The organism is Streptomyces sp. NBC_00019 (genome assembly GCF_045041015.1).
In the GTDB taxonomy this organism is placed as follows: domain Bacteria; phylum Actinomycetota; class Actinomycetes; order Streptomycetales; family Streptomycetaceae; genus Streptomyces.
In genome coordinates this window covers 400,193-457,863 of record NZ_CP108302.1, presented here as the reverse complement: position 1 = coordinate 457,863, position 57,671 = coordinate 400,193, and the positions used below count along the sequence as shown (strand labels likewise).

Below are 57,671 nucleotides of genomic sequence, written 5' to 3'. Positions count from 1 at the left end.
GGCCGTGACGATCAGATTGCCGCCGCCCTCGCTGCAGTTGGTGACGATCAGCCAGAAGCGGCCGTCGTGGTGGCGCAGGGTGGGGGCGTAGATCCCGCCGGAGGACGAAGCGTCCGCCAGACGCAGTTGCTCCGGCCGGTCCAGCGCGTGGCCGATCGGTGTCCAGTGCACCAGGTCACGGCTGTGGAAGAGGGGTACGCCGGGGAAGTACTCGAAGCTGGAGCAGGCGAGGTAGTAGTCGTCGCCGACGCGGCAGACACTGGGGTCGGGGTGGAAGCCGGGGATCACGGGGTTCGTGGCGCGTGCGTCGGGCTGGTGCAGAGGGGGCACCCGATAGGTCCTCTCGTCGGTTCGTGATGCGGGCGGTGGGTCAGGGAGCGCCGGGGCCTGCGGGGGTGAGGCGGAGCAGGACGGCGGACGGCGCGGTGGGCAGGGTCAGGCTCAGCTCGGCCGTGTCGGGCCTCCAAGCGGGGACGGCCCGGTTGGCCGAGGGGTAGAGCAGGTCGACGCGTGCGGCGGTGTCCCGCAGGTGGGGCAGGTGAAGCGTCGCCGTGGCGTCGGTTCCGGGGCGGCGCCAGGCGGTGAGGTAGGTGGTGGCCGGAGTGTGCAGGGCCAGGGCGATCCAGGGGTCGTCCCAGGCGGGAAGGCCCAGTGGCCAGGACGGCACGGCGTGCGGCAGGTCGGCACGGATGGCCTTGTACGCCGCTACCGCCTCATGGACCAGGGCGCGGGCCTCCGGTTCGAGTTCGGGAATGCGGCCGGACAGATGGATCCGGCCGAGGAGCGCGTTGGTCATGGTGAAGGCCACCTCGTCGAGGGAGTCCTCCGGCTGCGGGTAGGCCCACACGGCGCCCTGCTCCGGGGGGACGGCCGTGGGCGCGGAAGCCGCGATGGGCGCGTAGAGGTGGAGGTTCTGCTGATCGCTGGTGGACTGCAGCTGCATCCGGGACAGCAGGGCGTCGTCCCAGCGCATGCCGCCGGAGGCGCAGTTCTCCACCACCAGATGCGGATAGCGGTCCAGGATGCCGTCGAGCCAGTCGAGATGCGCCCGGTTGTGGCCGAGCAGTCCGGCGCCCGGGGTCTCGCCGGGGTGGGCGCTGGTGCCGGAGCCGGGGTCGATGTTGTGGTCGAGCTTGAGGTAGCCGACGCCCCACTCGCCGACCAGGCGGTCCACGACCTGGTCCAGGTGGGCGCGGGCGGCCGGGTGGCGCAGGTCCAGGTGGTGCCGGCCGTTCTCCGTGACGCGGACGCCGTCGCGGCGGAAGAACGCCTCGTCGGGAAGGGACTTGGCCATGGGGCTGCGGACGCCGACCACCTCCGGCTCAAGCCAAAGCCCGGGCACCATGCCGCGCTCCCGGATCCGGTCCAGCACCTCGTGGAGCCCGCGTTCCCCGGGGAAGCGGGAGGCAGAGGCCTCCCAGGCGCCGACGCTGTCCCACCAGCCGTCGTTCTCGCCGTCGTACCAGCCGGCGTCGATGACGAAGTACTCCGCGCCCGCGTCGGCCGCCGCGTCGATGTGCGGCAGCAGCTTCTCGGTCGTGGGGTCGCCCATCAGGCAGTTCATGTAGTCGTTGAAGATGACGGGCAGGCCCTGGTGGTCGGTGTGCGGCCGGCGCCGGGCGCGGCGGTAGCGGGTCAGCGCGGCGAATGCGGCGTCGGGGCCGCCGTCGTCGCTGAAGGCGAGCGCGGCGGGTACGGTGCGGAAGGCGGCGCCGGGTTCAAGGGAGTGCCGCCAGCTGTGGTGGGTGTCGGTGGGTCCGAACAGTGCCGCGTAGGCCGCCCTGTCGTGCTCCTCGCATTCCCAGCGCCAGCCCCCGCCGTTGTGCTCGATCTGCCACACCCACGTACGGCCGGTACGCCGGTCCGTCAGGCCGCCCATGGGGAGGTGTCCGCAGCTGGACCAGGTGCGCTGTCCGTTCAGGATGAGGCCGGCTTTGCCGTGCCCGTTGCTCACGCGTCCGCTGTGGACCGGTGTGGTCCGGCGCATCGGCTGTCGTTGCCAGCGGCATTCGGTGAGCCAGTCGTTGTCCGCCCAGAGCAGGTCCGCGGCGTCGATGGCTGCCGGGTCCTGCGGGGTGAGGCAGCCCACCGCGAGCGAACTGACCGACTCCAGGTGCAGCGTGGTCTGCCCCTCGTTGCGCAGGGTCACCTCGCTGCGGAGCACCGGCACGTCGTCCGGTGATCGGTAGGTCACCTCCGCGACCAGCCCGGTTTGTGGATCCTGGAGGTGCACGGTCAGTGTGTGCCAGTCGCCGTCTCGGGTCGCGCGGTGGGCCCGGTGGCGCAGACGCCCGCCGAGATCGCTGTCCACGAGGCGGTTGCCTGACCAGCCACGGCCGTGACCCGCGGCCGTCACCTCCACCAGAGGCAGGGAGGCACCGGGGATGCGCTGCGCTTCGCCGGGCAGCCCGAGGTGCGTGAGGCGCGGGCTGCCGTCGCCGTCGAGGACGATCTCGAGGTGAAGGGCCTCGTGACCCCAGCGGACGGTCCCTTGTTCCTTGGTCATGTAGGCCCTTTCGAGGTCAGTGCCCGCGCAGCACCGCGCAACCACCGGGCGGCAGTTCGTGGGCGAGGGCGTCGGTGAGCAGGTCGTGGGCGGGCTCCGGCAAGGACACGGGTTCAGCGCGGTGATTGATCAGGAAGCGCCAGCGGCGGCCGTCCGGGGTGCGTCGGGTGACTGCCTCGACCTGCGGGGGCAGGCCCGGCATCTCGGGGCCCGCTCCGGCCTCGTCGAGCAGCCGGGCGACCAGGGCGCCGTATCCGGCGTCGTCGAGTTGGGTCGAGAGGTACCAGCCCTGCCCGGTGCCGAAACGGTGCCGGGTCAGTGCCGGGCTGCCGGTGAGCATCCCGTGGGTGTAGGCGGCGAGCGTCTGGGCGCCCTCGGTGTGCAGGGACTCGCTCCAGGCGGTGCCCTGTGTTCCGTCGGACAGGGTCATCCGCTCGCCGCGCCGCAGTGGCCGGTACTCCTCGACGCGGATGCCCAGTGCCTCGCGCAGGGGAGCGGCCGGGTAGCCGCCGAGGCGGGCGTGGAGGCGCTCGTCGACGTATCCGCTCGCGTGCTGGACGAGGAGCGTCCCGCCGCCGTCGACGTAACGGCGCAGATTCTCGGCCGCCGAGTCGGAGAGGAGGAACAGGGCCGGTGCGACGACGAGCGGGTAGCGGCTCAACTCGTGGTCGGGGTGGGCGAAGTCGACCGTGACGCCGGCGTCCCACAGCGTGCGGTGTGCCCGGCCGAGGGTCGCGTGGTAATCGAGCTCGCAGGAGGGCAGGCCGTCCACGCCGAGCGCCCACCAGGCGTCCGGGTCGTGCAGGACCGCAACCGACGCGGACACTGTCGATCCCGCCAGCTCACCGAGGCGGGCGACGGCCTCCCCGGTCTCTGTGACCTCGCGGAAGATCCGGCTGTCGGGTCCCGCGTGCGGCACCATCGCCGAGTGCCAGGTCTCGGCGCCGGCCCGGGATTGGCGCCACTGGAAGAAGAGGGCGCCCTCCGAGCCGCGGGCGATGTGGCCGAGGGTGTGGCGCAGGATGTCACCGGGGTCCTTGGCGAGGACCCGGTCGCCGTCGTAGACAGTGCTGGTGCCCTGCTCCATCAGCAGCCAGGGCCGGCCGCCGCCCAGGGAGCGGGCGCGATCCGCGTGGAAGGCGACATCGGCGGCTGCGGCCAGGCCGGGGGCGCCGGGGTACTGGTCGATGGTGACCACGTCGAGTTCCCGGGCCAGCGCCCACACGTCGGTGTTCTGGTACGCGGGCAGCATCAGGTTGGTGGTCACCGGCCGGTCGCTGTGCACGCGGATCGCGTCACGCTGCTCGCAGAAGGCGGCGGTGACCTCGTCGGCCCAGAAGCGGCGGAAGTCCAGGTCCTGGCCGGGGTTCTTGTGCCAGTTTGTCGCACGCGGTGGCAGCACCTGTTCCCAGGAGGTGTAGCGCTGACTCCAGAAGGCCGTTCCCCACGCCTCGTTGAGGACGTCCAGCGAGCCATGGCGGGCACGCAGCCATACCCGGAAGGAGGCCGCGGTGTGCTCGCAGTGGCACAGGGTGGCGTACTCGTTGTGCACGTGCCACAGCGCGAGGGTGGGATGGTCGCCGTAGCGTTCGGCGAGCGCCTCGGCGATGCGGCGGGCGGCGTCCCGGTAGGCGGGTGCGGTGAGGCAGTACGTGTCCCGGCTGCCGTGGATGAGACGGGTGCCGTCGGGCTGGACCATCAGCGCGTCCGGGTGGGCCAGGGTGAACCAGGGCGGCGGGGAGGCGGTGGGGGTGGCCAGGTCGACGGCCACGCCATTCGCGTGCAGGCGTTCGATGTGGGCGTCCAGCCAGGCGAAGTCGTAGCGGCCTTCCTCGGGTTCCAGCAGCGCCCAGGAGAAGACGCCGACGGTGGCCAGGTTGACTCTGGCCCTGCGCATCAGCTCGTCGTCCTCCTTCCACACCGGCTCGTCCCACTGCTCGGGGTTGTAGTCCCCGCCGAAGGCCAGGCCACCCAGGCGGTCGGTGATGCTGTGAGTCGTCATAACGGTTCCTCGGGTGCGGGGGGGTCGAGTCGTGCTCAGTCGGGCCGTTCGCCCGGTAGGGCGGCGTTCGGCCAGCCGATCATCTGCTCGACCGCGACGCGGCCCAGTTCCTGTGCGGGGCCGGAGACGGTGGTGGGGGCGGGTGCGTGTTGCTCGACGAGCTGCTCCGGACACAGGACCACCGACCCGCAGGCGGAGGGCTTCCGGTGTGCTGTCGAAGCGCTTCACTTCCAAGCGCAAGGTAACGGACGACTTTCGTGTGAAACAAGGGCCCCTATCGCGAGACACTTCCTTCTGCAAGGCCATTGACAGCTTGCGAGAGGAGATGCATCGTCGAAGCGCTTCGATAGTCAGGCTTCAGGGCCTGCGGTTCGCGTGGTCGCACTCGTACGATCCGGCCGTCGGCGCGTCTGGGGGACCCGCGCTGTTCTGCTGCCGATCAGCAGCCGAATGGGCACCTGGCGCGGGCCGCCCACGAAACCTTCCTCCGCCGCTCGGCGGAGCACTGGGCTTGAGGCGGGCGTTCAGGGCCGACGGGAGCGAACAGGCACGACGGACCATTGGGTCCCCCCCCGTCAGCACTTCGAGCTGACCTGATCCCGTACTCCTCGCACCTTGTCTCGATACATCCTATGTGTGGCTCGATTTCTAGGGTGCTGATCGGGCAGCCGTCCGGCAGAGTGCAAGGAGTTGTGTTGCGTGGCTAGACAGGGCGGCGTTCGTATCCGTTAATCCATCCTATGTATCAGTGGAGCGGGTCGATAGATCCGAGGCCCTCATGGGCTCCGGACCCACTGGCCGGGCCGCGATGCCGCCTTGCCCGTAGTCGCCAACTCCGGGCCGGGGTCAGGCGATCGCACAGGGCGAACCACAGTGCCGGAATCATGCTCACCCTCACCCGCGTACGCGGCGGCGGCCGCCGCCCACTGCCGCGGGCGCCTACAACCCGGCGGCCTGGGCGCAGTTGGCGAACGACTTTGGAGCGAAGCGCGCGATGCTGACTACCCGTCACCACAACGGCTACGTCGCTCGGCCGGGGTCAAGGTGGGTCCGTACTGCTCGCCCGTCGACTGGCGCTACCGCGGCTTTTTCGACGTCACCGGCACCAATTGTTGACCCCATGGCCTCGCTCACCTGAGCCGTTTCGCCCGCGCGCAGCAACCAGTGCGCGAGCCGTCCCATGCCCGACAAGGATCCCCGACCGCCGGACATGGGACCCAGCGCACCAACGACCAAGCAATCGCTCTCCCGTCACGGAAAGGGTGCAAGATGTCTTCCTCCGTCAGTAGACGGCGCCTCCTGCAAGCAGCCGGGGTCACCGCCGCCGCCTCTGCCACCGGAACCCTCTTCGGCAGCTCGCCCGCCCGAGCCGCGATTCCCCCGGCGAGGGCTGACATCGGGGTCTCCGCGCACCCCTTCGAACTCGGCCAGGTCCGGCTCACCGCAAGCCGGTGGCTGGACAACCAGGACCGTACGCGGAACTACCTGCGGTTCGTCGACGTCGACCGGCTGCTGTACAACTTCCGCGCCAACCACCGACTGTCCACCAACGGCGCGGCTGCCAACGGCGGCTGGGACGAGCCGACGTTCCCCTTCCGCACCCATGTGCAGGGGCACTTCCTCACGGCATGGGCGCAGCTGTACGCCGTGACTGGGGACACGGCCTGCCGGGACAAGGCAACCTACATGGTTGCGGAGTTGGCCAAGTGCCAGGCCAACAACAGCGCCGCCGGTTTCAACGCCGGGTATCTCTCCGGCTATCCCGAGTCCGACTTCACCGCTCTCGAACAGCGGACTCTGTCCAACGGCAACGTGCCGTACTACACCATCCACAAGACCCTCGTCGGCCTGCTGGACGTGTGGCGCCACATCGGCAGCACACAAGCCCGTGACGTGCTGCTCGCCCTGGCGGGATGGGTGGACTGGCGCACCGGCCGGCTGAGCGGCCAGCAGATGCAGGCCATGCTGCAAACCGAGTTCGGCGGCATGAACACCGTACTGACCGATCTCTACCAGCAGACAGGCGACGCGCGGTGGCTCACCGCCGCCCGGCGGTTCGATCACGCCGCGGTGTTCGACCCGCTGGCGTCGAACCAGGACCAGCTGAGCGGACTGCACGCCAACACCCAGGTCCCCAAGTGGATCGGGGCCGCCCGGGAGTACAAGGCCACCGGCACCACCCGCTACCGGGACATCGCCACCAACGCCTGGAACATCTGCGTCAGCACGCACACCTATGCCATCGGCGGCAACAGCCAGGCAGAGCATTTCCGCGCCCCGAACGCCATCGCCGGCTACCTGAACCAGGACACGTGCGAGAGCTGCAACACCTTCAACATGCTCACCCTCACACGGGAGTTGTACGCGCTGGACCCGAACCGGGTCGCGCTGTTCGACTATTACGAGCGGGCGTGGTTGAACCAGATGATCGGGCAGCAGAACCCGGCCGACAACCACGGCCACGTCACCTACTTCACCCCGCTCACTCCGGGAGGCCGGCGCGGTGTGGGCCCGGCGTGGGGCGGCGGCACCTGGAGCACCGACTACGGCACCTTCTGGTGCTGTCAGGGCACGGGCCTGGAGATGCACACCAGGCTGATGGACTCCATCTACTTCCGCAGCGACAATACGCTGATCGTGAACCTGTTCGTGCCCTCGGTGCTCAACTGGTCAGAGCGCGGAATCACGGTCACCCAGACCACGTCGTACCCCAACAGCGACACCACGACCCTGCAGGTCACCGGCAACGTCAGCGGCACCTGGGCGATGCGCATCCGCATCCCGGGCTGGACCACCGGGGCCACCGTCAGCGTCAACGGCACGGCGCAGAACATCACCACCACGCCCGGCAGCTACGCCACCTTGACCCGCTCCTGGACCTCCGGCGACACGGTCACCGTCCGCCTGCCCATGCGGATCGTCATGCGAGCGGCCAACGACAACGCGAACGTCGCCGCGATCACCTACGGACCGGTGGTGCTGTCCGGCAACTACGGGAACTCCTCGCTCAGCGCCCTCCCGTCGCTGAACACGTCCTCCATCACACGGACCAGCAGCAGTGCGCTCGCCTTCACTGCCACCGCGAACGGCTCCACCGTCAACCTGGGCCCGTTCCACGACGCCCACGGCCACAACTACACCGTCTACTGGAACACCAGCAGCAGCACCGTCCGTCTCGCCAACGTGGGCAGCGGTCTCGTGCTGGGCATCCTGAACATGTCCACGGCCGACGGCGCCCGCGCTCTGCAGTGGACCGACTCGGGCACCGCCGACCACAACTGGCAAATGGTCACCGACGGAAACGCGGTCCGCTTCCGCAACGCCCACACCGGCAAGGTGCTCGGCGTCCAGGACATGTCCACGGCAGACGGCGCGACCGTACTGCAGTGGTCGGACACCGGCACCGCCGACCACAAATGGACGCTTCTCGACCAAGGAGACGGGACCTACAAGATCCGCAACGCGCACAGCGGCAAGTTGCTCGCCATCGCCGACAACTCCGCCACTGTCGGCGCGTTCGCAGTCCAGGACTCGGACAATGGCACTGCCGACAACCGATGGCGCATCGTGGCGAACTAGGGCCTGCCTGCCTCACAGCCCGGCTCATTTGATCTTGTGGCAAGATCACGGGATGCTACGACTAACCGACTTCATCATCGATTGCCCGGACACGATGAAGCTGGCAGCCTTCTACTCCGAGGTGATGGGGCTCCCGGTCAAGGAGGACAGTAACGAGAACTGGGCCGGTATCCAGTTCGGCGAGATCGAACTGGCCTTCATCCAGGTGGAGGACTACCGCGCCCCGCAGTGGCCCGACGGCGAGCACCCCAAGCAGTTCCACATCGACTTCGAAGTCGACGACATCGAGGCCGAACAGCGCCGCGTCCTGGCCTTCGGCGCGACCCTGCAGCGGGACTGCACCGACCCCGACGGCTACGGCTTCCGTGTCTACACCGACCCCATCGGCCACCCCTTCTGCCTCTGCCGGAACAAGGGTGTCATCTGGACCGATCAGGGCCCCATCTGGCCCAAGCGCGGCTAGGGCGTGTGCCGGAGTGAGCTGAGCGGCGGCGTGACCTGATCGGGAAGGAGTGAGGTCTCCGGCAAGGGTTCTTCGACCAAGAAGAACCAGACACCGGAGACCTCATGGCCACTCTGGCGGTGACGCGGCGATGCTCGGGTCCCGGGAGCGCGGGTCAACCGGCAGTCAGAGTGGTCCACTTCTGGTTGGAGCCGCCGTGGCAGTCCCACAGCTGGAGCTGTATGCCGTCGGTCGTGGAGAAGCTCGGAATGTCGAGGCAGCGGCCGGAGGCGGGGTTGCGGTAGCCGCCGTTGTAGGGCTGCCAGACTTGCTGGGCGCCGCCGTGGCAGGCCCAGATCTGCACCTTGGTCCCGTTGGCGGTACCCCCGCCGGCGGCGTCGAGGCACTTGCCCATAGAGCGCAGGGTGCCGTCGGTGTAGGCGGACCAGACCTGGTTGGCGCCGCCGCCGCAGCTCCAGATCTGAACGGCGGTCCCGTCGGTGGTGCCGGCGCCGTTGACGTCCAGGCACTTGCCGCCCAGGTCGGACTGCACACGTGCGGGGGCGGGGGCGGGGTTCCTCAGCCATCCGGCGTTGTCCGCGGACTGGATGCCGCGGTGGAAGGCGTCGGCCATCTTCTGGTAGCCCGAGTCGTTGGGATGCAGCGTGTCGGCCAGGTCGGCCGTGGTCAGGCTGCTCATGTCCACGTATGCGACGCGCTTGCCCGCGGCCTGTGCCTCACTCACGATTTGGGGGATGGCCTGGTTGTACGCGGCACGGTACTGCTCTTCCGAGCCGCTGGTGGACACGACCAGGGAGGCCACGAGGACGGTCGCGTCGGGAGCGGCGGCGGCGATCTGGTTGACCAGCGACTTCAGCCGGGCGGTGGCGGTGGAAACCTGGTAGCTCTCGTTGAGGTCGTTGGTGCCGATCATCAGCGTCACGACGTTGGGCCGGTAGCGGGTCAGCGAGGCGTCGGCGAGCGCGGCGATCTGATGGATCTTGTATCCGGAGTGACCTTCATTGTCGGGGTCGGACATCGAACCGGCCCGCCCCGTGCCCACGAAGTCCAGCGGATGGCCGTCTGCCGCAAGCCTGTTCCACAACGGAGCCCGGTAGCCGTTGCCCGTACTGCTTCCCACACCCCACGTTATCGAGTCGCCCAACGGCATCACCCGCAAAGGCGTGGTCGAGGCGGCGGATGCAGGGGTCACACCAGCCGCCGTCATCCCGAGCACGGCAGCGACGAGTGCGATCAGGGGGAGAAGCCAAGGTCTTCTCATGCAGGAGTCCTCTTCTGCGAGTGATTGCTCGATCAACAGGGCTGAACGCCGTTCCGCAGCAGTGCGGCCGTAGCGCCTTCCCGTCGGCGTCGGCGGCCGACTGACGTGCTGACAGAACGGCGTGGGTGAAGAATGCGGCAAGGTCAAGGCTGACAACCTTCGAGGGCGAGCCGCACCACATCAAGAGTCGGATGTCACGTAGCCGGATCCGTGGCGCTCGTGGGCGGGCGGGGTCTTCACCAGCGTGTCGGCAGACCGCCGATGAACGAGGTGAGCCGGTCGGCGATGAGCCGGTCGTCGCGAGCCGAGTAATGCCAGTCGCAGCCGAGGAAGTCCAGGCCCGAGTCGTCGAGCAACCAGTGGCGGACGCGGCTGTCGCCGGCGTCGTTGCGCGCCTTGACCACCTGCTGGACATGGGCGGAGTACTGGCCGGCACCCACCGCCACGATGGTCGTGTCGGCCCCGTAGCGCGTGCGCAGCTTCTGGATGAAGTCGCCGTAGGCGCTGCGGTAGCCGGCCGCGAGGCTCTCCGGGGTCCACGGCTCACCGGGGTTGACGGCGGTCGAGAAGTCGTTGGTGCCGAGGTTGATCACCACGACCTGGGGGCGCCAGGCGCCCGGGTTCTGCCAGACGTCGCCCGACACGTTGAGCAGGGCACGGTCGTAGAAGGTCCGGTACGTGACGTCCGACCTGCCTCCGTTGTAGTTGCGCACCATGCCGAGGCCCGAGTAGCCGTTGATCTGGTAGTCGGCGTTCAGCTGTCGGGCGGTGAGGGCGCCGTAACTCACGTCGGAGTTGGTGTTCCGCTTGAGCTGGTCCGAGGTGCAGGTGCGCGAGGTCGAGAGGTTGCCGTAGCCCACCGTGAGGGAGTCACCGATGAACTCGATCTGGCGGTTGCGGGCGGCCGGTTTGCTCAGTACGGCACCGCCGGGCGCGGCGACGAAGCCTCCGAAGGCGCTGGTGTCCCAGGGGGTGTCGTTGCGTTTGACGAGTCGGACGGTGTGTGTGCTGTTCGACAGGCCGTTGATCCAGTGCGTGGTGTTGCCGGGTGTGACGAGTGTGGCGACGGTGGTTCCGTCGATCTGGACGTCGTAGTCGGCGGCCGAGTCGTTGAGCACGATGCCCACGCCGGTGCCGCTGACGCGGCCCTCGAAGTACACGCCGGGCCAGCTGAACTGCACGGTGTTTCCGGCGTCCTTGACCCGCCCCGCGGTGTGCGCCTGTGCCAGCACTCCTGTCGCGCGGACCAGTTGCCACTGTTGGTTGGCTCCGCCCCGGTCGGTGAACTGCACGACCTTGGCGCCGTCCGCGGTGGAGGCGTTCTGGACCTCGACGGCCTTGCCGCTGCCCCGGTTGACCAGCACGTATGACGCACTCGTATCCACGGTTGCCGCCTGCGCCGTCCCCGCGGCGCCCAGTCCCGTGACCAGCGCCGCCAGTAAGGCAGTCACCGCGGCCAGGACTCCCGCACGCCTCCCGCGTCCCCACCACGGCGCACTAGTTGTCGTATGCATGTCACCTCTCGTTGCTCGGGATCCGTTCGCTGGGTGTGGAGTGTCTACCCGGCACGCGCCCCGAGGCAGGGCTCAGTCGCGTTGAGATTCCGAACCGTTGGTCGACGTTGCTGTTGCAGGTCCTCTGCGCGAGGGTGCGTTGTCAGCGGCCGCGGTCGGTCCGCGTCCGTGCCGAGGCCCTCGGATGCCCACGAGGGAGCCGCTGTCCGGTACGCCCGAGGCGGCGACGAGGCGCATCCGGGGCACGCGTTGGCGCCCTTCCGCACCCGATACGGTCCCGGGTCCAGCCCGACACCACCACGCACAGAAGCCCTGCCACCGACTGGGCGACGTCCAGGGCGCGCGGCGCGTGCGGCCACGTCCAGCGGCCTGCGGCAGCCGCCCTGGCACCGAGTGCGGTTCCTCCATTTCCGTCGACGGCGCCGGCATCCATGGAGAACGGCTGCTCTTCTGCGGTATTGCGCTGAAGCCGAACATCGTGCAACCGGCGCGGGTCCGGTGCGCACGGCACGGATGTGCGCCGCCACGCCAGCGGCAGTGGGCTCGGTCGGTCACAGTGCGGTGAAGGTCCACAGCAGGTTGGTGCTGGTGTCGTAGGTCCACTGCTTGGTGACGGAGCCGGAGCCGACGTTGCCGCCTCCGTCGAGGACCAGTCCGGTGGTGCGGTTGGCGATGGAGTACCGGCCGCTGCCGCGGTGGGTGATCGTCCACTGCTGGTTGCTGCCACCGTTCCAGGCGGCCTGCCGGGCGGCCGAGCCGTCGGCGGTGGCTCCCCAGCCGTCGGCGACCATGCCGTTGGTGCGGTTGACCAGCCTGTAGTAGCCGCCGCCGACCGCCACTGCCTGCCACTGCAGGTTGGTGCTGGCGCCCGAGGTCCATTGCTTGAGGTTGGAGCCGGAGGCCACGTCGCCACCGCTGTCCAGGGCGAGTCCGTTGGTGACGTTGGTGATCCGGAAGTACGTCGCCGGGTTGAACTGGACCTTCAGCGAGGTGATCCGGTCGTTGTTGCCGGTGACACGAAGGTCGGGGTTGTCGGCGGTGAAGGTCCAGGCGGTGCCGGTGTAGTTGTCCCCGGAGTAGCCGATCACCTGGTAGCCGGGAGCCGGCCGGAGGGAGGAGAGGGTGCGCGGGCCTGGCCCGGCTGCGGTCAGGTCGGCCGCGGTGTAGTCGCCGAGGGGGAGGACGGCGGCGCTGCCGGTGTAGTTGACGTCCGTGAAGGCGGTGGCGCCGGTGGACGGCCGCAGGGCCGGGATCGTGCCGGAGAAGGTCAGCTTCAGGGCGAAGGCGCCCGCGCTGTACGGCGCCGAGGACGGCAGGGTGACGGTGAGGCCGGAGGCGCTCTGCGTCGGCGTGGGCAGATCGATGTAGGTGCCCGCGGTGGTGCCGAGGAGCTTCGCCGACGTCAGCGAGGAGAGATCGATCCGGTCCGAGGCCAGGGTCTTGATCGTCAGCGAGCTGCCGGGCCAGCCCAGGACGGTCGCGTACAGGACGTCGTCGGCCTTGGTGCGCGTGAAGCGGATGTCCTGCGGTGTGCCGGCGGTCGGACTGGTGAAGGAGCCGCCGCCCATCTTCGTCGGGCCCTCGCCGTACGCCGTCCAGGCCCGGGTCGCGTACACCGACTCGCCGAAGCGCCGGAGGTGGTCGCCGATACCGAGCAGGATGTCCTTCTGGGCCTGGGGGATGGTGCCGTCGGCCATCGGCGCGATGTTGAGCAGCACGTTCCCGTTCTTGCTGACCCGGTCGAGGAACGAGTGCAGCATCTGCTGGACGCTGTAGTAGCCGATGCCCTGCGTGTAGCACCAACTGCTGCTGGAGATGCTGTCGTCGGTCAGCCAGTACGGGGTGGTGAGGTCGGCCGGGCCGCCGCGTTCGTAGTCGAAGACCGCGCCCTTGGCGTGCATGCCGTCCTTGTAGGTGGCGACGACTTCACGGCCCCAGCTGTCGGCCTGGTTGTAGTAGTACGCCAGGAAGTTCAGGAGCTGTTGCTCGTCGACGGCGTCCAGGTTGAAGTCCTGCCACAGGATGTCGGGCTGCGCGTGGTCGATGACCTCCTTGAGCTTGTCGTACCAGAGCTGGTTCTCCGCGGTCGAACCCAGCTGCCCGTAGAGCTTCTTGAGACTGGCGTCCGTCTGGGCGGGGGCGTGTTCGTAGAAGCCGGTGAAGTTGTACGCGTTGTGCATGGCCACCAGCAGCTTGAGACCCTTGGCGCGGATGGCCGTGGAGAACAGCCGCAGCAGGTCGAGACCCGGGCCCTTGTTCACCGAGTTCCACTCGTTGGCCTGGCTGTCCCACATGGAGAAGCCGTCATGGTGTTCGGCGACCGGGCCGGCGAACCTGGCGCCGGCGTCGACGAACAGCTGAACCCACTCCTCGGGGTCGAACTTCCCGCCGGCCGACTTCAGCTTCGGCGCGAACTTCACGGTGTTGCCCGCGAGGTCCTTCGCCCCGTCGATGAAGTAGTGGTACGGCCATGCCGACGGCTGGCCGTAGGTCGCGATGTGGTGCCGGTTCGCGTTGCTGCCGGCCTGGTACATGTTGCGCGGGTACCACTCGTTGTCGTAGGCGGGAACGCTGAAGGCGCCCCAGTGGAAGTAGATCCCGAACTTGGCGTCCTGGAACCACTCCGGAGCCGGCGGGTGCTGGTCGACCGAGTCCCAGTCCGGCGTGTACGCGCGGGGAGCCGCCTGGGCGGCACCGGCACCGACCACGCCTCCGGAGACGGCCGCCGTGGCCACGCAGGTTGCGGAGGCCAGGAGCTGGCGTCTGTTGATCGAGCTCGGCATGGACACATCCCTGGTACGGAAGGGGGGCAGGGGGAATGCAGGGCCACGGATGAAGGTGGGCCATGCCGCCATGGGATGTCAACTAGCGTGCAGGGATGAAAGTGCCCATGGTGTCGGGATAGTTGTCGGAGTTGTCTCTATGTGGAGTGCATTGCGACCACGCAAACATGGCATGTTTTTGCGGCGGGTTGGCTTGTCGAGGACTTGATTCTTCAGGGCGGCGCCGACAGTTCGTCGATCCGCTGGGCGTCGGCGACCCCAACTGCCGTGCCAGCCTCTGGGTCGGTCGGACGATGCCGAGCGTGCCTGCGAGGTCGATCTGTGGCCCGGTCGGCTGGTCGGCGTCGTGGTGCATGACCTCTGTCCGAGGCGGAAGTGCGGGAGGCGACCCTGAGAGAGGCGCCCTCGGCCGGGATCAACGAACGTGGTGGCGGTGGGGGAGCTCAACTCGGGACTGCTCTCCCGCGACCGGTCCGCCGACCGAAGGCATGAAGTACGGCTGCCGGGATGCCCGGTCGGCTCTGGGCGCCCCTGCTCGGGCCATCGCCGTGATCGCCTTCCGGCACACGCATCGCCTTATCATCGACGTACTCTCGGCATTGGGCCTCCGGACCAGGTCGGACGAAACGTGGAACTGCATGATCAGTACATCCCGGACGGTCACTGGGACGATCGCCGCGCTCAGGGGTTGATCAGGTCGAACGTGCTCACGGGGCACGGTGGGGGAGGGATGAGCGGTGTCTCTGACGGACAAGGCCATTGAGGAGATCCGTGAGCTGATCCAGACCGGTGCCCTGCCTCCGGGGTCGAAGCTCCCACCGGAGCCGGACCTGGCCGCTCAGCTGGGACTGTCCCGCAACCTCGCCCGCGAAGCGGTCAAGGCGCTGGCCGTCGCTCGGGTCCTGGAGGTCCGGCGGGGCGACGGCACGTATGTGACCAGCCTCCAGCCGAGCCTGCTGCTGGAGGGGCTCGGCGGCGCGGTGGAACTGCTCCAGGGCGACTCGGTCGCGCTGCAGGACCTCATGGAGGTACGGCGGCTCCTCGAACCAATGGCCACGGCACTTGCCGCCCTCCGAATTTCCGACGCCCAACTGGCCGAAGTGAAGCGGCACTTGGACGCCATGCGGGAGGCCCGCGACGACGTCGAACAGCTCAACGCCCACGACGCCGCCTTCCACCGCGCCGTCGTATCGGCCACGGGCAACGAGACCCTCCTCACCCTCCTGGAAGGGATCTCCGGCCGCACCCTGCGCGCCCGCATCTGGCGCGGTCTGGTCGACGACAAGGCCGCGGGCCGCACTCTCGCCGAGCACGAGGCGATCTTCCATGCCCTGTCCGCCCGTGACTCCGCCCTCAGCCAGGCCGCCGCGCTGCTGCACGTGAGCAACACCGAGCAGTGGCTGAGGGAACACCTGCGCTCCGGCGAGCTCCTTCCTTTCGGTTCGACAGCGCGGACGTGACGCTGCCCGCTGCGGTGTCCTGCAACGCTTGGGACAACCGGTTGACGGCCTGTTGTCCGGCGGACGGGCTGTTCCATCGGCCGCGGTAGGGGGCGGACTGTGCCGCCTGCGCCCTGGTAGCACTTGTCCGCCCAGCAGGTGATGCCGGCCTGGGCGAGAGCGTTGATGATGCCGTGCTCGCGTGCGGCCCGGACGTCGTGGACAGCGCCGGCCAGGGCTGGTGAAGCCCAGAGGGGACGGCCCTTCGGGTCGGCTATTCACGCCAAAGGCCCGTACAACAAAGGAACTTGAGGCCGCCTGGTCCTGCGACTGTCCCGTCTCGCGAATTATGCGCGAGGTATTGACGCTGATCATCGGAACCCTATGATCCTGATCGACACGTCGACCCTTGTTCGTGATGACGAACACCTAGGGCCGCACCCGACATCCGGACAGCCCTGGACGGGGCAAACCGGAGCCGCTTGCTCGAGGATGACGAGGTCCATATGCGCAGACGTAGTTTCAGCCGCAGACATCCGTCGGCGGTGCTCGCCGCCGCGGTTGCGGCCCTGGCCGCGTTGGCGGCGCTGCTCGTCGCCGTCCCGGCTCAGGCGGCCACCACCAGCGACGTGCGCGGTGTTGCCTCGGGCCGGTGTCTCGATGTGGCGGGCTTCAGCCAGACCGACGGCGCGAACGTGCACATCTGGGACTGCCACGGCGGAACCAACCAGCAGTGGACGTCGACGGACAGCAACCAACTGACCGTGTACGGCAACAAATGCCTGGATGTCCCGGGCGGCGCAACGTCCGGGACCCCGGTGCGGATCTACACCTGCAACGGCGGTGCGAACCAGCAGTGGCGGGTGAACTCCGACAGCACGATCGTCGGCGTGCAGTCCGGGCTGTGCCTGGACGTCTCGGGCGGCGGTACGGCCAACGGCACCGCCGTACAGCTCTGGTCGTGCCACGGCGGCACCAACCAGAAGTGGACCGGCCTGTCCGGGACCGGCAGTACGTGTGCTCTTCCGTCGACGTACCGGTGGACCTCGACGGGTCCGCTGGCGCAGCCGGCGAACGGGCAGGTCGCGCTGAAGGACTTCACCACCGTGACGTACAACGGCAAGCACCTGGTCTACGGGACCACCTCCAACGGATCGTCGTGGGGCTCGATGGGGTTCAGTCCCTTCACGAACTGGTCGGACATGGCGACGGCCACCCAGACCGGGATGAACCAGCTCACGGTGGCGCCCAAACTGTTCTATCTCTCAACCAAGAACATCTGGGTGCTGGCCTCAAATGGGTGGGGTACCAACTGGCCCTTCGCCTACCGCACGTCCAGCGACCCCACCAACCCCAACGGCTGGTCCGCCCCGCAGCCGCTGTTCACCGGCAGCCTCCCCGAAGGCTCGGGAGGCACCCCGATCGACCCGACCATGATCGCCGACGACCAGAACATGTACCTGTTCTTCGCCGATGACAACGGCAAGATCTACAGGTCGACCATGCCGCTCGGGAACTTCCCGGCCAGCTTCGGCTCGTCGTACACGACGGTCATGAGCGACACGGTGAAAAACCTGTTCGAGGCGCCGGAGGTCTACAAGGTCCAGGGCCAGAACCAGTACCTCATGATCGTTGAGGCTCGGGGTGCCAATGAGGATCGCTTCTTCCGCTCGTTCACGGCCTCCAGCCTGAACGGTTCGTGGACCCCCCAGGCCGCCACCGAAAGCAACCCCTTCGCGGGCAAGGCCAACAGCGGTGCCACCTGGACCAACGGCATCAGCCACGGTGACCTGGTCCGCAACAACCCCGACCAGACCATGACCATCGACCCCTGCAACCTGCAGTTCCTCTACCAGGGCTACGCCACCAACACGCCGCCGAACACCGGCTACCTGCAACTGCCGTACCGGCCGGGCCTCCTCACTCTGCAGCGCTGACCCGCCCGACCCGCGGTGATCGCGATGTGGTGCGGTCCGCGAGTGGGCGACCGGGACCACTGCCGGCTCGGTGAACCGGCTGCCGCGAACGGCTACCTTGTCGGGTAGCGGCGCGGGAGGCGGGCCGAACATGAATATGCGTGCCCCGACAGTCAGGCAGCTGCGAGGACCGGCGGCGTGACCTGGTAGCACCGGCGGTGACGGATCACTGCCGATCCGCGGCACCTCCCTGGTGTGTGGTGATGTCGGTGAGATGACATCGGCGTGGGTCACGGCACAGGCCGTGACCCACGCGCGGGTTGTGCAACGCGCCTCCTTCTCGGGCGGTCCGGTCGGGGGACAGCCGAGTGCGGTTGGACGCCGTACTTGAGCGGCGTCAGGCGCGGGCGTGTCACTGGAACTGTGCGAAGAACCTCCAGATCTCTGCCTTGGTCCAGGTGGTGACGCCGCTTTCGCCGGAGGAGCCGTCGACCGGACCGGGTATGTGGCCGCCGTCGAACGCGGCCCATTGGACCGGGTATCCGGCACGGCAGCCCGAGTAAGTGGTGGTGATGTGCGTTCGGCTGCCCGGCGCGGGCTCGCGCGGGCTTTGGGCGGCGCAGCCGTTGTTGGCGACGAACTTGTCGCGCAGGGACCGTCCTTGCCCGATGTTGAGGACGTTGTCGCTGATGCCGTGGATTCCGAAGTAGGCGATGGGCTGGGTGCCGCCGCTGCACCCGCTGATCTGAGCGCCGGACATGACCGCGACGGCCCTGAAGGCGTTCGCCCGGCTGCATGCGAGCGCGTAGCTCATACCGCCGCCCCAGCTGAAGCCCGTGGCGAAACGCTGTGCCGGGTTGACACAGAGGCCGCCCTCGATGCGCCGGATCATGTCGTCGACGAAGGTGATGTCCTCACCGCCCGAATTGGCCCAGCCGTTGCCGAGGCCCTGGGGGGCGACGAGGATTGCGCTGTTGTTCGACTGTTCCTGTTGGCCGTAGTAGGACCAGGCGTTCCCGCTCGTGCCGCCCGAGGCGACTTCGCCGGCGGTTCCGCCCCGCCAGTGGAACGCGAAGATCAGCCGATAGGGGCGGCTGTTCTCGTAGTTGGCGGGAACTCGGAGGATGAAGCTGCGGCTCTTGCCGCCGCTCTGGATCGTGTGCGTACCGCTCGCCAGCGTCGGGGCGCTGCCGCATCCACCGGCTCCACCGGACGACAGCTTGATCATCTGCCATTGCTGGTTGGCGCCGCTCCAGTCGGAGTACTGGACGACGTTGCCGCCATCGGCGGTGGAGGCGCCCTGCACCTCCACCGCCTTGCTGCTGGTGCGGTTGATGAGTCGGACGTGGCCCGCGTCGGAGTCGGCCAGGCGGAACTGCTGGTTGGCCCCGTTGTGGTCGGCCCACTGCTGGATCGCGGCACCGTCTGCGGTCGAAGCGCCGGCCACGTCGAGAACCTTGCCCGAATGCCGGGCCTTGAGGCGGTAGAAGCCGTCGCCCGAGTCCACGAACTGCCACTGCTGGTTGGCTGCGTCGTTGCGCGTCCACTGGCTGACCCGCGCGCCGTCGGCGGTGGACGTGCCAGAGACGTCCAGCGCCTTGCCGCTGTTGCGATTGACTAAGACGTACCAGGCGTTGGTGTCCACCGTCGCCGCCTCGGCGGGCGCCGGATGCACCGCTGTGAGCATGCCGATCGCGAGGGTCGCCGCCACCACGGCGGCGATCCGGGACCACCAGCGGTGTCTGGGTGGAGGGGCGGGGGAGGCCGCACCATGGGTCTTCATCGACTCGCCCTTTCGTTTGTGGCAGGTCCCATCAGGTGCGGGTCCAGCGTTGGTTGCTGCCGTTCGAGCAGGAGTAGAGCTGGATCAGGGTGCCGTTGGCGGTGCCGCTTGCGACGGCGTCGAGGCACAGGCCGGACTGGACGCCGACGATGGATCCGTCGGAGTTGAGGCGCCATTTCTGGTTGTCGGCGCCCCAGCAGCTGTAGATCTGGACTTTGGTGCCGTTGCCGGTGCCGCCGGCGTCCAGGCACTTGTTGCCGTAGACCCTGAGCTCACCGGCGGCGGTGTACGTCCACTGCTGGTTGGTGCCGTTGTTGCAGTCCCACAGGTTGAGCTGGGTCCCGTCGGTGGTGCTGCTGCTGGGCACGTCCAGGCAGCGGCCCGACCCGACGCCCTTGATCTGTCCGGAATCCGAAGGGGGCGTGGTGGAGCCGCCGTTGAGTGCGCTGAGGACGGCGGTGTAGGCGGGCTTCTTGCTGCCGTCGCCGTTGAACAGCAGCGGCGTGTCCTGCGCTCGCCAGGAGTCGGTGTCGCGCACACCCCAGACGGTGATGCCGAGACAGCGCGGGACGGCCAGGCAGTCGTTGGTCACGTTGGCGTAGGTCGTGGCCGAGGCGCCCTGGATGTCGAGTTCGGTGATGGCCACGTCGACGCCGAGGGCGGCGAAGTTCTGCAGGGTGGTGCGGAAGTTGCTGTTGTAGGGGCTGCCGCTGTTGAAGTGCGACTGGAAGCCGACGCAGTCGATCGGCACGCCGCGCTGCTTGAAGTCCCGGACCATGGCGTACATGGCCTGGGTTTTGGCCCAGGTCCAGTTCTCGACGTTGTAGTCGTTGTAGCAGAGCTTGGCGGCCGGGTCGGCGGCGCGCGCGGTGCGGAAGGCGACCTCGATCCAGTCGTTGCCGGTGCGCTGGAGGTTGGAGTCGCGCCGGGCTCCCGAACTGCCGTCGGCGAACGCCTCGTTCACGACGTCCCACTGGGCGATCTTGCCCTTGTAGTGGCCCATCACGCCGTTGATGTGGCCGATCATCGCCTGGCGCAGGGTGCTGCCGCTGAGGCTCTGCATCCAGCCGGGCTGCTGGGAGTGCCAGGCCAGGGTGTGCCCGCGTACCTGCTTGCCGTTCTGCACCGCCCAGTTGTAGACGCGGTCACCGGCGGTGAAGTTGAACTGGCCGCGCTGCGGTTCGGTGGCGTCGATCTTCATTTCGTTCTCGGCCGTCACCGAGTTGAACTCACGTCCAGCGATGGTCGTGTACGCCGAGTCGCCCAGTCTGCCCGAGGCGATGGCGGTGCCGAAGTAGCGGCCGCTCTGCGCGGCTGCGGCGCCCAGCGTGCTCTCGGCGGCGTGTGCGGACGGTGGCGCGACCAGTGCGGCGACCGTGCCGAGGATGCCGGCGATCAGTGCCAGCAGCAGGCCGCGGATCTTCAGGCGGAGATCGGGTCTGGGAAGGGCGTACAAGCCCATGGCTGTTCCTCCAAGGCAGTAATTGCGGAATGGCTGAAGCTCGGGGAAGGTGTCGGCCGCTCCGGCTCGGCAGAGCGACGGGGCGGGCCGGAACCCGGGCTACACGGAATTACCGGGCGCGGCGGTCATGGGACGGCGCCCGGTCCGCCGTCGGGTGAGGCAGGGCGGGGGTGGCGCTGTTTCACAGGCACGGGCTCCGCCGCGGTTCAGCCGGGGACCGTCGCGTACCTCTCCCATGGCACGCAGAGCCTGGATGTGTTGGTGCGAACCTCACCGAGACGGAACAGGGTGGTGCGGTGGTCTGATGCGCGGTATCTGCGGTGTGCGGGGTTCTTCCGTGAAGCCACAGGTGTGCTCGGGGCCGACGCGGTTCGACATCTCGAACCACGTCCGGTCACCCAGTGAAGGGATGATTGAGGGATTGACGGTGAATCGTCAATACTCGACACGGAGAAAGTTTCCGTTTGGTTACCGCAACTTTCGGTGCCGGTCACCCCGCTCGGCCAAGGCTCCGGCATCGCTGTCGGCATAGGGGCACGGGTCCGGACCTGGGCGGTTGTGCGGACCCCGCTGACCCGACTTCGCTCCTCCGTACAGGCCTTCGGGGCGGCGAGCCGTACCGCGAACTTCCAGAGTGGCTCTTTGGTGCGACAGCTTGCCCTGCCGGCAGGGGAGGAGCTGTTTGTAGTCAGATCGGCGACAAGCCTTGACCGGAGGGCTCCGCATTCCTAGCTTGTGCCGTCAAGGTTCGGGAATCTCTTCGAAAGTTTCGAGCCTGTCTTGCCCTCGATACGGCCGCTCCCGGTTCATCGACGTCACCTCACCCCGCCCCTCAGGAGGCCTTCTGATGCGGTTTCGCCACCCGTCCCCGGTCCCTCTCAGACGCCTACTCGCCGTTCTCGCGCCTTTGCTGCTTTTGGCCACCTTCCTCGGCGCCCAGCCCGCCAGCGCGGCGACCGTAGACCCCAACGCCTCATATGTGCTGGTCAACCGCAACAGTGGCAAAGCCCTGGATGTCTACAACATGGCGACCAACGACGGCGCCCGCATCACCCAGTGGTCCAGGAACGATCAGGCCCAGCAGCAGTGGCAGTTCGTCGATTCCGGGGGCGGCTACTACCGCATCAAATCCCGCCACTCGGGCAAGGTGCTGGACCTCTACAACTGGTCCACCGCGAACGGCGGCTCGATCGTCCAGTGGACCGACCTGAACGCCACCAACCAGCAGTGGCGGCTGGCCGACAGCTCGGACGGCTACGTGAGGCTCATCTCGCGCCACAGCAACAAGGCCCTCGAAGTGCAGGGCGCCTCCACCGCCGACAACGCGAACATCGTCCAGTACGACGACTGGAGCGGCACCAACCAGCAGTGGCAGCTCGTCAAGGTCGGCGCCGACACCCCCGGCACGTGCGATCTTCCGTCGACATACCGCTGGACATCAACGGGGGCGCTGGCCCAGCCCAAGTCTGGGTGGGTCTCGCTCAAGGACTTCACCGTCGTTCCCTACAACGGCAGGCAACTCGTCTATGCGACCACGCACGACACGGGGACGAGTTGGGGTTCGATGAACTTCGGCCTGTTCACCAATTGGTCGGAGATGGCCTCGGCCAGCCAGAACACGATGTCATCCTCCACCGTCGCGCCCACGCTGTTCTACTTCGCGCCGAAGAACATCTGGGTGCTCGCCTACCAGTGGGGAGGGACCGCCTTCTCCTACCGGACGTCGAGCGACCCCACCAACCCGAATGGCTGGTCATCCCAGCAGACGCTCTTCACCGGAAGCATCACCGGCTCCGGAACCGGACCCATCGACCAGACGCTCATCGCTGACGGCACGAACATGTACCTGTTCTTCGCCGGTGACAACGGCAAGATCTACCGGGCCAGCATGCCGATAGGGAACTTCCCGGGCAACTTCGGCTCGTCGTACACGACGATCATGAGCGATACGACGAACAACCTGTTCGAAGCCCCGCAGGTCTACAAGCTCCAGGGCCAGAACCGCTACCTCATGATCGTCGAGGCAATCGGCTCGCAGGGCCGCTACTTCCGCTCGTTCACGGCCACCAGTCTGAACGGCTCATGGACACCCCAGGCCGCGACCGAGAGCAATCCCTTCGCCGGCAAGGCCAACAGCGGCGCCACCTGGACCAACGACATCAGCCATGGCGAACTGATCCGCACCAGTGCCGACCAGACCATGACCGTCGATCCCTGCAATCTGCAGTTGCTCTACCAGGGACGTAGCCCCAGCTCAGGCGGCGACTACGGTCTCCTGCCCTACCGCCCGGGTCTGCTGACGCTGCAGCGCTGACGGCATGACACAGATCCGGCTTCAGCAGGGAGCCGGCAGGGCGGGCTCGCCGGAAGGCGAGCCCGCCCGCGTCAGGCGACCGGCGACCGAGCGGGCATCCCGGCAGGGCGAGGACCGGCGAGTCCCTCCACCGGACACCAGCGGATGCGCCCGTCGACCAGGTCGAGTTCGAGCTCGGCGTCCCGCATGCCGTTCGCGGCCGACGCGGGGCGCAGCACGTCGTCGTCTGTCTCAACTTGTGTGCACCGTTGCTTGAGGGCGCGGCCCGTGGCCGCGCCGTCAGCCCCGTCGGACCGCTCCCAGTTGAGCGCGATGCAGGTCCGGGGCGGTGAATCGCTGTGCCACCGTGCGCAGGACGCGGGCCATCGCCTGGACGGGTGGGGTGGCGGGGCGTGCCGCGGCGCGGGCGAGGAGGATGCGGCGGGTGGGGGCCGGGACGTCGGAGGCGAACGGCAGGAGGCGTACGTCGCTGCGTCGGCTGGTGAGGGCCAGGCGCGGTGCGAGCGCGATACCGAGACCCGCGGCGACCATGGCCTGCGCTTCCTGGTAGTCGTGCGAGGAGTAGGCGATGCGCGGCTCGAATCCCGCCTGGCGACAGCTTCGGCGCAGGACGTCGGCGACGGGGTGGTTGTCGGCGCGGATGATCCACTCCTGGTCGGCGAGGTCGCCGAGGCGCACCGAGGGATGTGTGCGCAGGGGTGAGTCGGCGGGGACGACCAGCACCGTCGGGTCGTCCAGCAGGTGGGTGAGGGCGAGCGCCGGATCGTCGAGGCGGTTCCATTCGTAGTCCCAGAGCAGCCCTTGGTCCACCTCGCCGGTGTGCAGCATCTCCCTGAGTTCCGCGAGGACTCCGGCGCGTACCTCGATGCGGATGCCGGTGTGGCGACGCCGGAAACGCGTGAGCGCCAGCGGCAGGAGGGACGCGCTCGCCGTGGGGAAGGAACCGAGGCGCAAGGTGCCCTGGTCGAGGGCGGTGAAGGAGTCCAGGTCGGCCTGGGCGGCACGGAGTTCCCGGCGGATGGCATGACCGCGTTCGGCCAGCGCGGCTCCTGCCGGGGTGGGGCGGATACCGCGTGGCAGTCGCTCGATGAGGGGCTGGCCTGCCTCCTGCTCCAACAGGGACATCTGCTGGGAGGCAGCGGAGGTGGTCATCCCGAGGGCCTCCGCCGCGGCGGTGAGTGAACCGCGTTCGGTGGCCTCGGTGAGCAGGAGGAGGCGGCGGACGTTGAGCATGGCGACGACTTTAGCTGAGCTAAACCCAGGTGAAGCGAACTGCGATTGTTCCGAAGTCACGCCTCTGGGAAGGTCTCCGCAGTCGCCGAGCGGTGCACCGGCTCGCAATGCGCCGGTATCCGCCGCCTCGGCCCTTTCCCTCCCTCCGTTGATCCAGGAAGAGCCTCAGACGTGCACATTCCCGCGACCCTGGTGCGTGGCGGCACAAGCAAGTGCTGGCTGTTCAACCAGGTCGATGTCCCTGCCGACCGTGGCGACCTCGAAAGGCTGCTCGTCGCCGCGTACGGCGCCACCGACCCCGTGGAGTTGGACGGGGTGGGCGGCGCGACCCCCACCACCTCGAAAGCGGCCGTGGTCAGCGCCTCACCCGAGCCTGGCATCGACGTCGACTACCTGTTCGCTCAAGTCGGCATCGGGACGGGCTCGGTGGAGTGGACGAGCAACTGCGGCAACTGCGCCACCGGCGTTGCCCTGTACGCGGTGGCCAAAGGCCTGGTACCGGTCACCGGCGACGGTACGCGCGTGGTGATGCGCAACATCAATACCGGCGCGGTCCTCGAAGGGATCGTCGACACCTCCGGTGGCGTGGTGCGCCACTTCGGCCGCCAGACGGTACCCGGCACCCGTGCCGGCGGGGTCGCGGTCGGCCTCACCTTCCGCGACCCCGCCGCTACCACCACTCTTCTGCTTCCCACCGGCCGGCCCGCCCAGGACCTGCGGGTCGGCGCCGCCGAGCCGGTACGCGTGAGCATGGTGACCGCAGGAGCTCCGGTCGTCCTCGTCGACGCCGCCAGCGCCGGGCGCACCGGCGCCGAGTCACTGGAGCGGATGAGCGCGGACGTCCCTTGGCTGCGCACCGTTCGCCATACCGCCGCACCTCTGATGGGGCTGCTCCAGCCGGGCGAGGAACCTGGCGACGCGGTACCGAAGGTGGGCCTGGTCGGCCCGCCGGTGCCGTACACCACCACCCTCGGTGAACGGATCGGTGCCCAGGACTACGACGTGTCGGTACGCATGCTCACCATGAACGCCCCGCACCCCGCGATCGGCCTGACCTCTGCCGTCGCCGTCGCGGCGGCCGGACTGGTGGAGGGCTCCGTGGTCTCCCGGACCACGGGCGGCCCGACCGACGAATGGCTGCGCCTCGGCACGCCCGCCGGCGTCGTCGGGGTCCGCTGCACCGAGGTAAAGGAGGGCCTGCCGTACCGGGTCACCGTGCAGCGTGCCGCTCGTCTGCTCGCCGACGCCCGCATCTACGTACCGCAAGCAGGCACCCCGCAAGCTGCCTGAACCACGAGGCACCACACCTCGGTCACGCCGGCTCCCCGCCGCCCGGACCGGGACACCCTCGCGCCCTCGCGGCGCGCCACCCCGTCCCCACCGCACCAAGGACAAAGATGTCTGCTGAAGTGATCTCCATAGGCGCCCTGTTGGTGATGTTCGTGGTCGGCACCATGCTGCCGATCAACCTGGGCATCCTCGCCTTCGTCGCCACCTTCGCGGTCGGGACCGCCTCACTCGGCCTCACCGAGGACGAGATCTTCGAGGGGTTCCCGGCGAAGCTCTTCGTCACCATCGTCGGGGTCACGTACCTGTTCTCCGTCGCCCGCCGCAACGGCACCATCGACTGGCTCGTCGCCGCCGGGGTGAGGCTGGTACGCGGCAAGGTCGCGCTGATCCCCTGGGTGCTGTTCCTGGTGGCCGCCCTGCTGACGGCGTTCGGTACCTTCACCCCGGCTGCGGTCGCGATCCTCGCGCCGATCGGCATGAACTTCGCCTACCGCTACAAGCTCAACCCGCTGGTCGTCGGCATGATGGTGATCAGCGGCGGGCACGCGGGCGCGTTCTCCCCGCTGGCCGTCTCCGGTGCCCTGGTGCTCGGCCTCGTCGACCAGGCCGATCTGCACGTCTCCGCCGTGGCGCTGTTCAGCGCCAGCTTCCTGATCAACCTGGTGCTCTCGATCCTCACCTACGCCCTCCTCGCCAAGCGTCCGGCCCCTCTGGCCGAGGGCGTGACGGAGGCAGCCGACGACGAGGACCTCGCCGTCTCCGGCAGGCCCGACTGGCGGCAATGGCTCACCCTCGCCTGTCTGGTGGCCCTCGTGGTCGGAGCGCTCGGCTTCCACTTGGAGATCGGTTTCCTCGCGCTGGCTGCCGGCGCGCTGCTGGCCCTGGTGGACATGAAGCGGCAGGAGAAGGCCGTGGACGGCGTCAGCTGGTCCACCCTGCTTCTGGTCGCGGGCATGATGACGTACATCGCGATGCTGGAGAAGGCCGGCATCATCGAGGAGATCTCCGCACACGCCGCGGGTCTTGGCGCCCCGGCCGTCGTCGCCCTGCTGCTGTGCTTCACCGTCGCCATCACCTCCGCCTTCGCCTCCTCCACCGCGATTCTCACAGCGATCATCCCCATCGCCGTACCGCTGCTGCTCTCCAGCCACCTCAGCGCCGCCGGACTCATCGCCGCGCTCGCCGTCTCCACGACGATCGTCGACACCTCTCCCTTCTCGACCAACGGAGCACTCGTCCTCAGCAACGCCCGTGGGGTGGACACCCGCCGCTTCTACCGCCAGGTCATCGGCTACACCGGCGGAATCGTCGCCCTCGGCCCGGTCGTCGCCTGGGGCGCCCTGGTTCTGCCCTGGTCATAACGCAAAAATCGACTACGGACAGCGGGGGACGCCGAGTTGGCTCGGGCGGCACGAGGAAGCTCTCGCCCTGGACGAGAAGACGCTGGAGAGGCGCCGTCGGGTGTTGGGTGAGGACCACGACGACACCCAGAAGGTAGTTGGACGGCTGGAGTCGCTGCGGGAGAAGCAGGAGAACGCCGGGGCAGAGGGGGGTGAGTCGTCGGGATCTCCTGCTGGGTGGCCAGCGCATCCCCAATGCGTCGAGGGCATCACGGCGTTCCGGGCGAGCGCCAACCGCTCATACGCTGCCACGATGCACCCCATGGATGTCGAGAACCTCAGCGGGCTTCAAGTGGACCGCGCGGATCCATCGGACTGGGCCGCGTTAGCCAAGATCGATTCCGTCGTGGCAGCAGGCGACCACGCACGACGGGACAGCATCCGGCGCTGGTGCGAACAGAGTGTGGTCCTGATGGCCCGAGACGCATCCGGGCCTCTGGGTTACAGCGTGCTGGAGTACACCTTCTTCGAGCAGGGCTTCGTCACCATGCTGATGGTCGCCCCCAGCGCCCGCCGACGAGGCGTGGGAGCACATCTCCTCCTCCGCCGGACCGCTCACCGGCGGCGCCATCCTCGCACTTGCCGACGGCTCCGACGGCTGGCGGTGGATCTTCTTTGTCAACGTGCCGATCGGGGTCCTCGCCGTCCTGCTCGGTCTGCGCCTGTTGCCACGCGTCGAGCGCTCCGGCCGCGGCTCGGTGGACGTTGCCGGTATCGCGCCGCTCGGCCTGGGCGTGCTGGCGGTCATGTACCCGCTGGTGCCGGCGGACGCCGGCGGCATCGGACGACTGTGGTGGCTCTTCCCGGTGGGCGCGGTGCTGCTCGCGCTCTTCACCCGGCGTCAGTTCCGCCTGGTCGCTCGTGACGCCCAGCCCTTGCTGGATCCGCGCCTGTTCACCACGGTGCGGGGCTACGCGGTCGGTGCGGCGTCGGCACGCTGTACTTCATCGGCTTCAGCGGGGTGTGGCTCGTTTTCGCGCTCTTCTACCAGGGTGGGCTCGACTTCACTGCGTTGGAGTCCGGGCTGGCGGTCACCCCCTTCGCCCTCGGCTCCGCCGCTGCCGCGGTGGTGGCGGGCCGGCTCGTGGACCGTTTCGGTCGCCTGCTTACGGTGTGCGGGCTGAGCGCCGTCGTCGTCGGTATGGGTGGCGCATCGCTGCTGCTGTGGCTAGTGGCGGACGATGTGGCGCCCTGGGTGGCCGCACCGGCTCTGTTCGTCGCGGGCATCGGCGGGGGCTTCGTGGTCTCCCCGAACATCACCATGACCCTGCGGGACGTGCCCGTCCGCATGGCAGGGGCTGCGGGCGGTGCCCTGCAGACCGGCCAGCGTCTCGGGGCGGCTGTGGGTACCGCGGTTCTGCCCGGCATCTATTACCTCGTCCTGGGCGGCACCGATCACTACCGCACGGCACTGGTCACCGCGCTCGGCGTGGCCCTCGTCGGCATGGCCGCCTCGCTGGCGCTGGCCACCGCTGACTGGCTGCGTGACCATGGCGGCGACGCTTCGCACCGCCGTTGCCCGGACGAGGTTGCCAACAGTCCTGTCCACTCCCGGCAGGGGTGAGCCGGTGGTCCCTGTGTCCCGATCGCGGCACGGCATCTGGGAGTTCAGACGGGTGCCCGTCGCAATTCAGGGCATCCGAGTGGCGGGCGGCACCTCGTCCAGGCGCGTTCGGACCGCGACAGTGCTGGTCACGCAATCTTGTTCGGTGCGGGCGACGGCAGCGTGTAGCCATCGTTCGCTGTCGGGCCGGTCGCCTGGTCCGGAGTCGAAGCGTCGAAGGGCTTGACCTCGGTGACGGGCATCGTTAACTTTCGTCAGGTCCGCCACTTGGACATCGTTCAGAATGTCGAACGGCATGGGCGCCCCGGTGAGCCGCTGAGCGGTGTCGGGGCGACGTTCCAGTACAACCTTCCGTCGAAAACGGCACGTGTGCAGTCATCCATGCGAGTGGGAGCGCTCCCACTTAGTCCGTACCTGCGGGCCGGCGAAGGCCTCGAAGGTCCGGAGCAGAACCTGCGGCCAACGGAGGAGCCATGGCACAGAGTCGGAAAGAGTCCCTGAGCGGGGACCGGAGATCGCCGAGCCGGAGGACCGTCCTGGCAACGATGGGAGCCCTGCCCGTCCTCCCCGCCACGGCGTCGGTCGCCCGAGCCTCCGAAGCCGGGGCCGCGGCGGTCGCTGCCACGGCGGTCATCGATGCGTCGGCGACCCGGCAGACGATCCGTGGCTTCGGCGGCATGACCCACTCGGCCTGGATCGGCGACCTCACGGCGGCTCAGCGGGACATGGCATTCGGGACCGGCGACGGGCAGCTGGGGTTCTCTGTGCTGAGGATCCCCGTGCCCGAGGACCGGGCGGCGTGGAACCGCGATCTGGCGACGGCGCAGCGTGCGGTCGAACGAGGGGCCGCCGTCATCGCCTCACCTTGGAATCCGCCCGCGTCCATGGTCGAGACCTTCGTCCGCGGCAGCCAGACCGACGCGCGACGTCTCAGGTACGACATGTACGGCGCCTACGCCCAGCACCTGAACGACTTCAACACCTACCTCCGGAACAACGGAGTGAATCTGTACGGCATATCGGTGCAGAACGAGCCCGATTACGCGCATGACTGGACGTGGTGGACCCCCGCCGAAATGGTCCGGTTCCTGCGCGAGAACGCCGGCTCCATCGGCACCAGGGTCATCGCGCCGGAGTCCTTCCAGTACCTGAAGAACATGTCGGACCCGATCCTCAACGACCCGGCTGCGCTCGCCAACGTGGACGTCATAGGGGCACACCTCTACGGCACGCCGTTCGCGAACTTCCCCTATCCCCTCTTCAAGCAGAAGGGTGCGGGCAAGGAACTCTGGATGACCGAGGTCTACTACCCCAACAGCTCGGATTCGGCGGACCTCTGGCCCCAGGCGCTCGACGTCGGGGAGCATATCCACCGGGCCCTGGTGGACGCCGAGTTCCAGGCCTACATCTGGTGGTACATCCGGCGCAGTTACGGCCCCATGCGCGAGGACGGCAAGATCAGCAAGCGCGGCGCCGCCATGGCGCACTTCGCCAGGTTCGTCCGACCCGGGTATGTGCGGATCGGAGCGACGGCGAATCCGGCGACGAACGTCTACGTCTCCGCGTACCGTGGCGGCGGCTCCACGGTCGTCGTCGCCATCAACAAGGGATCCGCTGCGGTGAGCCAGCAGTTCACCCTGGCCGGCGCCTCCGGTTCCAGTGTCGCTTCGTGGCTGACCGACGCGAGCAGAAACGTCGCGTCCCAGGGTACGAGCGGCATGTCGAACGGCTCCTTCACTGTCCTGCTGCCTGCTCGAAGCGCGATGACGTTCGTGATCCGCTGAACCAGACTCTTCGGGCAACAGCTGCCGGGGCGGCGGCCGCCGGGGAGGGGGGTGCCCTGCCCAGGCGTTGCAGGCAGTGCGTGCGCTGCAACGTTCGGCCCTTGGTAGGTCGTCACCTCCGGGAGCCTCCACCTCGTCGTCCGTTGTGCTTCCGCGGCGGCCTCGGTCATAGACCTACAGCGCGCAGGGACCGGCAGCACAGCGAAGAGCAGGAGGCCGGCTAGTCCGTTCCGAGGGGCGCGGACGCGGAATTGCCGGGGTTCACTCCCCTTCGCGGGCAGAAGGCGGCCGGCCGGCGACCCACGAGGACGACTCCCCGCTCATCTGTGAAGCAGCTATTTCAGATGGGCGCTTAGTTATCGCCGCTCTGGGCACTTGGGGATCGTCATCACAGCCGCCGCGTCCGCCCCTCGAGGGCACGTTTGCAGAGACGTGCGGAGGTTCGGGTCAGACCGCTAGGAGTGACGTGAACGTACACATGGGAGTGGAGGAGGAGTTCCATCTATTGGAGGTGGAGAGCGGGCTGCTCGTACCGCGCGCCGAGCATGTACTGCGACGGCTTCCGAGACGAAGCTTCACCGCGGAGCTGCACCGGTGCACCGTGGAGTCGAACAGTGGGGTGCACGCCTCGCTGGAGAGCCTGTACACCGACCTCTCTCACACCAGACGCAGGCTTGACGCGGCCGCCTCCTCGCTGGGACTGGCCGTGGTGGCCGCGGGCACGGCGCCGCTGGCGCCCGCCGCCTCTGGGCCTCCCACCGCCGACGCGCGCTATCGCCGTATGGCCGAGGAGTACCGCAAGGTGGCCGACGAGCAGGTCATCTGCAGCGCACAGGTCCACGTGGACGTACCCGACCGCAACACGGCGGTGGGCGTCATGTGCGCGATCTCCCCGTGGCTGCCGGTGCTGTTGGCGCTGTCCGCGAGTTCGCCCTTCTGGCAGGGGGTCGACACCGGCTACGCCAGCTGGCGCACGCTGGTGTGGCAGCGCTGGCCGAGCGCGGGTCCGGTGGGTTGCTACGCCGACGCGGCCGAGTACGACGCCGCCGTCGACGAGCTCGTCCAGGCCGGGATCATCAGCGATCCGGGGATGATCTACTTCGACGTACGGCCCTCCGCCCATCTGCCCACGCTGGAACTGCGCATCTGTGACGCGTGTCCGCGCGTGGAGACCGTAGTCCTCGTCGCCGGGCTGTTCCGTGCCCTGGTGACTGACGCCTGCGACCATCTGGGGGCCGGTCCGGCGGCCTGCAACGGCCACCACGAGTGGTTGCGCGGCGCATCCTGGCGAGCCGCGCGATCCGGGCTGGAGGGGACGTTGGTGGACCCCGAGACCCGTCGGGAGGCATCTGCCGCACGAGTCGTGCGCAAGCTTGTCACCCGTCTGCGTCCCGCGCTCGAAGCCCACGGCGACTGGCAGACCGTCGACGCGCTGACCAGGTGGGCCCTGGCGGAAGGCAGCGCCGCTCGGCGCATCCGTCACGTGGCCCAGGAAGAGGACCTGCTGGCCTGTGTCGATGTGCTGATCGCCGAGACCCGCGGCGAACGCAGGGACCGCCGGACATCCGCCCACAGCCGCAAAAAGACCATGCACCCCACCACGGGCCCGGCGGGCGCCTCCACCACCTCCGGGGCGCCGGAGTCCATCGCCCGTTGATCCGCGCCGCCACGCGCAGCCTTCCTCGACGTCACGGAAGGGGTTTCCCATGTCCAGCCATCCCGTCCGGGGCGCGGGCCGGGAGTCCCCTATCGGAGTGTGACCGACGAAGTACGCAAGGAAGGTGGCGCCGCATGTGCGGGCTGAGCGGTGAGATCCGCTTCGACGCCCGGCGACCCGACCTCGCGGCGTCGAGCTCAGCGGCGTCTTCAGCGGCCGTGTCTTTACCGGCGGCGGGCCATCGCGTGCGTCGAGCGCTTCTACGGCATGCTCGCCTTCGCCCTCGTCGAGTACCGCACTGGCCGCGTCGTACTGCAGCGAACTCGAACTCGAACTCGAACTCGAACTCGTCGAGACCTTTCCCGCGCGATCCGCCCTCTCCCGCACGCGGTCGTCACACGGATCGTCCCCGCCGGCGCGGGACGGCTGCTGCTGGCTCTGTCCGGCTCGTGGCGCCCCCCAAGGCGTGTGGTGGGCCCACGAGGGGTGTCCCTGCTGCGCACCCCGGGGTCTGCCCGCGATGAGGACACAGTCCCGCCCGGCCGCCTACTGATGCGTCCCGTCTCCCTGCGGCCGGTGGCGCGCGACGGCGCATGAGACGAACCAGCACACTGCGACTGCAGCGGTGTGCCGGTCGAGGAGTCGGCCGTCGGCGCCCCCGTATCGGCTCACCGCGTTCAGCACCGACCCGGTCGGCGCTGGAGCGGCCCCCTCGCGTACGTGGTTCACAACGCGCCCGCCAGTGGCGTGGCCCCGGCGTGCCGAAGCCGTCAACCATGGCAGCCGGATCCCGGGCCACCTGCCCGGCGTCGTCGAGGGAGATTCCGGTCCACCGGCAAACGCCCTGGGGAGGATGCGGCCAGTTTCGTCGAACAGTACGACCGACGGTCGGCCGGGCCGCGATGCCACGGCTTCGTCCCACATCGCGGTGACGCATTCCCCCAGACCACTGACCGCCTCAGGACCGGTGAGCAGCGAGAGGCACTTCTCCTTGCGGACGTGGTGCGCCTGCCCGTCCAGCGTGTGCACGGGGCGCGTGTCTCGGACTCTGGCACGCTGCTTGTGGACCTCCGGGGCTTTGAAGGTCCAGGGCTCCGAGCTCCGGCTCACGGATCAGAGCCCCAAGTCCCAGCGCAGTGTTCGTAACCCGAGCCCGCTCCAGGGTCCGGGCATCCCGGAGAGAGCCCCGGGGCCCACCCGGCCAAGAGCTCAGGGGCTCCTGACCGAGGGGCTCGCCCTGGATCTCACTCAGCGGCGGACGTCGTACCGGTCGAGGTTCATCACCTTGTCCCAGGCGGCAGCGAAGTCCCGTACGAACTTCGCGTCGGCGTCACGGGAGGCGTAGACCTCGCTGAGGGCGCGGAGTTGGGAGTGCGAGCCGAAGATGAGGTCGACGGCGGTCGCGGTCCACTTCACCTCGCCCGTGTCCCGGTCCCGGCCTTCGTACACGTTCTCGTCCGTGGCCGACGTGGACCATTGCGTGCGCATGTCGAGGAGGTTGATGAAGAAGTCGTTGGTCAGGGCCCCGGGCCGGTCAGTGAGAGCGCCGTGTGCGGAGTCCCTGTAGGCGGTGTCGAGGGCTCGCATGCCGCCGATCAGGACGGTCATTTCGGGGGCGGTGAGGTTCAGCATGTTCGCGCGGTCGAGCAGGAGGGTTTCGGGGGCGAGCTTCTCACCCGCCTTGAGGTAGTTGCGAAACGCGTCCGCCTTGGGTTCGAGTACGGCGAACGACTCCACGTCGGTCTGTTCCTGCGTGGCGTCCGAGCGCCCCGGTGTGAAGGGGACGGCCAGGTCGTGCCCAGCGTCGGCCGCGGACTTCTCGACGGCCGCGCAGCCGCCCAGGACGATCAGGTCGGCGAGGGAAACCCGCGTCTGGCCGGTCTGTGAGCCGTTGAAGTCCTGCTGGATCTGCTCGAGTGCACGCACCGTCTCGGTCACTTCGGGGAGGTCGTTGACCTCCCAGTCCTTCTGCGGTGCGAGCCGGATCCGTGCCCCGTTGGCGCCGCCGCGCTGGTCGGTGCCGCGGAAGCTGGCGGCCGAAGCCCAGGCGGTGGTGACGAGCTGGGAGACGGACAGGCCGGAGGCGAGGATGGTTCCCTTGAGAGCGGCCATGTCCGTGTCGGTGATCAGGTCGTGGTCGACCGGGGGGACCGGGTCCTGCCAAAGCTGCGGCTCGGGAATCCACGGGCCGAGGTAGCGCGAGCGGGGACCCATGTCGCGGTGCAGGAGTTTGAACCACGCCTTGGCGAAGGCCAGCGCGAACTGGTCCGGGTTCTCGTGGAAGCGCTGGGCAATCGGCCCGTAGACCGGGTCCAACTTCAGCGCGAGATCCGTCGTCAGCATGATGGGGGCGTGCCGCCTGGACGGATCATGAGCATCGGGCACGCTGTCCCGAGCTGAGGGGTCGGTGGGAGTCCACTGGTGGGCACCGGCCGGGCTCGTCGTGAGTTCCCAGTCGTAGCCGAACAGGTTGTCCAGGAACCCGTTGTCCCATTTCGTCGGCTCATGCGTCCATGCCCCTTCGAGCCCGCTGGTGAGCGCGTCGCCGCCGACTCCGCTGCTGCAGGTGTTCCGCCAGCCCAGGCCCTGCTGCTCGATGGGGGCAGCTTCGGGCTCGGGCCCGATGCAGTTGGGGTCGACCGCCCCGTGGCACTTGCCGAATGTATGGCCGCCGGCGATGAGCGCCACCGTCTCCTCGTCGTTCATCGCCATCCGCCCGAACGTCTCACGGATGTCTGTGGCGGCAGCCAGCGGATCCGGGGTGCCATTGGGGCCTTCCGGGTTGACGTAGATCAGCCCCATCTGCACAGCACCGAACGGACCGGCAAGTTCCCGATCCCCGCTGTAGCGCTCATCCCCGAGCCAGGTGTCCTCGGGCCCCCAGAAGATCTCCTCGGGTTCCCACTGGTCCTCCCGCCCGAAACCGAACCCGAACGTCTTGAACCCCATGGACTCCATGGCGCAGTTCCCGGCGAAGACCAGGAGGTCCGCCCAGGAGATCTTCTGCCCATACTTCTGCTTGACCGGCCACAGCAGACGGCGCGCCTTGTCCAGGCTCGCGTTGTCCGGCCAGCTGTTCAGCGGAGCGAACCGCTGCGCGCCGCTACCACCACCGCCCCGGCCGTCCGCCGTTCGGTACGTTCCCGCGGAATGCCAGCTCATACGGATGAAGAGTGGACCGTAGTGACCGTAGTCGGCCGGCCACCAGTCCTGCGAGGTGGTCATCACCTCGAAGACATCGCGTTTCAGCGTTTCCACGTCGAGGGTCGCGAACTCCTTGGCGTAGTCGAAGCCCTCGTCCATCGGATTCGAACGCGATGAATGCTGATGGAGAATCTGAAGGTCCAGCTGATTCGGCCACCAGTCCCGGTTCGTCCGGGGCCGGCTCGCCGTGGGGCTGGGGGAGGGGATTGCCGGATTCTCGCTCTCACTGCCGGGCATGCGCGCATCCTGCTTTCTGGTCGGATGTGTCCTTTTTCCGGTTGTTGTTCCTGACGTTGTTAGCTTTGCGGGAGCCGGGCAATCCGACACGCACGCGGAGGGCGCCATGGCGCCCACAGGAGGGAAACCTCGGCCCGTACCGCGGCAGGTGACGCCCGCGGTGCGGGACGCAAGCAACAGCTGCCAGCGGGTAGCCGGGTGCATCGGAGTTCCCGATGGCAGCGCAGGCAGGTTGAGGCCGCAGGCACGGGTCCCACCGTGTCCGCGGCCTCGGTCCCACGGCCGTTCAGCCGCAGCACGAGTGCCCAGAGCCTTCCGCGTAAACCCGGTGGGCGCCACGTTCACGGGGTGGCTCCGGCTCAGCGATGAGGCAGGGCCTTCCTGACGGCGGTGCAGTTCCAGGAGGGCGGCCCCAGGGGCGGAGGGATGCGTGGGGCGCACGCTTCGGGCGGGCGGCTGGGGGAACTCGTCGGTCGGAAATGACCTCCGACGTGAACAGGGGAGCCCGCAGATGTCGAATCCGCAGCAGCCGGAGCAGCGGCACAGCGAGAAGGGCGGCGGCACACCGCAGGAGAGCGGCGAAATCAAGGCACGGGAGACCGAGGCCAAGGGTGGCCGTGCTCACGGCACGGACAAGGGTGACAAGGAGGGTGGGCGCGGCGGGGGCGTGCCTCCGGACCAGCAGACCGAACACCCGTGATCCGATCCGAAGGCCCGTCGCTGAGCGGTGAAGCCGATGAAGACGGCTCACCGCAGTTCATATGAGAAGGGAGAAGCATCATGCCGGCCGGATCGAGTTCCAAGCGGGAGCGCCAGTACGAGCATGTCAAGAAGAGTGCCGAGGACCGTGGCGAGTCGTCGAAGAGGGCCAAGGAGATCGCCTCTCGGACCGTCAACAAGGAGCGGGCCAGGTCGGGTGAGTCGAAGACCGCCAGCAAGACTTCGACGCGTGACCCGAAGTCGGCGTCCCAGCGTGGTGGGCAGCGCTCGCACAGCGGTGCGGAGGGTCCGACCAAGGATCAGTTGTACAACGCGGCCAAGAAGCGCAACATCCAGGGCCGTTCCTCGATGACCAAGAAGCAGTTGGAGAACGCACTGGGCCGGTGATGGGGACGGGAGAGGAGTGCGGCGATCTCGCCGCCAGGGCCGGGGCCGGGCGCCCGCGCAGGCAGTGGAGGCGCGCGCCTGCGCGTCGCGGTCCGCCGGCCCCGGCCCTCCCTCACATACCGATCCGCGCCGCGATGACCGGTGCCAGCCGGTCCGCGATGACGCGGTGCCCCTGGTCGTTGGGGTGGACCGAGTCCGTCAGGTCGCCCGAACCCAGCCAGCCGGTGGTGTCGACGAAGGAGACCCGGGAGTCGCCGCCGTCGACGGCCGCCTCGACCGCCGCCTGGGTCTGCGGGACGTACCGGCCGCGGAAGGTCTCCAACGCGAAGATCCACGCCTGTGGGTACGCGGCGCGGACCTTGCGCAGCAGGCTGGTGTACGCCGTCTGGAACTGCGCGGAGCTGACTGCGTGGCCCACGTCGTTGGTGCCGAGGTTGATGACGACCGCGTTCGCCTGGTAGCGGGAGAAGTCCCAGTCGGGGGTGGCCGCGTTCGGGTTGAGCTTGGTGAACTGTCGCTCCAGGCCGACGCATCCGTCCGCCGCGGCGACCAGACAGGCGCCGCCCTGGGCGATTTGGGTGTGCTCGGTGCCGAGTCGTTCCCCGATCAGCCAGCCGTACGCGGTGCGGGCGTTCTGCGACGACGTCGTCCCCACCGTGATCGAGTCGCCGACGAACTCGATCAGCTTGCCGGGCGCCGACGGAGCGAACGTGGTGGCGCCGCTGTCGAGGACCAGTCCCTGAAAGACGGCGTCACCCCGGTAGGAACCGGCGACCACCTGGTAGTTGACCTGAAGGGTGTGGTTGCCGGCGGACAGCGGGGAGGGGGTCAGGTTCACCGTTCCCTTGACGTCGTCGTAGAACTTCACCGGGCCGTTGTCGATCCTCGCCCAGAAGTCGATCGTCCCGCGCTGCTTGAGCTGGACGGTCCGGCCGGTGAAGCCGACCCTGTAGTAGGCGCCCGCCCAGTACGGGGTGTAGGCGGTGGAGGTCCCGGTGTCCCAGCGGCCCACGAACTTGATGTTGGGGTCGCCGGGTTGCCCGGGAGCGGCCGCCAGAGTGGACGTGGGGTTGCCGAGTCGGGCGGCGATGACGGGGGCGAGGCGGTTCGCGAACTTGGTGTGGCCCGCCTCGTTGGGATGCCCGTTGCCGTCCTCGTAGTCGGTGCCGTCGGTCAGCCAGCCCGTGGTGTCGACGTAGTGAACCCCGCTGTCACCGGCGTTGGTGCGGGCGGTGACGGCCGCCCTGGTCTCGTTGACATAGCGCTTCTTGAGCGTCTGCACGGCGAAGAGACGCGCGTTCGGGTAGGTGGCGCGCAGGTCGGCGAGGAACTTGGTGTACGCCGACTGGAAGGCGGCGCCGGTCACTCCGTGGCCGATGTCGTTGGTGCCCAGGTTGATGACGACGGCGTCCGCCCGATAGCGGGAGAAATCCCACTTCTGGCTGCCCGTGCTCGCCGTCCTGAAGAACTGCGTGCTCAGGCCCGTGCATCCGGACTGGGCGACGAGGCAGTAGCCGGAACGGGCGATCTGGGTGTGGCGCGCCCCCAGTTGCTCGCCGGTCTTCCAGGCGTACGAGTCCAGTGCGAGCCGGTCCGTGAGCGCGCCCGCGGTGATGGAGTCACCGACGAACTCGACGAGCCGGGACGGGGCGTTCGGCGCGAGCGTGCGCGCACCGGGATCCAGCACCAGGCCCTGGAAGACGGTGTCGCCGGAGCGGTACGAAATGCGCAGGGTGTGGGTGCCGGCGGACAACGGCTGGGGAGTGAGGTTCACCGTGCCGCGCACCCCGGGGTGGAAGACGTCGGGGCCGCCGTCGATGCTGGCGTACAGGTTGACCGCTTCTCTCGCCTTGACCTTCACCGTGGTGCCGGTGAAGGCCGTCTGCAGGTAGGCACCGGTCCAGGAGGGCACCGCCGCCGTGCCGGCGCTGGTGTCCCAGCGCCCGACGTAGACGATGTTGGGGTCGGAGACCGAGCCGTCACCCGTCGCGGCCTGGGCGGGGGAACTCCCCGTCCAGGACAGCAGGCAGGCGACGAGAACGGCCGTGACGAGCGCAGGGAGGGTACAGGCGAGGCGGCGTAAAGAGGTGACGTGGGGGGTGGTCTGCACGGGATCCCTTTCGGCGTGAGGGTGGGAGCGCTCCCATAGGCAGCCTCTTGAGAGAAGCAATGAAACGGTTCAGCGTCAAGGGTTCGCGTCGAGGCGGGGACGCATTCGATTCAGCGCCACGGGTTCGCGTCAGGCCGCCAACTCACCGACAAGCAGTGGAAGTTGATCGAGCCGTTCTCTGCCGATCGGCGAGTACGGCCCGTACCCCGGACGGTTGCGGGAGCAGTTCGTGGGAGTGATCTGGCGGTTCCCTACCTGTAGGCAGTGGCGGGAGATGCCGGGCGAGTTCGGCCTGTGGTCCACGGTCTACGGCCGCTTCCGGGCCGTTAGGGACGCGGCGTCTGCACCGCACTGCTGGAAGGCGTGACCGCCGAGGCCGCCCGCCAGAGGAAGACAGACTTGCCCCTGGTCAGTGCGGGCTCCACCAGCGCCCGCGCCCATCATGACGCCGCCGGGAGGTGCATCGGTGAGGAGCAGATGAGAGTGCAGGCAGCGATATTGGTCGCACCCGCTCAACCGACCGAAGTGTTCTGTGACGCCTTGCGTGCTTCGGTGAGGGCTCGCTGCCTGAGGTTGCCGCCGAACAACTGAATCGTGGTGGCGGCCAGGATGTCGTCCCTGCCGATGGTCCGCCCGTCCCCCCTGCGGGTGGGCCGGGCCCGGAGGGAATCCTTGAGGAACGGGGGTGGGGCCGGTTCGCCCGACATCTCCAGGGTGACCGTACCGAAGCGTTTGACCCCGCCCTCGCGGACGACCATGGCCGCGTCCAGGGCGAGGTCCGTCAGGAACACGCTCGCGATTCCGTCCAGGTCGCGGACCATCGCTGGGACGGCCGTCGCCCTCTGGCTCCGCAGCAGCTTCTTGACCCCAGCCTCGAACCTGTGGGCGCCGACCACAGCACTCGGTTTGCGTGACCTGCTGCGCTTACGAGAAGGCACGATGACGCCCTCGGCGTCGTACAGGACACCGGTCAGGCCATGAAACGTCGGGCTGTGGTCGTACCACTTGGTCCCCACCTCGAGCTCGACGTTCCGGTCGATCGCCGAGAGAAGGTCCCCGGGAATCAGCTTCTTCCGGGCCTCCGCCGCCGCCTCTCTCCTCGCGCCGTCGATGATCTCCGTCAGCACTGTCCGTGTCACCGACGCGGCGGCCCACGCGGCCGACCGAGAGACGTGCATCGGGGTCACGTCCCTGAACACCGCTTTGACGAGAGAAGGCTTGAACGGCAAGACATGCATCACCGAGGCGGTCTCGCGACCGCTGCGTTCAGGGCGTGCGGGCTGTGTGGTCATCAGAAGGAATGCTCCCTGCTGTCGGAGTTATCAGAGGCCCACACTTCACCACGCAGCCCCCTCTCTTCCCTCATCCTCCGTCGCAGTGAAGTTCCCCCGAGATGCGGAGGAAGCTGACAGCCGGTCAGATGGGACTCATGAGAGGACCTATGACCATGGCTGCCCCCAGGAAATACTCGCTGGAGTTGCGTGAGCGTGCGGTGCAGATGTATCGCACCACCGAGCCGAAGCCACAGATCAAGAAGCTGGCCGTCGACCTCGGTGTGCATCCTGAGGCCCTGCGCGGCTGGATCCGGCAGGCCGAGGCCGATGCCGGCGAGCGCGACGACCGTCTCACCACCGACGAGCGGGCCGAGCTCGCCGCGCTGCGCAAGGAGAACGCCCAGCTCAAGCGGGCCAACGACGTCCTGCGGACGGCCTCAGCTTTTTTCGCGGCGCAGCTCGACCCGACCCGGCCCAGGTGACGGCGCTCGTTGACGAGCATCCCCGCCTGGGAGTCGAGTGCGTCCTGCGGGAACTGCATATCGCCTCTTCCACCTACTACCGGTGGCGCCGTGCGGAGAAGGAGCCGTGCGAACGGCGGCGCCGCGACGTCGAACTGACCGAGCGGATCAAGGAGATCCACACCGAGTCCGGCGGCAATTACGGCTCACCGCGCGTGCACGCCGTCCTCAAACGCGAGGGCGTCCACGTGGGCCGCAAGCGGGTCGAGCGCCTGATGCGCGAGGCCGACATCGCAGGGATCAGCCCCCGGCGGAAGGGCTTCACGCGCCGCGATCCCACGGCCAGCCTCGCCCCGGACCTGGTCAACCGGGACTTCACCGCACCGGCGCCGAACCGGTTGTGGGTCACCGACCTGACGATGATCTCCACCGGCGAGGGACCGTTGTGGCTCTCTGCGATCCGGGACGCCTTCTCCCGCCGGGTGGTCGCGTGGGAGACCTCCGCCCGCGCGGACGCCGACCTGGTCCTGACCACCCTGGAGTACGCACTCGCGTCCCGCGAGGTCGAGCCCGGGCAGCTCATCCACCACGCCGACCACGGCTGTCAGTACACATCCATCAAGCTCACAACCCGTCTGATGCGAGCGGGAGTTGAGGCATCCATGGGCTCCGTCGGGGACTCGTACGATAACGCCCTCGCGGAGAACCTCTGGATGCTCATCAAAACCGAGGGCCTCCGTGGCCGCACCTTCACCACGAGGGCCGAGGCGAACCTCGCGCTCTTCGAATACATCGACGGCTTCTATAACTCCCGCCGCATCCAGAAACGGCTCGGCTTCCTCAGCCCGATCGAGTTCGAGGAGAAGTACTACGCCGAGCAGGCGACGGCCGAACTAACGAACCTCAACACCCGTCAACCCCTGCTGACCAGCTGATCAGCGGCTCCCGTATGACGGGGGAACCTCACAGCGGCGCCCCACAGGGCGGCACGGCATCCCCGATCTTGTCGAACATCTACCTGGACCAGCTCGACCAGTTTGTTGAACAAGATCTGCTGCCCGAATACAACCGGGGCGGCCCCCGTCGCAAGAACCCGGCCTACCTGGCCAACAAATCCCAGATTGAGAAGGCCGAACGACGCGGTGACCTGGAATCGGTGAAGTCGCTGAAACAGCAGCGCCGCAGGCTGCCGAGCGGCGACCCGAACGACCCGGGGTTTCGACGCCTGAAGTACGTGCGGTATTGCGACGACTGGCTGCTCGGCTTCGCCGGGCCCAAACACGAGGCCAAGGAGATCAAGTCGCGGATCCAGCAGTTCCTGCACGATGAACTCAAGCTGGAACTCTCGGAGTCCAAGACACTGATCACCCATGCCACCAGCCAGGCGGCAAGGTTCCTTGGCTATGAAATACGGGCTCAGCACGAGGACACGAAACTCACTCGCGGACGCCGTGCGGTCAACGGCGTCATGGGTCTGTATGTGCCCAACTCAGTGATCCGTGAACGATGCGCCCGCTACATGAGAAACGGGAGCCCAGCGGCACGCGGCCAGCTCTTCCACGACAGCGATTTCACCATCGTCGGGAAGTACGGAGCCGAATACCGAGGGTTCGTCCAGTACTACCTTCTCGCTCAGGATGTATTTCGCCTGAACACGCTGCACTGGGTCATGGAGACATCGATGCTCAAGACCCTGGCCGCGAAGCACCGATCCACCGTCCCGGCGATGGCCCGCGCCTTCAAGGCGACCATCAGCACTCCGGTCGGCCCCCGGATCTGCTTCGAGGCCGTGGTGCAGCGCGACGCGGGAAGGAAACCACTGATCGACCGCTTCGGCGGGGTCCCACTCATCCGCAAGCGCACCGCCGTCCTGACCGACCGACGACCGACCATGGCCAGTCCCGGCAACGAGCTGATCCATCGGCTCCTGGCCGGGAAATGCGAAATCTGCGGCGCAGGAAAGGGACTTCAAGTCCACCACCTGCGGAAACTCGCCGATCTCAACAGGCCCGGTCGGCCAGATCGACCGCCATGGATGACCCTGATGGCAACACGGCGACGCAAGACCCTGGTGGTCTGCTCAGCCTGCCACCACAACATTCATGCAGGACGAGGCTCAGCTCTTCCCCGGAAGTAATCACTGGAGAGCCGTGTGCGGTCAAAGCCGCCTGCACGGTTCGGGAGGGGGCCGACGGAAAAGGACCCGATCCACGGGCACCTCGCCGGCGGCCTACCTCACCCTCAACACCCACGTGGCAGCAGGGATGCACCGCTACATCGCCGCCCACGACTGGCTCACCGTCTACCAGCTGCCCTCCTACGCACCCGACCTCAACCCGGTCGAAGGAATGTGGTCCATCCTCCGCCGCACAACCCTGGCCAACCGCGCGTTCGCCGACCCCGAAGACCTCATCACCGCCGTCCGGCAGGGCCTACGTAAACTCCAATACCGCAACGACGCACTCGACGGCTGCCTCACCGGCACCGGACTGCGACCCGCTCCACCATGACGACATCGCACATTCAAGGGCGGTCACCGTTTGTCAGGGAACCCGGAACCTCGCGCACGTCGGCCCGCGCTGTGCGAGCGATCCACACTCGTCCTGGGTTCCGTCGCCCGCGTTGAGGGCCTCGATGCTGATGCCAGCGGCCTGTGGTGGAAGGGACATCGGCATACTGACCCGCTGCTCGACCACGCCCTTGTCGTTGGGTCTGAGCTCACTTGAGTAGGCGTCGACCGAGTCGTGGACAGGCTCGGACAAGTCGGCTCTTACGGCATTTACATACACCTCGATGCTGGCTCCTGTCTCGACGCCGTCGGCATGAACATCGAAACTCAATTTCAGATGGGACCGGGGGCCGTCGACTTTGATGTTGGTGATGGTCGGCCGCCCGTTTCCCCCAGCAGCCTTGGCCGCGCCGATAACCGCCACGCCCAGAGCCACCATGTAGAAGATCACCCCGAAAATGAGGACCACGGTCTCCCACAGGTTGCCCAGCCGTGTGGGGTGAACGAGCAGAGCCACAATGCTGCACACGATGGCGAGGATGGCGCAGAGCGAGGCCACATAGATGGGCCACGACTCGTTGTTGAGGGCAACGAACACGACGTCGCTGCTGAGGCCAAGCAGGGTCATGACTCCGGCAACGGCGACGAGGGCGCCGGCCAGGATCTTGGCAACGTCGTCCAGGCGCTTTCCGATCCTGGCCTGGATCTCTTCGTGCGTCGGGGCAGGTTCTTGTTCGCTGCCCCTCTTCGGGACCCCGCTCATTGCCCTCCTCCTGACCGAAGGCCCTGGGTGGTCAGCCGGTCGTCCGGCTGACGTCCGGCCCTGGTGGAAGACGCTAGGTTCGCGCGCGAACCTCAGCGACCCGGGGCTGGGCCGGACAGAGGAACGATCAGGTGCTTGAGGGGAGTGGCTGGGGGAACGCTGAGCGCGGAATGGCCCGGACCAGTGCCGCCGATGGTGTCCGCAGTCCAATCGACCGGCAGGACGTCGGGGCTGCGCAGGGTGACCATGGACACCGACTCTTCCTCTACGACCACCTCCGGAAAGTCCTGATCCAGTGCTACGACAGCGTGGCGGAGAATTGGGCACTGCTTCCTGGTATGTCATGAGGGGATGATTGAGCCCTCTGCCGCCGCGCAACTCCGCCGGATCGCCCGTCGACGGGCCGCCAGGGATCATCGACGGCAACGCAGCCGCCCCATCGGGCCGGGCCGCGACACCGGTATCAGCCGACTGACGTGGGTGGCACTCGCGGCGTCCACGCTGCCGGGGCTGGCTGCACTGGTCGCCCTGCTGTTCACGTGGATGTCGGTAGGGCAGACCAACAAAGACCTGCAGATCTCCGAGCAGGGGCAGATCACCACCCGGTTCAACACCGCGATCACCAACCTGGGATCAGCATCGTTGGATGTGCGCCTCGGGGGCATCTACGCCCTGCAACGCATCATGCAGGACTCCTCCAGGGATCAGCGCACTGTCGTCTCGGTGCTGTCCGCGTTCGTACGCCAGCACGCGCCCGTTCCGGACAATGGCTTCAAGCCGGCAGAGGAGTACAGACCCCCTACCGACGTGGCGGCTGTGGTTTCCGTGCTGGGCAACCGGTCCGCAGACCGGGAGGTGACCCAGGACGGGAAGCCGCTGTACCGAGTTGACCTGAGCAGCGTCGATCTGCGCGGCCTGGAGCGCGAAGTGGGCCTCACAGAAGGCGGCATGCGCAGGCGCAGCACCTTCCGCTTCGCGTTCCTCACCGGCGCGGACCTCCGACACGCAGGCCTCGAGAATTTCGACCTCTTCGGCGCGTCCCTCGACAACGCGAACATGTCCGACGTGAACCTGCAGGACACGGACCTCCGGCATGCATTTCTCGGAGGCGCCAATTTGACCAACGCGCGCTTGGGCGCGGCCGTCATGACCGGCGCGGAACTCGGCGGAGCGAACCTTCACAACGCGCACCTGAGCAGGGCCGAAGAAACCAACGAAACCAGCGAGGCCGACTCGAGCGCCGACTTGACCCGCGCGTCCCTGATCGGCGCGAACCTGAGCGCCGCAGACCTGCGCGGCGTGGTCCTGATCGACGCGGACCTGACTGACGCGGACCTGACCGGCGCCGACCTGCGCGGCGCGGACCTGACCCATGCAGACCTGAGCAACGCAGACTTGACCGGGGCAAAGATGTCTGGCGCGAAGCTGGCGGGCGCCATCCTCGAGGGCGCACGCGGAGTGCCTTCTTACAGCCGTGGCGGCTCGCCGTGATCCTCCGGCCGCCGTGCGCGGACGGCCAGTACACGACGATCCGCGGCTGTCGGCGGCGCGGGACAAATCTATGACGACGGACGTGGCCGCGCATGGAGACAACCACATCGGACTGCTCACGCACGACATCACGAATTCAAGATCAGTAGCCACCTCCCGCACGCCCTCGTACCGTGGCAGCTGCGTCCCCCGTCCGGCTGCACCCCGTTCTCCCTAGCCCCTGCCACCGAGGAGGAGCGGCCGGCGAAGGCACGCAGGACGACAAGTGGGCGGCCGACCTGCGGGAGCGGCGAAGGCGTTCCATGCCCGGGGCACTTGAAGGTGCCCCGCAGAGCCTGCGGCAGCCGGCGAGCCAGGCCATGGTGCGCTCTACGGTCCTACGGTGACGGCCCAGTCGTTGCGAGGACTCCACTCCCTAACAGGAGTGGTGGGCTTGATCTGGTCAGAGGTCGGTGTCGTGCACGAGGCCGCCGGGTGGCGGGACGCGGTCAGCCGCGCAGTCGCACGCGACAAACCGGGCGACGTCGGCGATCGTCCCCGGGATACTGGTCGCCCATGGATGAGGTCGAAGTCGTCGTCGCCCATTCCGAGCGCACGACTCTGCGCGTCGGCGACGTGTTCCTGAAGGTGGACGCCGATCGGGCGCGCATCGATGCCGAGGTCGAGGCGATGTCCCTCGCGCCGGTCCCGACCCCGGAGGTCCTGTGGTGCAAGCCGCCCGTGCTCGCGATCGCCGCACTCCCGGGGACCACGCTCGGGAGACTCGGGGGGCCGTCGACCGGGTCGCCGGCGGCGTGGGCCGCGGCGGGCGCCGCCATCCGGAAGCTGCACGAAGCGCCCCTGCCGCCCCGGCCCGGCCAGGCCGGCCGGAGCATCGTCGCGCTGACGGCGGAACTCGACGACGAGTGCGAGTTGCTCGTGACGAACGGCGTCCTGCCCGCCGACCTGGTCACCCGCAACCGCCAGGTCGCCGAGGCCGCACTCCGGCCGTGGACTCCGGCGTTCACACACGGCGACCTGCAGATCGCGCACGTCTTCGTCGACGGCGACGAGGTCACCGGCATCATCGACTGGTCCGAGGCGGGCCAGGGTGATGCCCTGCACGACCTCGCCACCTTCACGCTCGGACACGAGGAGCACCTCGACGACGTCATCGCCGGCTATGGCACCGACGTCGACCTCGACGTGATCCGCGCGTGGTGGTCGTTGCGAAGCCTGCTGATAGTTCGCTGGCTGACCGAGCACGGCTTCGACCCCTTCGCGCCAGGCTGTGAGGTCGACGTGCTGAGATCCCGGATGTGAGGCTGCGCGGGCCCGACTGAACAGAACCCGTACTCGGCGGCAAGCCGCTCGGGGATGCGGCCTCGCCGATCACGGTGAGGTCCGGCTGAGTCGCCAGGAGGGCGGTCAGCCCGTCGCGTACGACGAGGTGGTCGCCGGCGACCAGGATGCAGTTTTGGGGCGTGGCCATGGCACCAGTACCGCTCGTGTGGCGCGGGCGGCGTCGTTCGGCGCACCGTTCAGCCGCGGCCGTAGTCGAAGTAGGCGATGTAGGGGCCCTTGACGGTACGGCCCGCACCGACCGCGAACCCGTAGGCTGCGTCGGTGCGCTGCTCAGCAGTCCATCGCTTCCAGTCCGCGAGGTGCACCAGCGAGTTCTCGCGATTGTAGGTCGCAGGGGTGCTGGCGGTGATCGCGCAGTGCGGCCGCACGATGCGGGTCGTGCACCAGCTCGACGTCGCAAGGACAACGTCGGCGAGGCCTAGCGGCACCAGTACCCTCCAAGAAGGGACGCAGAGGGCTGAGGCGTTCAGGCGTCGAATGGGAGCCCTGGCCTGTTCACGTTCGGGGCATCTGTACGCCGGATCATCTCCACAATCCGCACCGCCTGTTTCGTGTGAACGCCGGCGACGGCCCGTCAGCGCAACTGGAACCCATCGGCCCTGACGTGAGGCATGACCCTGCTCGTCACGCGGTACCGCCGGTTGGGGACGTCGCAGGACCTGGTGACGTGCACGACCAATGGCCCCGCCCATTCGTACCCCTTCTTCTCGCCGTGCCCCGCCAGCCTGTCGGTGAGGGCCTGCCCTACGCCGACGCCGCTACGGCTCAGCTCGTCATGGACGTGCTCGGCGAGCTCCACGTCGTAAGCGTTCGGCACCACTACCCGGCTCCGACTGCACACCACGGCTTGGCTGTCGCACTCACGCCGCAGCGCGTCGACCACCTCGACCGGTTCCTTCGGGAAGATCTGCGCCAGCAGCGCTTCCTCGACCCGCTCCAGAGTCCGTTCCCATCCCGTCAACGTGCCCATCCGACTCGTCTTTCCCTTCCGCTTCCAGGCGAGCATCGCGACCCGGGCACGACTGAGTGCTCATGCTCGGCTGTGGTGTCCGCGTCCCAGTCGCGGGTGTCCGCGACGCGGCGCATGACTCCTCTCGATCGGTGCCCCGCGGCAGACCGACCCGGCACTCGTTCTCGCTACCTGGATCACCGCACAGCGTCAGGCACCTGGCGGGAGAGGGGCACAACCGCGATCGGATCGTCGTAGCGGGCGGTGGAAGTCTTCCGCGGGGAGGATGCCGAGGATGGAGATGCCGGCCTCACCAAGATCACTCCGCCATCACCGAAAACCAGGTGGAGACGTGAGCCGGTGATATCGGGCGCCTCTCAATCTGTCTGTTACGTCAGCCGGGTCGTCGGGGCCTCGGGGGAGTGGGGGTAGGTGGCTGAGCGGTGTTGGAAGGAGAGGATCTTTGGGTTCTGGACGACGCCGTCGCGGATCTCGATGGCCTTTTTGATGGTGGTGTCGGTGTCCCATGCCGTGGGGCCGCTCATGACCTTGTGCAGGTAGGGAAGGAGCGCCTCGCTAATTTCCCAGGTGGCGGAGTTCCACAGGTGGGACGGGCTGTGATCCACCGCGTAGTAGTGGCAGCCGGATCCCACCGAGAGCATGGGCTCGCCGAACGTGGTCGGGCGGGCCCATGCGAAGCCCATGTCCTCGTCGCAGGCAACGTCGATGAAGAAGGTTCCCGGCCGGAAGAGGGCGAGTTCCTCGTCGGTGACGAACATGAGCGGCGCGTCGGTGTCCTGCAGGACACAGTTGACGATGATGTCGAACCCGGCCAGATACTCCGCGAGGGGCTGGGAACCGGCCGCGGTGACGGCCTGCAGGCGCGACGGATCGCCCTCCTGCTCCTCGAAGTGACCCATCACGACCGAGGGCATCGGTGACGCCACCGCTGCCGCGGCACGTTGGGTCAGCACGGTGACGTCGGAGACTCCCATGGCGCCCAGGCCCGTGACCGCTCCGCGCGCCGTGGCGCCGAAGCTGATGACCACCGCCCGCAGGCGGCGCCCGTAACTACCGGTCAGCCCGCCGAGCTGGAGGGCGTGCAGCACCGAGCAGTAGCCGGCGAGCTCGTTGTTCTTGTGGAACACATGGACGCTGAAGGCGCCCGTGGAGGTCCAGTGGTTCATGGCTTCCCAGGCGATCAGGGTCAGCCGATTGTCGATGCCGATCTGGGTCATCTTCTCGTCCTGCACGCAGTGCGGCCATCCCCACAGCACCTGGCCCTCGCGCAGCTCGGCGATGTCGTCGTGCATCGGTTTGGGCAGCAGGACGATGTCGCTCTCGGCGAGGAGTTGCTCGCGGGAGCGCAGGCCGGCGACGAGTGGTCGCAGGGCGTCGTCGGCGACGCCGAACCGTTCGCCGTAGCCCTGTTCGAGGAAGATCCTCTCGCGTATGGCCGGGGTGATCCGGTGGAGATGGTGGGGGTGCAGCGGCAGTCGGAACTCGTTCTCCTTGTGGGAGGAGGCGAGTACTCCGAGGCTCATCAGACTCATGTGGGGCGGCTCATTTCCGACCGGACGCGAAGTGCTCCGGCATTGCCGTTCCCCGAGGGCGACGCCGAAATGGATGACGGCGTGCGAGGTGCGCTCGGTAACGCCACCGTACTCCGGTATCGGTCGCTCAGCGGCCGCCGCTCGTTTGAGCTCGAAGGATGCGCAGGTCCAGGTCTCTGTGGAGGTCTGAATGAGCTGCCGGCGGGCTGGTGTTGCGAGGCGGCGCACAAGCGGCATGGCCGGGAGAGGTGGAGAGCACGTGCTGGGCGAGGCCGCGCTCGCGGGAACGTCGCAGACCGTGGGCCTGGACGTTCTGCGAGAGCGTGGCCTTGACGCCGTCATGGATCGCGTGGCAGTGCTGCCCCTGCTTGGTCTGCTGGTCGAGCCGGTGTCGCGTCTGGATGTCAGGTGAATCCCGCAGCCGTCACAGTCTCCGCGTCCCTCCAGAAGAGCCGAACCCTTGTCATGTGCCGGACTCGTTGTGATTCGGGTCCCTGCCGTCAGCTGGCGGAGAAGTAGTGGCCGTTGTCCAGATCGGCGAGCAGGCCGGGCTGAGCGGGTTCCCAGCCGAGGGTCCGGCGGGTGATGAGGTTGGACGCCGGGTAGTTCTGCGTGACGATGTTCGCGAGGAACCCGAAGTATCCCGGCACCATCAGTACGTCCGCGGGAACGCTGACGGCGGGCAGGCCCAGACGGCTGGCAATGGCCTCGGCGATCTCGCGGAGGGGGATGGCCCCGTCGCCAACCGCGTGCCAGTGTTTGCCGGCCGGTCCCTTCTCCAGCGCCAAGCGGAACAAGGAGGCGGCATCGCGGATGTGCACGGCGTTCCACAGGTTCGCGCCGTCTCCGGGGTAGCCGACGAAACCCTTTGCCTTCGCGAGCGCGATCAGCTGCACGAGGAAGCCGGCACGATCGGTCGTGCTGTGCGCGATGTTGGCAATCCGCACGACCGAAGACCGTACTCCCTGCTCAGCGAGGCCGATCACGGCGGTTTCCACGACGTTGCGAACCCGCAGGGTGCCCTGGTACTCATCGCCGCCGGGAAGGGCTGGGTCCTCCTCGGTGGCCGGTCGGCCCAGGTTCCCTGGCGAGCCGATGCTCCCCGCCGTGACCAGTGGCTTTCCGGTTCCCGCCAGTGCCTCGCCGTACGCGAGCATGATCGGGAGCTCCGCGGCGGCCACGGCGTCGATCCCGCCGGAGGGAAGCAGGTCTTGCCTGTGCGCGACGTGGATGACGCCGTCGGAGTCCGCAGCCGCATCCTTGAGTCCATCGAGGTCCTCGAGGTCGCCGCGACGCACCTTCGCGCCGAGCGCGGACACCGCCGCCGCGGCCGTGTCGGACCGGGCCAGGCCGGTGACCTCATGTCCGGCGGTGATGAGCTCGGGGATGATGTACGAACCGGTATGGCCGGTCCCGCCAGTGACGAAAACGCGCATGCTGCTGCTCCTGGTGAGAGTAGGTGGAGGGTCTGTTCTCCTCGTGCCGTAGATCGGCTGGCGTGATGTGGCGCGAGAAGTGGTGGTGCGGGTGCGGTCAGCTGAGAATGCTGACGCCGAGGAAGAAGTTGGGGTGCTTGACGGAGTGGGCGACGAGGCCCAGCTGCAAGAGGGTGACGTTCTTTAGCGTCCGCGCCAGTGTCAGCTGCCCGGTGTCCATCGGGCGCAGTTCCAGGCTCTCGGAGAACGCCGCGCGCGTGTTTTTGCCTGCGCCTCGTCGCCGGCGGTGGACACGGTCCAACTCCAGCCCCAACTCGGGACAGTCCGGAGGCTCCACCGATCCCGGAGCGGTTCAGGGGGCGCCGCTGATGGCGGGCCCGAGAAGGGGAATCACGAAACCGAGCTTCATCGCGAGGGTTTCCTCGGGCAGGATCGTTCGCCAACGTTGATATTCGACATCAGCGGGTCGGTGATCCATCAGCCGTGGTCAGGGCGCACGGCGCGCTGTTCGCCGACTGCTCGGCCCCGGGGGCTCAGCCGGTGAATTCGTTGATGCCGAGGGCGAAGTCCCAGTGGCCAACCCCGTTGCCGGCGAGGCTCACCGTGACCAGGCCCATTCCTTCGAGCCAGTGCGCCATTTTCAGGCCGCCGATGTCCAGCGGGCGCAGCCCGAGGCTCTCGATGAATGCCGCCACGTCCGTCTTGGCCTGCGCATCGTCGCCAGCGATGAAGACGTTGGGCCGGCCCTTCTCCAGGACATTACGGAAAATGGTGTTGAACGCCTTCACCACGCTGGCGCCGGCCGGGGCCACCTTGGCGACTTCCTGCGCGATCGAGGTCTCCTCGCTGTGGGCCAGTCCGTCGAACGTGGCGTTGAAGGGGTTGCTGATGTCGACGATGACCTTGCCCGCGAGGGCGTCTGCGTACTCGGCGACGACCGGAACGACGCCGTCGTACAACAGGGCCGTGATGACGATGTCCCCGGCCGGGACGGCGCCCCACTTGCCCGTCGTCGCGCCGCCGCCCAGAGTCTTGGCCAGGGCGTCGGCCTTGGACTGATCGCGTCCCATGACCTCGACGGTGTTGCCGCCCGCCACCGCGAGCGTGCCGATGGTACGGGCCATGTTCCCCGTACCGATAAGGGTGATGCTGCTCATGAGGTGTGCTCTCTTCCTGTTCTTGAGGTGTCGCTCTGTCTCGCTCGTGCCAGGTCAGGCGCACGACGTTGGCCGCGACGCTTCTGGGTCAACTGCCGTGCCTTTCCCGGCGCTTCCGGCTCGTCGGCACGCGAATTCGGAGCCCGCGCAACACTTCGGCGTGTTGCGGATGTCCGCGTGCGAGATGAGTTCGTTGTGGCGACCGGGTTGTTGTGGGGGGTGCCCGCGGCATTCCTGGTGTGGTTCAGATGGCGGTGGTGCCGCCGTCGGTGATCAGTTCCAGGCCGTTGACGTAGCTGGAGTCGTCGGAGGCGAGGAACAGGGCGACGGTGGCGATTTCTTCGGGGCGGCCCATCTTTCCGCGGGGGATGAGGGACTCGAATGCGGCCCTGGTTGCCTCGTCGAACAGTTCTTCCTGTTTGGCGGTGGCGACCTGGCCAGGGGTCAGGACGTTGACCCGGATCTTGCGGTCGCGCAGTTCGTTGAGCCAGACGCGGGCCCAGGCCTGCTGAACGGCTCTGCTTCCCGCGTACAAGCTCCAACCGGGGAAGGCACCGAGGGAGGCGTTGGATCCGGTCATGAAGATCGAGCCGTTGTCGTTGAACAGCGGCAGTGCCTTCTGCACGGTGAACAGGGTGCCGCGCGCGTTGAGCCAGAAGGCGCGGTGGAACTGTTCCTCGGTGATCTCGCCGAGGGCGGCGGGTTCGCCCATCCCGGCGCTGGCCCACAGCACGTCGATCGAGCCCTTTTCCCGCTTGACGGTGTCGTACAAGCGGTCCAGGTCGTCCAGTTCGGCCGCGTCACCCTGGACGGCGGTGACGTTGCGGCCGATCAGCTTGACGGCGTCGTCCAGTGCTTCCTGCCGTCGGGCCTGGATGAAGACGTGCGCTCCTTCCTCGACGAACAGTTTGGCGCCGGCCAGTGCCATGCCGGTGGATCCACCGGTGATCACCGCTACCTTGCCATCGAGCTTTCCCATGATCGCTCCGTTGAATTGATGGGTATCCGAAATATTGTGCTCATTTTGGGTCTGAGTCCTGCTATCGCGTTCCGATGCCGAATTCTTGTGCCGAATTCGCTCTCGGCCCCAATAGGTACCTATTCAGGTTGCCATTGGCCTGAGTGGGTGTCCAAGACCTCTTTTAACCGTGGTGATACCCTGAAGGCATCACCGGACCGGGAGACGCGATGGATCTGGACCTGCGCAAATTGCGTTACTTCGCCGCCGTGGCCGACCAGTTGCACTTCAGCCGCGCCGCCGATGAGCTCCACATCGCGCAGCCGGTGCTCAGCCGGCAGATCCGCGCGCTTGAGCAGGATCTCGGCGCCTCGCTGTTCACCAGGGATCGCCACGGCGTCGCGCTGACCGACGCGGGCCGACAACTGCTGTCCGACGCCGGTCCGCTGCTTGCCTCCGCGCACGCGGTCCGCCGCCGGGTGTCCCTGGCCGCCCGCGGCAGCCGGCGGCTGATGGTCGGCTTCCGCGCCGGCATCCCGGTCATCCCGGCGGCGCGGGCGTTCGAGGCCCGGCACCCGGACGTGGTCGTGGACGTGCAGCGGATCGAAGGGGACGACCAGGCCCCGATGCTGCTCGACGGCCGCATCGACGTCGGCTATGTGCGGCTGCCCATCGATGAGACCGGCCTGCGCGTCACCCCGCTGTACACCGAGCCGCGGGTGGCGGTGCTGCCCGCCGGCCACCGGTTGGCCGGCAAGGAGGAGGTCACCGAGGCCGACCTGGCCGGCGAACCGCTGCTCTGGCATGCCGACCCGAGCACGCAGCCCACCAGGTGCCCGCACCCTAACGCCGGGTACCTGGTGCGAGGGGTGGACGAGACGCTCGAGCATGTCGCGGCCGGCCGGGGCATCTCGTTCCTGGCCCGTTCAGCGTCCGTGTTCTACTCGCATCCGGACGTCATCTATGTGCCCATCCCGGATCTGGCACCCGAACAGGTGTGCCTCGCGGTGGCGGCATCGCGCACCTCGCCAGTGGTCGATGACTTCTTCGCCGCGGCTCAGGCGACGGCCGAGATCACGGCAGAATGTGGGAACTATGAAATGTGGCAGCTTGGAAGCGATGCCGTTTCAAAGCGCGATTGAACAGTCCGACTGACAACAGCAGCGCCAACAGTGGGCACACGGCCACAGCAATGGTGAAGGCATTGAGCTCGGGGGCGGAGGCGATGTTAACGTACAGTGAGAATCGACATCGTCGCGCGGCCGCTTCCAGGATGATGAAAATCATCATCCCGTTGAAGTGGTCAAAGGTATTCTCGATCAATTCCGCGAGACACTTCCACTCCTCGATCTCAATTCTGGTCTACCGGCATTTCGCGCAGTGGAGCCGGGACCGGGTCTGGGCCAGGCTCCATCGCATCCTCCTGGACGAGCTCGGCGCCCGGGGTGAGCTGGACTGGTCGCGGTGTGCGCGATCGACTCCGTCAGCCTCAGAGCCGTAAAAAGGGGGGCCGCTGACCGGAACCGAATCCGACCGACCGCGGCAAGTGCGGATCGAGGATTCACCTGATCACGGACCGGAACGGTATGCCTCTGTCGCTGGGTATCTCCGGCGCCAACATGCACGACAGCCTCGGGCTGAAGCCACTGGTGGGCGGGATCCCGCCGATCCGCTCCCGGCGCGGCCCGGGTCGTCGTCGGCCGGCCAGGCTCCACGCCGACCAGGGATACGACTACGACCACGTGCGTCGTTGGCTGCGCAAGCGGGGCATCCGTCGTCGCATCGCCCGCAAAGGCATCGAGTCCTCGCAGCGGCTGGGTCGCCATCGCTGGGTCGTGGAGAGGACGGTGTCCTGGCTGGATGCCGACGCCTGCACCGCCGTTATGAACGCAAGGCCGAGCACTTCCTCGCCATTGCCGCAGCCCTCATCAATTACCGCAGACTCACCACCTGACCCAATCTGTCAGGCACTCGATGCGGTGCGCACGAAGAGGCAGAACGGGTGGCCCGCCGGGTCGCACAGGACGCGGACATCATCCTGTACTACAGCCGTGACTCGTGTCCGTGTCCGGTAGCCGTGTGATGCGTTGACCTGTCCGTGAGTACGGAGCGGGCGGTGCAGGTGTGGGCGGGCTGGTTCGATGACTTCTTCGCCTCTTTGGCGGGTGTCTTCGGGCGGGTCGAGCCGCGTCGGATGGCGATGGCCTATGTGAAGGCGCTGGTGGCGCCGGTCGAGCGCAAGAACGGGTGGCAGATCGCCGAGCATGTCGGGCACTCGAGTCCGGACCGGGTCCAGTGGTTCCTGGCCCGCTCGACTTGGTGCGCGGATCAACTCCGTGACGCCCTGCGGTCGTTCGTCGTCCAGTTCCTGGCCCGGCCGGACGGGGTGCTGGTACTGGATGAGACGGCGTTCCTGAAGAAGGGCCGGATGTCGGCCGGGGTGGCCCCGCAGTACGCCGGGATCACCGGCCAGATCGAGAACTGCCAGGTCGCGGTGTTCTGCGCGTACGCCACCGACACTGGACGCGCGTTGATCGACCGCGAGTTGTACCTGCCCGCCGCCTGGTGCGCCGACGCCGGCCGCTGCCGCACCCAGCACATTCCCCGAGCGCGCGCGAAGGCAGTGGTGACCAAACCGGAACTGGGCCGGCGCATGGTCGAGCGGTGCCGCCGGGCCAAAGTGCCCTTCGGCTGGGTAGCCGCCGACAGCGCCTACGGCCAGGACCGCAAGCTCCGTGGCGCACTGGAGCGCCGCCGCATCCCCTATGTCATGGCCGTCCCGGTGGACGAGACGGTGTCCACCCACGGCACCGGGCCTCTGCGCGTGGACAAGCTGGCCGCCGGTATCCCGCTGATCTTCGAACGCCGCTCCTGCGGCGTGGGAGCCAAGGGTCTGCGCTCCTACGACTGGGCACTGGCCGACGTCACCTGGCCCGGCGGCGCCGAAGGCGGCCCCCGACGCGGCCATGTCCACCTGCTGCTGGTGCGACGCTCGATCACCGACCCCACACAGATCGCCTACTTCGCCGTGCACGCCAAAGCCGGCACCCCGATCGGCGAGATCGTCCGCGTGATGGGCCTGCGCTGGGGAATCGAGGACTGCTTCGAGACCGCGAAGTCCGACTGCGGCCTGGACCACTATGAGGTCCGCACCTGGGACGCCTGGCACCGCCACATCACCCTTTCCATGGCCGCCCTCGCCTTCCTCACGATCACTGACACCCGCAGCCGCCACCTCCAGGAACCCGACGGACACCACCTGTTGCCCGCACCGGCCGACCCTGCCCAGGCGCCCGAAAAGGGGGCCCGTCGGGCCGCGTTGAAAAGCTGATCCGCTACACCGCCGAGGAGATCCGCCGCCTGCTCAACCGGCTCGTCTGGGCCACCACACCGCCACCACCGGCGATCGTGATCATCCAGTCACGCTGGCGCCGAACCCACCAAGCACGCGCACAACGCTGCCACTACGCCACCCGCGACAAGCGAGATCGCGAGTCACGGCTGTAGTACCTGAGGCTGGAAGTCCGCCACAGTCGCACCCAGGGCAAGGGCACGCTCGACAGCTGGTGACAGATCATTCACCTCGATGTCCAGATGCATCATCATCTGCTGCTCCGACCGCGTAGAAGGCCACTGCGGATGTGTGAAGAGCGGCTCTGTCTGGAACGACAACCCGGCACTGCCATCGGGCGGAGCGATCTCAACCCAGCTGGCTTCCTCCTTCCGTATCGGCCACCCGAGCAGGTCCTGGTAGAACTGCGCCAGCTCATGGGCGTCTGGTGCATCAAGAGTGGTCGCGGCCAACGTGAAACGCGGTTGCGGCTTCATGCAGTGCTGCTGCCCCGTTTCGCTGCTGCAAGGCCAGCCCTCTTTCTCGCCCGTTACCGATGCCTCGCGTTGCCCGGACTGCGACGCCTCGTTCCGCCGCACATCACCAAATGGCGAGGCGTTTCGGATGGCGAGGCGTTTGAACTGGTGGAGGAGGGCGAAGGCCTGCTCGACGGCGTAGCGGAGTTTGTGAAGCTCCGCCTGTCGTTCGCGAAGTTCAGCTGTGTGGCGTGCCTGCTACCGGTTGGTCGCGAGGAAGTCCTCCAGGATCTCGACAAACCGCGCTGGCTGCTCCTCGGCCGGGTAGTGGCCGCAGTCGTCGAGGACGACCCCGGTGACGTCGTCGGCCGCCAGCCGCATCGTCTGGGCGGTAGTCGCGCCGCTCCACAGCGCGCCGCCGAGGGCGAGCACCGGCAGCTTCAGTCGGGTCTTGCTGCGCTGCTCGTTCTGCGCGATCGTCTCGTCCAGTGCCTGGTAGTACGCGAAGCTCGCCCGCAGCGCGCGAGGATCCGCGGTGATCGCGTCGACGTAGACGTCGACGGCGTACGCGGGTATCGCGTCCGGGGTGGCGGCCTTGGTGGCGAATTGCCAGCCGAAGAAGAGCCGCTCCCGTCCCTGGACCAGTTCCTCGTTGAGGTCGGTGAGCTGGTTGAAGCCGAACTGCCAGAGCTTCAGGTTGACCGCGGCCGGGCCGAAGAACGGCGGGGACGGCGTGAGTCCGGGGATCAGTGCTTCGAGGATGGCGAGCCGGTCCACCCGCGCGGGGTGATCGGCGGCGAGGGCGTATCCGGTCCACGTGCCGATGTCGTGGCCGACCACGTCGAAACGGTCGTGCCCGAACGCGGCCATCAACGCGACCAGATCGGCGGACAGTGTGCCGGCGTCGTACCCGTCGTCGGGCTTGTCGGAGAGCCCGGCGCCGCGCGAGTCGACGGCGACGACGGTGTGCTGGCGGGCGAGTGCGGGCATCACCTCCCGCCAGGCGTACCAGGTCTGGGGCCACCCGCCGATCAGCAGCAGCGCCGGGCCGTTTCCGCCGGTGACCGCGTGCAGCCGCAGTCCGTTCACCTCCATGAGCCGGCTGGTGAAGACGTCAAGGAATCCGTCAGGCAGCCGCAGCGAACTCAGGGTTGTCATGCTGGCGACCATACCCATCTTTGAATGATCGGTACAAGATGTGTAGGCTGACGGACCATGGCAGGCCGCAAGCAATTCGACGTGGACGAGGCGCTACGACGTGCGATGCACGTCTTCTGGCGCTGGGGTTATTCGGAGGCCTCGATCGATCGCCTGGTCGAGGGCACGGGCCTGGGCCGGGGTTCGCTCTACGGAACCTTCGG

The 57,671-nt window shown here is 67.9% G+C and carries 44 protein-coding genes and 8 pseudogenes (2 of these 52 running past the window's edge); 26 read left to right on the top strand and 26 right to left on the bottom strand.

Features of this window, described 5'->3' with window-relative positions; translation table 11 throughout:
* The 4 genes in view from OHU89_RS02125 to OHU89_RS02110 are tightly spaced (at most 40 nt apart) and all read right to left on the bottom strand, a layout consistent with a single transcriptional unit that may run on beyond the window.
* Positions 1–330: the start of a glycoside hydrolase family 43 protein gene (locus tag OHU89_RS02125; protein WP_405639241.1), read on the bottom strand. The gene continues 1,182 nt to the left of window position 1, outside the view; 330 of the gene's 1,512 nt are visible here — the first part of the coding sequence; it begins with the start codon at positions 328–330; its stop codon lies off the left edge, out of view.
* A 40-nt stretch (positions 331–370) separates the two neighbouring features.
* The gene (locus tag OHU89_RS02120) at positions 371–2,506 is read right to left on the bottom strand and encodes an alpha-galactosidase (protein WP_405639239.1); all 2,136 of its coding nucleotides are present in this window, start codon (positions 2,504–2,506) and stop codon (positions 371–373) included.
* A gap of 16 nt (positions 2,507–2,522) precedes the next feature.
* Complete coding sequence (locus tag OHU89_RS02115; protein ID WP_405639238.1) at positions 2,523–4,508, bottom strand: beta-galactosidase; 1,986 nt, start codon at positions 4,506–4,508, stop codon at positions 2,523–2,525.
* Positions 4,509–4,543: 35 nt separating this feature from the next.
* Complete coding sequence (locus OHU89_RS02110) at positions 4,544–4,690, bottom strand: hypothetical protein (RefSeq protein ID WP_405639237.1); 147 nt, start codon at positions 4,688–4,690, stop codon at positions 4,544–4,546.
* Positions 4,691–5,472: 782 nt separating this feature from the next.
* Between OHU89_RS02110 and OHU89_RS02105 the strand changes: the two genes are divergently transcribed.
* The 3 genes from OHU89_RS02105 (at position 5,473) to OHU89_RS02095 (ending at position 8,550) form a co-directional block, all read left to right on the top strand.
* Positions 5,473–5,646 carry a hypothetical protein gene (locus OHU89_RS02105; protein WP_405639236.1) on the top strand — a complete coding sequence of 58 codons (174 nt, stop codon included), beginning with the start codon at positions 5,473–5,475 and terminating at the stop codon, positions 5,644–5,646.
* A gap of 131 nt (positions 5,647–5,777) precedes the next feature.
* Positions 5,778–8,087 carry a beta-L-arabinofuranosidase domain-containing protein gene (locus OHU89_RS02100; RefSeq protein WP_405639235.1) on the top strand — a complete coding sequence of 770 codons (2,310 nt, stop codon included), beginning with the start codon at positions 5,778–5,780 and terminating at the stop codon, positions 8,085–8,087.
* A gap of 52 nt (positions 8,088–8,139) precedes the next feature.
* Entirely contained in the window at positions 8,140–8,550 is a 411-nt protein-coding gene (locus tag OHU89_RS02095) for a VOC family protein (protein ID WP_405639234.1), read from the top strand.
* Between the two features lie 154 nt (positions 8,551–8,704).
* Here OHU89_RS02095 and OHU89_RS02090 read toward each other — a convergent pair whose 3' ends face one another.
* The 3 genes from OHU89_RS02090 to OHU89_RS02080 all read right to left on the bottom strand — a co-directional run bounded on the left by OHU89_RS02090 (position 8,705) and on the right by OHU89_RS02080 (position 14,108).
* Positions 8,705–9,811, bottom strand: a complete 1,107-nt coding sequence (locus OHU89_RS02090) for a ricin-type beta-trefoil lectin domain protein (protein ID WP_405639232.1) — start codon at positions 9,809–9,811, stop codon at positions 8,705–8,707.
* 236 nt (positions 9,812–10,047) lie between these two features.
* Entirely contained in the window at positions 10,048–11,262 is a 1,215-nt protein-coding gene (locus OHU89_RS02085; protein ID WP_405639231.1) for a GDSL-type esterase/lipase family protein, read from the bottom strand.
* A 614-nt stretch (positions 11,263–11,876) separates the two neighbouring features.
* The gene (locus tag OHU89_RS02080) at positions 11,877–14,108 is read right to left on the bottom strand and encodes an alpha-L-fucosidase (RefSeq protein ID WP_405639229.1); all 2,232 of its coding nucleotides are present in this window, start codon (positions 14,106–14,108) and stop codon (positions 11,877–11,879) included.
* A 737-nt stretch (positions 14,109–14,845) separates the two neighbouring features.
* On the opposite strand from OHU89_RS02080, the gene OHU89_RS02075 reads away from it, so the two are divergent.
* Positions 14,846–15,568 carry a FadR/GntR family transcriptional regulator gene (locus OHU89_RS02075; protein WP_405639227.1) on the top strand — a complete coding sequence of 241 codons (723 nt, stop codon included), beginning with the start codon at positions 14,846–14,848 and terminating at the stop codon, positions 15,566–15,568.
* Between the two features lie 37 nt (positions 15,569–15,605).
* Here OHU89_RS02075 and OHU89_RS02070 read toward each other — a convergent pair.
* A pseudogene (locus OHU89_RS02070) lies at positions 15,606–15,825 on the bottom strand (transposase family protein); the annotation flags it as partial.
* A gap of 228 nt (positions 15,826–16,053) precedes the next feature.
* On the opposite strand from OHU89_RS02070, the gene OHU89_RS02065 reads away from it, so the two are divergent.
* On the top strand, positions 16,054–17,484 hold the full coding sequence (locus OHU89_RS02065) for a non-reducing end alpha-L-arabinofuranosidase family hydrolase (protein ID WP_405639225.1): 1,431 nt from the start codon (positions 16,054–16,056) through the stop codon (positions 17,482–17,484).
* A gap of 391 nt (positions 17,485–17,875) precedes the next feature.
* Here OHU89_RS02065 and OHU89_RS02060 read toward each other — a convergent pair whose 3' ends face one another.
* Together OHU89_RS02060 and OHU89_RS02055 are read right to left on the bottom strand one after the other, a co-directional pair.
* Entirely contained in the window at positions 17,876–19,177 is a 1,302-nt protein-coding gene (locus OHU89_RS02060) for an RICIN domain-containing protein (protein ID WP_405654264.1), read from the bottom strand.
* A gap of 100 nt (positions 19,178–19,277) precedes the next feature.
* Positions 19,278–20,708: an endo-1,4-beta-xylanase gene (locus OHU89_RS02055; RefSeq protein ID WP_405639223.1), complete on the bottom strand. Its 1,431-nt coding sequence runs from the start codon at positions 20,706–20,708 to the stop codon at positions 19,278–19,280.
* A gap of 847 nt (positions 20,709–21,555) precedes the next feature.
* Between OHU89_RS02055 and OHU89_RS02050 the strand changes: the two genes are divergently transcribed.
* A complete protein-coding gene (locus OHU89_RS02050; protein ID WP_405639221.1) occupies positions 21,556–23,022 on the top strand; it encodes a non-reducing end alpha-L-arabinofuranosidase family hydrolase in 1,467 nt (488 codons plus the stop codon).
* A gap of 71 nt (positions 23,023–23,093) precedes the next feature.
* Here OHU89_RS02050 and OHU89_RS02045 read toward each other — a convergent pair whose 3' ends face one another.
* Entirely contained in the window at positions 23,094–23,240 is a 147-nt protein-coding gene (locus tag OHU89_RS02045; RefSeq protein ID WP_405639219.1) for a hypothetical protein, read from the bottom strand.
* A gap of 61 nt (positions 23,241–23,301) precedes the next feature.
* Entirely contained in the window at positions 23,302–24,255 is a 954-nt protein-coding gene (locus OHU89_RS02040; protein WP_405639217.1) for a LysR family transcriptional regulator, read from the bottom strand.
* Between the two features lie 171 nt (positions 24,256–24,426).
* Between OHU89_RS02040 and OHU89_RS02035 the strand changes: the two genes are divergently transcribed.
* The 6 genes and pseudogenes from OHU89_RS02035 (at position 24,427) to OHU89_RS02010 (ending at position 31,950) form a co-directional block, all read left to right on the top strand.
* Positions 24,427–25,545, top strand: coding sequence for a PrpF domain-containing protein (locus tag OHU89_RS02035; protein ID WP_405639215.1), 1,119 nt, complete (start codon positions 24,427–24,429; stop codon positions 25,543–25,545).
* A gap of 107 nt (positions 25,546–25,652) precedes the next feature.
* Positions 25,653–26,906: an SLC13 family permease gene (locus OHU89_RS02030; RefSeq protein ID WP_405639213.1), complete on the top strand. Its 1,254-nt coding sequence runs from the start codon at positions 25,653–25,655 to the stop codon at positions 26,904–26,906.
* Positions 26,797–27,495, top strand: a pseudogene (locus tag OHU89_RS02025) (tetratricopeptide repeat protein); the annotation flags it as partial. The gene OHU89_RS02030 and the pseudogene OHU89_RS02025, both read left to right, overlap by 110 nt.
* Positions 27,479–28,509 (top strand): annotated as a pseudogene (locus tag OHU89_RS02020) (MFS transporter); the annotation flags it as partial. The pseudogenes OHU89_RS02025 and OHU89_RS02020, both read left to right, overlap by 17 nt.
* Positions 28,510–29,054: 545 nt before the next feature.
* Complete coding sequence (locus OHU89_RS02015) at positions 29,055–30,293, top strand: glycoside hydrolase family 30 beta sandwich domain-containing protein (protein ID WP_405639211.1); 1,239 nt, start codon at positions 29,055–29,057, stop codon at positions 30,291–30,293.
* Between the two features lie 478 nt (positions 30,294–30,771).
* Entirely contained in the window at positions 30,772–31,950 is a 1,179-nt protein-coding gene (locus tag OHU89_RS02010; protein WP_405654262.1) for a glutamate--cysteine ligase, read from the top strand.
* A gap of 1,248 nt (positions 31,951–33,198) precedes the next feature.
* On the opposite strand, the gene katG is transcribed toward OHU89_RS02010, so the two are convergent.
* Positions 33,199–35,391: a catalase/peroxidase HPI gene (gene katG / locus OHU89_RS02005; protein ID WP_405639209.1), complete on the bottom strand. Its 2,193-nt coding sequence runs from the start codon at positions 35,389–35,391 to the stop codon at positions 33,199–33,201.
* A 511-nt stretch (positions 35,392–35,902) separates the two neighbouring features.
* Here katG and OHU89_RS02000 point away from each other — a divergent pair.
* Complete coding sequence (locus OHU89_RS02000) at positions 35,903–36,091, top strand: hypothetical protein (protein WP_405639207.1); 189 nt, start codon at positions 35,903–35,905, stop codon at positions 36,089–36,091.
* A gap of 80 nt (positions 36,092–36,171) precedes the next feature.
* A complete protein-coding gene (locus tag OHU89_RS01995) occupies positions 36,172–36,498 on the top strand; it encodes a plasmid stabilization protein (RefSeq protein WP_405639205.1) in 327 nt (108 codons plus the stop codon).
* A gap of 112 nt (positions 36,499–36,610) precedes the next feature.
* Here OHU89_RS01995 and OHU89_RS01990 read toward each other — a convergent pair whose 3' ends face one another.
* Positions 36,611–38,608, bottom strand: coding sequence for a GDSL-type esterase/lipase family protein (locus OHU89_RS01990; protein ID WP_405639203.1), 1,998 nt, complete (start codon positions 38,606–38,608; stop codon positions 36,611–36,613).
* Positions 38,609–38,716: 108 nt separating this feature from the next.
* Here OHU89_RS01990 and OHU89_RS01985 point away from each other — a divergent pair.
* Positions 38,717–39,088, top strand: a pseudogene (locus tag OHU89_RS01985) (transposase); the annotation flags it as partial.
* A gap of 32 nt (positions 39,089–39,120) precedes the next feature.
* Here the strand turns inward: OHU89_RS01985 and OHU89_RS01980 are convergent.
* Positions 39,121–39,900, bottom strand: coding sequence for a hypothetical protein (locus tag OHU89_RS01980; RefSeq protein ID WP_405639201.1), 780 nt, complete (start codon positions 39,898–39,900; stop codon positions 39,121–39,123).
* Positions 39,901–40,055: 155 nt separating this feature from the next.
* On the opposite strand from OHU89_RS01980, the gene OHU89_RS01975 reads away from it, so the two are divergent.
* The 4 genes and pseudogenes from OHU89_RS01975 to OHU89_RS01960 form a co-directional block, all read left to right on the top strand.
* Positions 40,056–40,364: a transposase gene (locus tag OHU89_RS01975; RefSeq protein ID WP_405638658.1), complete on the top strand. Its 309-nt coding sequence runs from the start codon at positions 40,056–40,058 to the stop codon at positions 40,362–40,364.
* Positions 40,361–41,278 (top strand): IS3 family transposase, encoded by a 918-nt coding sequence (locus tag OHU89_RS01970; protein WP_405638656.1) that lies wholly within the window; start codon positions 40,361–40,363, stop codon positions 41,276–41,278. Before OHU89_RS01975 ends, OHU89_RS01970 begins: the two co-directional genes overlap by 4 nt.
* 14 nt (positions 41,279–41,292) lie before the next feature.
* Positions 41,293–42,480 (top strand): group II intron reverse transcriptase/maturase, encoded by a 1,188-nt coding sequence (locus tag OHU89_RS01965; protein ID WP_405639199.1) that lies wholly within the window; start codon positions 41,293–41,295, stop codon positions 42,478–42,480.
* 103 nt (positions 42,481–42,583) lie between these two features.
* Positions 42,584–42,853, top strand: a pseudogene (locus OHU89_RS01960) (transposase); the annotation flags it as partial.
* Between the two features lie 33 nt (positions 42,854–42,886).
* On the opposite strand, the gene OHU89_RS01955 reads toward OHU89_RS01960, so the two are convergent.
* Entirely contained in the window at positions 42,887–43,615 is a 729-nt protein-coding gene (locus tag OHU89_RS01955) for a hypothetical protein (protein ID WP_405639197.1), read from the bottom strand.
* A gap of 351 nt (positions 43,616–43,966) precedes the next feature.
* Between OHU89_RS01955 and OHU89_RS01950 the strand changes: the two genes are divergently transcribed.
* A complete protein-coding gene (locus OHU89_RS01950; protein ID WP_405639195.1) occupies positions 43,967–45,106 on the top strand; it encodes a pentapeptide repeat-containing protein in 1,140 nt (379 codons plus the stop codon).
* A gap of 331 nt (positions 45,107–45,437) precedes the next feature.
* On the opposite strand, the pseudogene OHU89_RS01945 reads toward OHU89_RS01950, so the two are convergent.
* Positions 45,438–45,521: pseudogene (locus OHU89_RS01945) on the bottom strand (IS5/IS1182 family transposase); the annotation flags it as partial.
* Positions 45,522–45,661: 140 nt separating this feature from the next.
* On the opposite strand from OHU89_RS01945, the gene OHU89_RS01940 reads away from it, so the two are divergent.
* The gene (locus tag OHU89_RS01940) at positions 45,662–46,408 is read left to right on the top strand and encodes a phosphotransferase family protein (RefSeq protein ID WP_405639193.1); all 747 of its coding nucleotides are present in this window, start codon (positions 45,662–45,664) and stop codon (positions 46,406–46,408) included.
* Positions 46,409–46,626: 218 nt separating this feature from the next.
* On the opposite strand, the gene OHU89_RS01935 is transcribed toward OHU89_RS01940, so the two are convergent.
* From OHU89_RS01935 to OHU89_RS01925, 3 genes are all read right to left on the bottom strand, one after another.
* A complete protein-coding gene (locus OHU89_RS01935) occupies positions 46,627–46,878 on the bottom strand; it encodes a hypothetical protein (RefSeq protein ID WP_405639191.1) in 252 nt (83 codons plus the stop codon).
* A 146-nt stretch (positions 46,879–47,024) separates the two neighbouring features.
* Positions 47,025–47,420, bottom strand: coding sequence for a DUF3662 domain-containing protein (locus OHU89_RS01930; protein ID WP_405639189.1), 396 nt, complete (start codon positions 47,418–47,420; stop codon positions 47,025–47,027).
* A 368-nt stretch (positions 47,421–47,788) separates the two neighbouring features.
* Complete coding sequence (locus tag OHU89_RS01925) at positions 47,789–48,952, bottom strand: N(5)-(carboxyethyl)ornithine synthase (RefSeq protein WP_405639187.1); 1,164 nt, start codon at positions 48,950–48,952, stop codon at positions 47,789–47,791.
* Positions 48,953–49,211: 259 nt separating this feature from the next.
* Between OHU89_RS01925 and OHU89_RS01920 the strand changes: the two genes are divergently transcribed.
* Complete coding sequence (locus OHU89_RS01920) at positions 49,212–49,364, top strand: hypothetical protein (RefSeq protein WP_405639185.1); 153 nt, start codon at positions 49,212–49,214, stop codon at positions 49,362–49,364.
* 88 nt (positions 49,365–49,452) lie between these two features.
* Here the strand turns inward: OHU89_RS01920 and OHU89_RS01915 are convergent, their stop codons facing one another.
* From OHU89_RS01915 to OHU89_RS01900, 4 genes are all read right to left on the bottom strand, one after another.
* Positions 49,453–50,388: an SDR family oxidoreductase gene (locus OHU89_RS01915; RefSeq protein ID WP_405639183.1), complete on the bottom strand. Its 936-nt coding sequence runs from the start codon at positions 50,386–50,388 to the stop codon at positions 49,453–49,455.
* Between the two features lie 97 nt (positions 50,389–50,485).
* Positions 50,486–50,701, bottom strand: coding sequence for a hypothetical protein (locus tag OHU89_RS01910; protein ID WP_405639181.1), 216 nt, complete (start codon positions 50,699–50,701; stop codon positions 50,486–50,488).
* A 220-nt stretch (positions 50,702–50,921) separates the two neighbouring features.
* Entirely contained in the window at positions 50,922–51,545 is a 624-nt protein-coding gene (locus tag OHU89_RS01905) for an NADPH-dependent F420 reductase (protein ID WP_405639179.1), read from the bottom strand.
* Positions 51,546–51,789: 244 nt separating this feature from the next.
* Complete coding sequence (locus OHU89_RS01900; protein ID WP_405639177.1) at positions 51,790–52,524, bottom strand: SDR family NAD(P)-dependent oxidoreductase; 735 nt, start codon at positions 52,522–52,524, stop codon at positions 51,790–51,792.
* Positions 52,525–52,733: 209 nt separating this feature from the next.
* Between OHU89_RS01900 and OHU89_RS01895 the strand changes: the two genes are divergently transcribed.
* The 3 genes and pseudogenes from OHU89_RS01895 to OHU89_RS01885 all read left to right on the top strand — a co-directional run.
* Positions 52,734–53,645: a LysR family transcriptional regulator gene (locus OHU89_RS01895; protein ID WP_405639175.1), complete on the top strand. Its 912-nt coding sequence runs from the start codon at positions 52,734–52,736 to the stop codon at positions 53,643–53,645.
* A gap of 230 nt (positions 53,646–53,875) precedes the next feature.
* A pseudogene (locus OHU89_RS01890) lies at positions 53,876–54,457 on the top strand (IS5 family transposase); the annotation flags it as partial.
* A gap of 162 nt (positions 54,458–54,619) precedes the next feature.
* Positions 54,620–55,717: pseudogene (locus tag OHU89_RS01885) on the top strand (IS701 family transposase); the annotation flags it as partial.
* Between the two features lie 281 nt (positions 55,718–55,998).
* Here OHU89_RS01885 and OHU89_RS01880 read toward each other — a convergent pair.
* Together OHU89_RS01880 and OHU89_RS01875 are read right to left on the bottom strand one after the other, a co-directional pair.
* The gene (locus OHU89_RS01880) at positions 55,999–56,331 is read right to left on the bottom strand and encodes a VOC family protein (RefSeq protein ID WP_405639173.1); all 333 of its coding nucleotides are present in this window, start codon (positions 56,329–56,331) and stop codon (positions 55,999–56,001) included.
* A 237-nt stretch (positions 56,332–56,568) separates the two neighbouring features.
* Complete coding sequence (locus tag OHU89_RS01875) at positions 56,569–57,468, bottom strand: alpha/beta fold hydrolase (protein ID WP_405639171.1); 900 nt, start codon at positions 57,466–57,468, stop codon at positions 56,569–56,571.
* A gap of 57 nt (positions 57,469–57,525) precedes the next feature.
* On the opposite strand from OHU89_RS01875, the gene OHU89_RS01870 reads away from it, so the two are divergent.
* Positions 57,526–57,671, top strand: the 5' end (the start) of a protein-coding gene (locus OHU89_RS01870; protein WP_405639169.1) for a TetR/AcrR family transcriptional regulator. It continues 463 nt past the right edge of the window; only the first 146 of its 609 coding nucleotides appear in the window; it begins with the start codon at positions 57,526–57,528; its stop codon lies beyond the right edge, outside the window.

What these genes read in the sequence shown, in the direction of transcription:
- OHU89_RS02120 (WP_405639239.1), bottom strand. Translation starts at nt 2,506, where the DNA reads ATGACCAAGGAACAAGGGACCGTCCGCTGGGGTCACGAGGCCCTTCAC.
- OHU89_RS02115 (WP_405639238.1), bottom strand. Translation starts at nt 4,508, where the DNA reads ATGACGACTCACAGCATCACCGACCGCCTGGGTGGCCTGGCCTTCGGC.
- OHU89_RS02100 (WP_405639235.1), top strand. Translation starts at nt 5,778, where the DNA reads ATGTCTTCCTCCGTCAGTAGACGGCGCCTCCTGCAAGCAGCCGGGGTC.
- OHU89_RS02095 (WP_405639234.1), top strand. Translation starts at nt 8,140, where the DNA reads ATGCTACGACTAACCGACTTCATCATCGATTGCCCGGACACGATGAAG.
- OHU89_RS02090 (WP_405639232.1), bottom strand. Translation starts at nt 9,811, where the DNA reads ATGAGAAGACCTTGGCTTCTCCCCCTGATCGCACTCGTCGCTGCCGTG.
- OHU89_RS02080 (WP_405639229.1), bottom strand. Translation starts at nt 14,108, where the DNA reads ATGCCGAGCTCGATCAACAGACGCCAGCTCCTGGCCTCCGCAACCTGC.
- OHU89_RS02065 (WP_405639225.1), top strand. Translation starts at nt 16,054, where the DNA reads ATGCGCAGACGTAGTTTCAGCCGCAGACATCCGTCGGCGGTGCTCGCC.
- OHU89_RS02055 (WP_405639223.1), bottom strand. Translation starts at nt 20,708, where the DNA reads ATGGGCTTGTACGCCCTTCCCAGACCCGATCTCCGCCTGAAGATCCGC.
- OHU89_RS02050 (WP_405639221.1), top strand. Translation starts at nt 21,556, where the DNA reads ATGCGGTTTCGCCACCCGTCCCCGGTCCCTCTCAGACGCCTACTCGCC.
- OHU89_RS02040 (WP_405639217.1), bottom strand. Translation starts at nt 24,255, where the DNA reads ATGCTCAACGTCCGCCGCCTCCTCCTGCTCACCGAGGCCACCGAACGC.
- OHU89_RS02030 (WP_405639213.1), top strand. Translation starts at nt 25,653, where the DNA reads ATGTCTGCTGAAGTGATCTCCATAGGCGCCCTGTTGGTGATGTTCGTG.
- OHU89_RS02015 (WP_405639211.1), top strand. Translation starts at nt 29,055, where the DNA reads ATGGGAGCCCTGCCCGTCCTCCCCGCCACGGCGTCGGTCGCCCGAGCC.
- OHU89_RS02010 (WP_405654262.1), top strand. Translation starts at nt 30,772, where the DNA reads ATGGGAGTGGAGGAGGAGTTCCATCTATTGGAGGTGGAGAGCGGGCTG.
- katG (WP_405639209.1), bottom strand. Translation starts at nt 35,391, where the DNA reads ATGCCCGGCAGTGAGAGCGAGAATCCGGCAATCCCCTCCCCCAGCCCC.
- OHU89_RS02000 (WP_405639207.1), top strand. Translation starts at nt 35,903, where the DNA reads ATGTCGAATCCGCAGCAGCCGGAGCAGCGGCACAGCGAGAAGGGCGGC.
- OHU89_RS01995 (WP_405639205.1), top strand. Translation starts at nt 36,172, where the DNA reads ATGCCGGCCGGATCGAGTTCCAAGCGGGAGCGCCAGTACGAGCATGTC.
- OHU89_RS01980 (WP_405639201.1), bottom strand. Translation starts at nt 39,900, where the DNA reads ATGACCACACAGCCCGCACGCCCTGAACGCAGCGGTCGCGAGACCGCC.
- OHU89_RS01975 (WP_405638658.1), top strand. Translation starts at nt 40,056, where the DNA reads ATGGCTGCCCCCAGGAAATACTCGCTGGAGTTGCGTGAGCGTGCGGTG.
- OHU89_RS01965 (WP_405639199.1), top strand. Translation starts at nt 41,293, where the DNA reads ATGACGGGGGAACCTCACAGCGGCGCCCCACAGGGCGGCACGGCATCC.
- OHU89_RS01955 (WP_405639197.1), bottom strand. Translation starts at nt 43,615, where the DNA reads ATGAGCGGGGTCCCGAAGAGGGGCAGCGAACAAGAACCTGCCCCGACG.
- OHU89_RS01950 (WP_405639195.1), top strand. Translation starts at nt 43,967, where the DNA reads ATGATTGAGCCCTCTGCCGCCGCGCAACTCCGCCGGATCGCCCGTCGA.
- OHU89_RS01940 (WP_405639193.1), top strand. Translation starts at nt 45,662, where the DNA reads ATGGATGAGGTCGAAGTCGTCGTCGCCCATTCCGAGCGCACGACTCTG.
- OHU89_RS01930 (WP_405639189.1), bottom strand. Translation starts at nt 47,420, where the DNA reads ATGGGCACGTTGACGGGATGGGAACGGACTCTGGAGCGGGTCGAGGAA.
- OHU89_RS01925 (WP_405639187.1), bottom strand. Translation starts at nt 48,952, where the DNA reads ATGAGTCTGATGAGCCTCGGAGTACTCGCCTCCTCCCACAAGGAGAAC.
- OHU89_RS01915 (WP_405639183.1), bottom strand. Translation starts at nt 50,388, where the DNA reads ATGCGCGTTTTCGTCACTGGCGGGACCGGCCATACCGGTTCGTACATC.
- OHU89_RS01905 (WP_405639179.1), bottom strand. Translation starts at nt 51,545, where the DNA reads ATGAGCAGCATCACCCTTATCGGTACGGGGAACATGGCCCGTACCATC.
- OHU89_RS01900 (WP_405639177.1), bottom strand. Translation starts at nt 52,524, where the DNA reads ATGGGAAAGCTCGATGGCAAGGTAGCGGTGATCACCGGTGGATCCACC.
- OHU89_RS01895 (WP_405639175.1), top strand. Translation starts at nt 52,734, where the DNA reads ATGGATCTGGACCTGCGCAAATTGCGTTACTTCGCCGCCGTGGCCGAC.
- OHU89_RS01880 (WP_405639173.1), bottom strand. Translation starts at nt 56,331, where the DNA reads ATGAAGCCGCAACCGCGTTTCACGTTGGCCGCGACCACTCTTGATGCA.
- OHU89_RS01875 (WP_405639171.1), bottom strand. Translation starts at nt 57,468, where the DNA reads ATGACAACCCTGAGTTCGCTGCGGCTGCCTGACGGATTCCTTGACGTC.